We start from the raw sequence: 57,671 nt of genomic DNA, 5'->3' as shown, positions 1-57,671 counted from the left end.
AACCTGTTGAACTGGCTTGCCAGCCTGGCAATCAATTTTAACCGGGCGCGCCAAAGAAAGTGGGCGATCCGATGCGACCAAACAGCATGCAAGCCGGGGTAGGTGAGAAATATCTCCAGTCCGTTGCGAGCAGCTGGATCTCTTTGCTTAGCTAATCTTATATCACTGAAAAGGCTCAACGGTGCTTCTCAACTCGCTCGCTTGGGCTCGCTCACACGAAGAATATTCTCTATCTTCGGTCAGATTTGGCATTCTTGATCTCTTATATTTTATTTCTTATCTTTTATTTTAATAAGGGCGACGGCCTGGGCGGCCGCGCCTTGGCCTTCGCCGACAAAGCCGAGGCCTTCAGTTGTTGTCGCTTTGACTCCGACCGCTCGCGGATCGATGCCCAAAGCTGCGCCTATATTCTGGCCCATCTCCCGCCTATAGTCGCCGACCTTAGGTTCCTCCATAATCAGAACGCTATCGACGTTTACTACCTCATACCCACGTTCATCGATTATCTCTCTGACTTTTTTTAATAGCTCGATACTGGACACGCCTTTCCAACGCGGATCGTTCGGCGCGAAATAATGGCCGATATCGCCGGCGGCTGCGGCGCCCAGAACCGCGTCGGCCATAGCGTGACATAAAACGTCAGCGTCCGACCAGCCGGCCAGACCGTATTTGAATGGAATGTTAACGCCGCCTAAAACAAGGTCTCGGTTCTGCACAAAACGGTGCGCGTCGTATCCGGTACCAATCCTGTACATTATTTCCCCTTCTTTCGTTTGGCTATAATGGCTTCGGCAATTAACATATCTATGGGCGTCGTTATCTTGATGTTCTCTTCGGAGCCCAGGATGACACGTACTGGTTTGCCGGTCTTCTCGACCAGCATGGTGTCGTCCGTCCCCCATAGCTTGTCTGTCTTCGCGACTCGATGGGCGTGCATAAGGACGTCCGCCTTGAACACCTGGGGTGTTTGAATCGTCCACAGTCTCGGCCGGTCCAACGTGTATTCGACAAGCTCGTCTGTGGTTATTCTCTTTATCGTATTCTTGACCGGTAAGCCGACCGTCAACGCCGGCCAGTGCTTGGCCTCTTTGATCGCTTTATCGATCAATTCCGGTGTAACAAGCGGCCGCGCGGCATCATGCACGATGACGGTTTTCGTCTCCGGCGGCAGGGCCATAAGCGCGTTGGCCACGGAATCCTGCCTCCGCCGGCCCCCGATCACATAGCCGATGATCTTCTTGAATCCGAATTTCTTAACGATTCTGTTCTTGCAGAATTCTATGTCCTTGGCTTTGCCGACCACGATAACGCTGTCTACCAGCTTTGCTTCCTCGAAGGCGGCCAGGGTGTGGGCTAACACAGGCTTCCCTGCCAGAATCAGGAACTGTTTGCTTGTCGGCGAGGCCATACGCTTGCCGCGTCCGGCTGCCGGAATAATCGTTACGTTCACTTTTTCGGCCTCACAAAAACCATCCGCCCCGCCGGTGTCTGCAGCGCGCTCGTTACCAGACCGGTGATGTCCTTGCCTATCAACTTCCGGCCGTCTTCTACGACAACCATGGTGCCGTCGTCTAAATATGCGACTCCCTGGTTGGCTTCTTTCCCTTCCTTGACGACGCGGACGGCCATTTCCTCGCCCGGCAGCACGATCGCTTTCAGCGCGTTGGCCAGCTCGTTAACGTTAAGCACCTTAACGCCCTGCAAGCGAGCGACCTTGTTTAAGTTGTAGTCGACCGTGATAACGGTGCCGTCGAGATCCTTGGCCAGCTTTACCAGTTTGCTGTCGACGCCGGTAATATCCTTGTAGTCCTTCTCCAGGATATTGATTTTCGAGTCGCCTTCTTTTTTGAGGTTGTTGAGTATATCAAGGCCGCGGCGGCCTCTTTGGCGGCGTAATGAATCTGTCGAGTCCGAAATGAGTTGCAGCTCGTCCAGAACAAAGCGGGGCACGATCAGCGTGCCTTCAACAAAACCCGCTGAAGCGATATCGATGATGCGGCCGTCGATAATGGCGCTTGTGTCGACTAATTTGGGGCTTCTGGCCGGCTCCCCCGGCTCGCTCTTAGGTCCGACTTTACCCATTCTGAACATCACTGCCAGGTCATCGCGTTTAACGAACCCGACCAGTAATCCAATGCCGCCCAAAATGATAAAGCCGAAGACGACAAACCACGTCCCGTAAGGAAGATAGACTAGACCGAATGAGAGGAAGAACGCCGCCAACAGACCGATTATAAGACCTGCGACGGAAAATAGGATATCTGTGCCCGAGTATTGCTGCAGCCGGTTCTCGATTGACTGCATTAGCTCCTCGAACGCGCGTCCGAAAATGCCGCCGAGCACGTACCCCGCGCCGCCGAATATGGTCATGACGGCCAAAATGGTCGCAGCTTGCAGAGTTATCGAGCTCGTTAAGGAAAGCGCTTTCAATAAATTCTGACCGCTCTCCCATCCGGCAGTGGCGCCTAAAACAATAAAGACAAAGCGAAAAAATATAACCATCGACGCTCCTTGTCCGGTGTTTCTATAAAAGGATATAAACGTTTTTGTTTCTCTATCTCACCTCCGCATACGTTAACAGATTACGGATAATCGCGGAATAAAACAAGACCGGCTTGATGTGGTTTGGAATGAATACGCCAGCCTCGCGACTGAGTTATAGGTTATAGGGCCGCTTCGATGGCCCTGATAGCTTCGCTCTCCTCTACGTTACGAGCGAATACGAGTTCACTGATGAGAGTTCTGCGGGCTTGCTTTAGCAGGTCCTTTTCCTTAGCGGACAGGGCTTTGTTCCGTTCGATCGAGCTTAAGTCCCTGACAACCTCGGCCACCTCGAGAATATTACCGCTGCCAAGCTTGCGCCAGTTTTCTTTAAACCGCTGGTTCCAGTTGGCGGGAAGATCGGAACATTCCAGTCCCAGGACGGCCATGACTCCGTCGATTTCATGGGGTTCGATGACGGATCTCAAACCTAGCTCCGGGGCGCTGTCCACAGGCAGCATGATGGTGATGTGACCATAGAAGGGTTTAATAATATAGTACTGTCGTTTCTCGCCCAGAACCCATTTGTCCTGGATGCCCTCGATGACGGCAGCACCATGGGGAGGACAGACCACTCGTTCGCCAATCTTGTACAATAAAATCGCCCCCTTGAGTGCTTATTCTAGCACAAAGAGCAGGTCTATGTCATGTTTGTTTCAGACATCCGCCGTAGACCGTCCTGGAGAACACGGGCGCGCGTCACGCCAACGCCTTCGACAGCTTCCAGTTGACGACGCCCGGCTCGGATAATATTGTTCAGATTACCGAACTTTTCCACCAGGCGGTTAATCACGGATGTCGACAAACGCGGAATCCGGCTGAGCATCCGGTAGCCTTTCGGCGTTACATACTGTGACATGGCCTCTTTGCTGCCGGCGTACCCCAAAATCCTCGCAATCGTCGAATAATCCAAAAGTTCTTCGTCGTCCAAATCCCCCAGTCGCTTCTGGGTGTCGGTAACAGAACAACCCTTCTTTAACCGACAGTAGTCTTTCAGCAGATTATCGAAATCGACTTTGATCCCGGACACCAGCTCGTCAAGCTGGAGCTCGATTAAGCGTCCATCCACACCGAGCTCGATCACATAACCGGATATCTCCTCAGAGATTCGTTCGACCATCTCTAAGCGTTGGACGGCGACCAACACGTCTTCCAGCGCCGCCAGCCCCTCGAACTCGAGGTTGGTCAGCTGGTTAAGAACTTGGTTTAATCGAAGCCGGTATTTCTCCAACGCCTGTAGGGCTTGTGTCCCGCGCGACATTAGAATCCTGATGTCTTCCAGGGTGTATTTAATATCGTCCAGAAAAAGGAAGATCTGGCCCATTTCCTCGGATACGCAAAGAACCGGCGCGCCGGTTTGCCGGGCGACTCGCTCGGCGGTCCGCGACCGGGTTCCGGTTTCCTTTGAGATTATGGACATGTCAGGAGCGAGATGTACGTTGGCTCTGAGAATACGGCTGTAGTCCGACGAAATAATGATCGCCCCGTCCATCTTGGCAAGCTCATATAGTTTGCTCGACAGAAAATCGGCGTTTATCTCGAACCCGCCCTGCAACAAAGCCATGACGTCCGGCCGGTTGCTTAAGACGATGAGGGCGCCGTGCTTGGAAGCGATTATCCGATCGCAACTTTGCCTGAGCGGAGTGCCGGGAGCGACGCGTCTTAAAATCGCCGCCAAACGCTCGTTCCTGTATATGTCCAATTCTCCTCCTAGTTTGCCGAGAGCCGGTTCAACGCGTCCCTGACGTTGGTTACCTCTATTATATCTATTCCTTTGATTCCGGTCTTGGCCGCGCCCGGCGGCACTATGGCTGTCTTAAAACCCAGCCTGGCCGCTTCCTTAATCCGGCGTTCGGCGTGCGAGACGAATCTGACCTCTCCGCTTAAGCCGATTTCCCCGAAAACAACCGTCTCCGCCGTCAGCGGCTTGCCTTTAAAGGCAGAGGCGATGGCTAGGGCGATTCCAAGGTCAGCTGCCGGTTCCACAATTTTCAAACCGCCCGCCGCGCTTACGTAGACGTCCTGAGTCCCGAGTTTTAATCCAGCCCGGCGTTCTAAAACCGCCGTCAGCAGCGCCAATCTTTGGTAATCAAGTCCCGCCGCGACGCGACGCGGGTAGGCTAATGAAGTCGGCGCCGCCAAAGCCTGCAGTTCGACTAGGAAGGAACGCGTCCCTTCAATAGAGGCGACGACTACGCTGCCGGGCGTTCCCCGGCGCCTGTCGGCGATGAATATCTCGGACGGATTGGCGACTTCTCTCAATCCCGAGTCGCCCATGTCAAAAACGCCTATCTCGTCTGTCGAACCGAACCTGTTCTTGACGGCGCGAACAATTCGGTGGCTTTGGTGCCGCTCGCCCTCGAAATAGAGAACCGTGTCCACCATGTGTTCGAGGACGCGGGGACCCGCGATCGCACCTTCCTTGGTGACGTGTCCGACAATAAAAACCGCGGTGCCGCCCGACTTGGCCGCCGTGAGTAAGCGGTGAGTGCATTCCTTGACCTGGTTTAGGCTTCCCGCGCCGCCTGAGGTTTCCGGATCGCTCATGGTCTGAATGGAATCAACGACCAGGACAGACGGGGTGAGCGTCTCCGCGGACTGGATTATTCGCTCGATGTTCGTTTCGGCCGCGACATAAAGCCCGTCGGCCGCCTGGCCTAAACGGTCGGCCCTCATTCTTACCTGTTTCTCGGATTCCTCGCCCGAGGCAATAAGCACGGTTTCGCCAGCGTCCGCCACACGCAGGGCAAGTTGAAGCAGAAGCGTTGATTTACCGATGCCGGGCTCGCCCCCAAGCAGCACCAGCGAACCCGGGACGATGCCGCCGCCCAAAACCCTGTCCAACTCCTCGTACCCGCTGGTAAAGCGCGGGGTTTCGGCGGCGCTGACAACATTTAGAGGTTGGGGCAAGCCGGAAGAAATACCTGAACGGGCTGCTTTTGCTTTGGATTTACCGCTTTTAACCGGCGTAGCGGCCTCGGCGATAAAAGAGTTCCATTCGCCGCATTCCGGGCATCGGCCGAGCCATTGGAGAGAAACATATCCGCAATCGCCGCAGCGATAAGCGGTCCCGGCCGTCTTCATTACCTAATCTTTCTTCTTGCTGCCGACCAGTTTCTCCGGCTTGGCGTCTTTGCCTTTGACGAAGACTATTTTTCCGTCAGCGGCGTCGATGGTTATCGTCTCGCCGGCCTTCGGTTTACTTTTTAGAATAGTCTCGCTCAACGGATCCTCAACCAGCCGCTGGAGCGCCCGTCTAAGCGGTCTCGCGCCCAAGGTAGGGTCATATCCTTCTTTGGCTAAGACGTCCTTGGAGGCGTCGGACAGTTTAATCTTAAGGCCGATCGCGCCCAAGCGCGCTTGCAGACCGGCGACCATAATGTCGACGATCACCTTGATGTCGGCCGGTTTAAGCTCATGGAAGATGATAACGTCGTCGACACGGTTTAGGAACTCGGGTCGGAAAGTCCGTTTAAGTTCAGCTATGACGCTGTCTTTCATTTCATCGTAAGAGATTTCGCCGTGGCCGGCCACCTTAAAGCCCATGCCTCGCGCTTTCTTGATATCGCGTGTGCCTAGGTTTGATGTAAGAATTATAACCGCGTTGCGAAAATCGACGGCATGGCCCTGGTTATCGGTCAACCGCCCGTCCTCAAGTATCTGTAACAGGATGTTAAAAACGTCCGGATGCGCTTTCTCGATCTCGTCCAAGAGAACGACCGAATACGGACGGCGACGGACCGCTTCCGACAGCTGACCGCCTTCCTCGTACCCGACGTAGCCCGGCGGCGAGCCGACCAACCGCGAAACCGAATGCTTCTCCATGTATTCGCTCATGTCGAGCTGAATCAAAGCGTCCTCATCGCCGAACAGAAACTCAGCCAAAGTCCTGGCGAGCTCCGTTTTGCCGACACCCGACGGGCCAAGGAATATAAAGGAACCGGTCGGCCGCCGCGGATCCTTCAAGCCGGCCCGGCCGCGCCTGATGGCCCGGGAGATGGCTTTGACCGCCTCGTCCTGTCCGACGATCCTCATATGGAGCGCGTCTTCCATGCGCATCAGTTTTTCCGATTCTTCCTCGGTCAGCTCGTGAACAGGGATGCCTGTCCATTGGCTAACGACTTCGGCGATATCTTTTTCCGTGACCTTAACGCGACGGCCTGAGGCGGGTTTCTTCCATTCCTTCTCCATCTGCATCTTCTCGAAAAGGAGCTTTCTCTCTCGATCGCGGAGATTGGCCGCTTTCTCGTATTCCTGGGCTTCGATGGCCGACTCTTTTTCCTGCCGCAGCCGCTTCAACCGCTCTTCCATCTCCCGGAAATCAGGCGGCGCCGTCATGCTCCGGATCTTGATCCGGCTGGCCGCCTCGTCGATAAGATCAATGGCCTTATCCGGCAGAAATCTCTCGGAGATATAGCGTTCGGCCAGGTGGCCGGCGGCGAACAGCGCGTCGTCGGTAATGGTTACCCCATGATGCGCCTCGTAACGGTCGCGCAAGCCGCCCAAAATCTCAATCGTTTCGTCCACGCTCGGTTCGCCGACTAGGACGGGTTGAAAGCGGCGTTCCAGGGCGGCGTCTTTTTCCAAATATTTACGGTATTCGTCGAGAGTGGTCGCGCCGATCGTCTGGAGTTCGCCCCTGGCGAGCGCCGGTTTTAGGATACTGGCGGCGTCGATGGCGCCTTCCGCGGCGCCTGCTCCGACCAGGTTGTGGACTTCGTCGATAAAGATGATAACGTCGCCCCGCGCCCGGATCTCTTTTAAGAGCTTCTTCAATCGTTCCTCGAAGTCGCCCCGATAGCGCGAACCGGCGACCAGCGCGCCTAAATCCAGCGTATACAGCCGTTTGCCCTTAAGACTCTCCGGGACGCGGCCTTGGACAATCGCTTGGGCGAAACCTTCGACGACGGCTGTCTTGCCGACGCCCGGTTCGCCGATCAGAACCGGATTATTCTTGGTCCGGCGGGACAGGATCTGCATGACGCGGTCGATCTCCGTCTTCCGGCCGATGACCGGATCGAGCTTGCTGTCCTGGGCCATCTGCGTCAAGTCGCGGCCGAACTGATCCAACAGAGCGTTCTTCGCGCCGGCTTCTTTCGGCGTAGCCGTAGGGGCTGCGCCGCTGGCCGTATAGGCCCCGGACAGGAGTTGGATGACCTCGTTGCGTACGCGTTCCAGGTCGGCGCCCAGGTTTATTAAAACTCGGGCGGCGACACCCTCCCCCTCTCGAATCAAGCCAAGCAGGATGTGTTCGGTCCCGATATAGTTGTGACCTAGCTGCAAGGCTTCGCGCAGGGATAATTCAAGGACCTTCTTGGCCCTAGGAGTAAACGGGATATGGCCGATCGAGGTGGCTTCGCCCCGGCCGATGATCTTCTCTACCTGAAGCCGTACATCTTCCAGGCTGATATCCAGGTTTTCCAGAGCTTTGGCGGCGACGCCTTCGCCCTCGAGAATCAAGCCGAGCAGCAGGTGCTCGGTTCCGATGTAATTCTGGTTAAGCATCCGGGCTTCTTCGCGCGCCAGGACAACCACGCGTCGGGCCCGTTCGGTGAAGCGTTCAAACATTCAGAATTCGCCTCCTTGGGCTATAAGCCCAATATAGCATAGCGGAAGCGCCGGGTGATTTACCGCCCTGTATAGGGCAGCTGCGGTTGGTCAAATAAGCCGAGGCCGGTCCGGGGCTAAAAGCATTATGAGGATAGAACCGACCAAAACTGATGGTGTTGGCGATTTCATACTATCCCTTCTCCGCATCCTCGTCCTTGCCGCCGTGTTTGCGGGCGGTCTTAACCGCGATAAAACACACGACGACAGCGGCTAACGCTATAGCGGCGATGATCGCGAAGTCCTCCAAAACCTTAACCGTACCGCCGGCTCCCTCTACCGCTCCCGAAGCGGCGGCCGGAACAGCCGTCAACAGGACAAACAAAAACGTAGATGTGACAAGAGCCAAAGCCCTTCTCATAAAGCCCTCCTTGATGAAAACACGAATGATTTATCTTGTGAAAGATTATCCAAAAACACGCTGATAGTCAATGTGCCTAGTCTTCCGCGTGTTTGGGTTTGAGCTGCGGGAAAAGTATTACGTCGCGGATGGACGCGCTGTCGGTGATTAACATAACCAGACGATCTACACCTATGCCTAAGCCGCCGGCCGGCGGCATGCCGTATTCCAACGCCGCTATGAAGTCCTCATCCAGTTCATGGGCTTCCTCGTCGCCTGCTTCCTTATTCTTTAACTGGGCTTCAAAACGCTTGCGCTGGTCGCCGGGATCGGTTAACTCGGAGAACGCGTTGGCGACTTCCCGCCCGGCAATAATAAGCTCAAAACGCTCCGTCAGCTCAGGATTGTCCGGGTGCTGCCGGGCCAGTGGCGATGTTTCCCGCGGGTAATCGATGACGAAGGTCGGCTGTTCGATCAGGTGCTCGACCGCTTTCTCGTAAATCTCCGTGATAACACCGCCTTTGCCCAGGTGCGGCTTAAGCTCCACTTTCATTTCACCCGCGACCTTAATCAAATTGTCCAGGCTCGTGTCGAAAGAAACCTCTCGGCCGGTAAATTCTTTTATGGCGTCGATCATCGTCAGTCTACGCCAAGGCCGCGTGAAGTTAAGCTCGATTTCCTGATAGACCAGGGTGGTCGAGTCCTTGATCTCCTTGATAACCCCCGTAATCAAGGACTCGGTCAAATCCATCATGTCGCGATAATCGGCGTAAGCCTGGTAAACCTCGATCATAAGAAATTCAGGATTGTGTTTAATGGAAATGCCCTCGTTGCGGAAACTCTTGTTTATTTCATAGACGCGCTCCAATCCCCCTATGATAAGCCTCTTTAAATAGAGTTCCGGCGCGATGCGCAAATACAGATCGCAGTCCAGCGCGTGATGATGTGTAATAAACGGCTTGGCCGCCGCGCCGCCCGGAATCGGGTGCAACATAGGCGTTTCCACTTCCATGAATCCCAGCTCGTCCAGAAGCCTTCGTAAGATGGCAATGATCTGCGTTTTGCGCACAAATGTCTCTTTGACTTCGGGATTCATAATGAGGTCAAGATATCTCTGGCGGTAGCGGGTTTCGATATCGCGCAAGCCGTGCCATTTCTCAGGCAGAGGCCGCATCGACTTGGTCAGCAACGAAAAGTCGGCGATCTCAACGGATAACTGGCCGCGTTTGGTTTTGAAGACCTCGCCGGACACCCCGATGATGTCGCCGATGTCGTAGGTCAGAAAACGCTCATAATCGGCTTCGCCCAAGACGTCCTCGGCCAGGTACAGCTGGATGCGGCCGGTCCTGTCAACAAGTTCCGCGAAGCTAGCCTTGCCGTGCCGCCTAAGGGCCATAAGCCGGCCGGCAATGCTGACCTTGTCACCTGTATGCTGGCCGGCCTCGATGGAACCGTGTTTGGTTTCAATCTCGGCGACCAAGGCGGTGCGTTCGTACGCGGATTTATAGGGATCGTCGCCCGAGTCGCGGGCGTGCTCGAGTTTTTGGAGCCGGTGAACGATTAGATCGTTCAGCTCTTCGGTCATTTCTTAATATCCTCTACCTTATACCTTAGAGACCCGTGAGGAAGTTCGATTTCCACGATATCGCCGACCTTCTTACCCAGAATAGCCTGGCCGACCGGTGACTCATGAGATATCTGCATAAGATCGGGGTCCGCCTCGAACGAGCCGACGATCCGGAAATTATGGACCTTCCTGGTTTCCATATCCCTCAACGTCGCCACCAAGCCCAGCCTGACTTTGTCTTTCTTTCCCTTGGGTTCGCTGACTATTTCCGCGTTAGCAAGAATGTGCTGGACTTCCGAGATCCTGCCTTCGATAAAGGCTTGCTCGTTCTTCGCGTCCTCGTATTCGGAGTTCTCGGAGATATCGCCGAAATCCTTGGCTTCCTTGAGTCGCTTGGCGACTTCCTTGCGTCTCACGTTCGTTAAGTCGGCCAGCTCTTCTTCGAGCATCTCCTTGCCGTGTTTAGTTAGAATGATTTCCTTGGGCACTCGCTGTTATCCTCCGTTATCAACAATAAAGCACTGCCCGCCGTGATACGCGCGGCAGCGCCCCTATAAAAAGTGAGACTAATTATAACCGATTTAGGTCGGTAATGTAACAGAGTTTTTTCTCAAGGCTTTGGCCGCGTTACGGCGTATGTTCCGAACCTGGTCATCGGTTAGCGCTTTCTCAAAACTGCGAAAGCCGGCTAGTTCAAAACCGTGCTTGGCGGCCATAGCCTGCATCTCGCGAACCTGTTCGACCGAGATCTCCCGGCCGATGGTGTAGTCTTCGTACCGTCCCTCCAGGGCAAGTATCATCGTTTCAGCCATGCACGCCAAGGCCAGTCCTTTCGGCAAACCTATGTCAAAATGAAAATCCACGTGACCGGGAACCTTGACGACGCCCCCGTCGATTACCAGGACATCGTTTCTCGTTTCCGCTACGACCTCGGCGATATCCCGCGGTCTGGCGACATCACAAACGACCGCGCCCGGCTTGATGTCGGCCGGGTTGATGATCGCGTCTACCGCGCTGGATACGGAGACAATAATGTCGGCTCGCCGGACGGCGTCTGAGATATTGATGGTTGCCACGACATTGCCCGGCAACTCGTCGCGCAACGCTTCCAGCCTGGCCATGTCCCGGCCTACAACATAGGTCAAGCCGGCTTCGCGACTTAAGATATTGGTGGCTATCTTGCCGATACTACCGGTCGCGCCGATAACGGCTACGGTCGCCTGCGGCATCTCGATGCCCATCAAAGCCGAGGCTTTCTGCGCGCCCTCGATGGCCGTCGCCACCGTGTAAGTGTTTCCGGTCGTCACGGCAATCTCCGACGCGTCGGCGATCTCTTTCCCGGCGCCTCCGACCAGCGCGGTAAAAGCGCCCAGGCCGACGATGCCGGCGCCTAGTTTGGCCGCCACTTCGGCGCCCTTAATAATCTTCTTGAATACGAATTTCTCTCGCAGGTTGAGAATCTGCGACGGTAAAAGGGGAACAACGACAAACCAGCCGATGGCCTCTCGTCCCGTTTTTGATTTGATGCCGGTGATCTCGGATATTGCCCAGGGTTTCTTTCGTTTGATCATAGAGGCCGTTATCCGTTCCGGAATCCGGTTCGCTATTTTATAGCGCCTGGTCACAATGCCCATATCCAGCGGATGGATGATAAAAGCAAACTTCTCAACATCAGGAGACGCTGCCTTTCGAGCTTGTCTCGGCTTTATTCTGCCTTTTAGGCTGTTCGAGGATCTAGTCTTCAGTTTCGGCAAGTCTCTCCACCCTGGGCTTAAATCCTAGCTTCTGCAGAACCTCTAGATAGTCTTCGGGGGTTATGTCGTCGGCGTTCTTACCGAGCAGCGCGACACAGGTCGCCTCCATAACGTTTGTGCCGAACGACCGGCCTTCGAACTCCGGCGTCGTCGTTATCAGCAAAGCTACCCCACGTTTCTTGAGCTCCTCTACGTCGGCGGGCGTAACGGTGTTAGTGATGATAACCTTGCCCTCCATATCCTGCGGCATATACTTCTTGATGAACAGGTAGTCGCCGGCGATTATGTCCGCTTCGCGATAATACTTGCCGTATTTGTCGCGCGGTTTCTTGTCTTGTTCGGAGCCGGTCGGATAAAGGACCTTAAAAGGCAGCTTGGTGGCGACCGGCAGCAGAATGCGGGCCAGGATCTCGAACTGCCGCATGCTGCGGATGGCCACCGGGATTTTTAGACCGAAAATCAGGTCGCCGAAGACCATCTTGGCGCCGGCTTCGTGCAGCGCCTCGGCCATCCCGAAACGGTCGACGGCGCTGACCATCAAGACCTTCTTGTCGACGAACTGAAAATCCTCTTCGTCCTTCATATACTCGATGGTCTTGCGCTCCAGGGTGTTTTTCAGCCCCGATCCGTCAACCATGTCGCTCTTTTTAGCCAGCTTCTTAAACTTCTTAGCCTCGCGAATCTTATACCTCTTACCCCCTGGCGCGAACAGGTATAAGTCAATGCCCCCTAGGCCGAAAGCATCGACGCTGCCGTCCAGTTCCTTTATCATCTTTTTGGCTTTTTTTATGTCCCCGTCGGTCCCGACGCGTTTTATCTTGAATTTCTGCCCCAAGAGGTCCACTTCAACTTCGTGGTCCCTGCTGGATGAGCCTAGGCTTACGCTGACGACGTCTTTTTGCTTGTCTGTCATCCCGATGTCACCATCTCTCGATCCTCGGCTTAAAGCCCAGTCGTTTCAGGATTTCGTAGTAGTCTTCCGGCGTTACCTCTTCCGGATCCTTATCCAAAAGCGCCACGCAGGTCGCCTCCATGACGTTGGTGCCGAACGACCGGCCGTTGAATTCCGGCGTTGTCGTTATTAACAGCGACACGCCCCTCCGGCGCATCTCGGCAACATCCGACGCCGTGACGGTGTTCGTAATAATCACTTTCCCCGTCATGTCGTCCGGCATGTATTTCTTTATATAGAGGTAGTCGCCGGCGATTATCTCCGCTTTATTAAAGTACTTGGCGAACTTCTCCGGCGAAGTCTCGTTTTGCTCTGTCCCCGTCGGGTAGAGCACCTTGAAAGGCAGCTTGGTCGCTACGGGAAGCATAACCCTAGCCAGGATTCTGAACTGGCGCATGCTCTTGATCGCGATAGGAATCTTCAGGCCGAAAATCAAATCGCCGAAAATCATCCGGCAGCCCACGTCGCTTAAAGCCTCGGCCATCCCGAAACGGTCGACGGCACTGACCATCAAGACCTTCTTGTCGACGAAGTCGAAGCCTTCGACGTCCCTCATATAGTACACGGCGTTACGCTCAAGCGTGTTTTTTAACCCTGTTCCATCAAGCAGCGGCGTCTTCTTGACCGCTTTTCTGAAAGGCTTGGCCGATCGGATCTTGCTCTCCCGTCCGCCCGGGCCGACCAGGCAAAAACATATGCCGCCCAAGCCGAAGGCGTCGACTTTGCCATCCAGTTCACTGAGCATCTTTAAAGCCGCTTCCACATCGCCGTCCGTGCCGACGCGCCTGATTTTGAAGCTCTGTCCCAGAAGCTCTACGTCAACTTCGTGATTCCGGTTTGAGGAGCCGATACTTACGCTGATCACTTCTCTTTGGCTCACTCGCTTCACCTCTCCTTACTGTTCTAAACGCGCGCCGCGTTCGTTTATCCGCGAATTCGGCTAGCACTGTGGCAAGTTCCTTTTCCTTATCGGGGGGTATTCCGATTATTTTTTTGTCCAAAACCGCTTCCAGCAACTTATGTTCTTTGGGCGGTCCGAGGAAGATGATAAAGTCGATGCTCTTTAACAGCGCCAAAACCTGGAGGGCGTCCTCGATACGGGCGGTCCCATCGCGGTTTAAGAAGACATGCTCTATCCCTAGGCCAGCGGCCGTATTCTCGACCTTTTCGATGTCGGCCAAGCTCGAACCGATAAGCGCGATCTCCTTAGATTTCCTGACTTCGCCGATGCCTTCCAAGTGAGAGATAAAGGACCGCTCGACGCCCAGCATCTTCGCGACTTCCTCTTGCGTCGAACCGCTGGAACGCAGGTCAAATATCTTGTCGATGAGGGAACTGGCCCTCTCCATGCTGATTATCTTGTCGCCGATCTTGATCTCTTTGCGCAACAGCACAAACCTTTCCTAAGAAATGTGCACACGTTTGTGGACAAGAATAGCACAATCAGATTTAGCGGTAAAGAATGTTAGCGGTTGAGATCCCAGATGAGTTTAAGACCTTTGAGGGTTAGAAGGGGGTCGTGGACGGTTATTGTGCCGCAGGCCTTGACGACAGTTTCGGCTAAACCGCCGGTCGCGATGATCTTGATTTTGTCCAGACCGACGCCGAGTTCGACGGATATCTTTCTGACTAGGGTATCGACCTGGCCGGCGTATCCGAATATGATGCCTGACTGCATGCTCTCGGTCGTATCACGGCCGATGACATGCTGCGGTGTCTCCAGCTTGATTTCCGATAGGCGCGCCGCGCGGGAGTACAACGCGTCGAGTGAAATTTCGATTCCGGGCGCGATGGCTCCGCCCAAATACTCCCCGGCGGCGGAGATGGCGTCAAAAGTCGTCGCCGTCCCGAAGTCAACGATGATAGTCGGCCCCCCGTAGAACCGGAACGCGGCGGCGGCGTTGACAATGCGGTCGGCGCCGACTTCGGCCGGATTTGAGGTCGCGATTTTGATACCGGCCGGTGTCTCCGGTCCGACAATCATCGGCTCAAGCTGCAGCGTCTTACGGCACATGGCTTCCAAAGCCTGTGTCGCCTCAGGCACGACCGAGCTCATGACGACATCGTCGACCTTGTCCAACGAACCGCCGTTCAAGGTCATCAGTTCGGAAATCACCAACGCCCATTCGTCGCTGGTTTTTCTGGGATGCGTAGAAATCCGCCAATGCCGCTTTAGGGCGTCGCCCGAATAGGTGCCGGCGACGGATTGTGTATTACCGACATCGATTGCCAGCAGTAATTTTGCTTTAGCCACTATCTAAAAAGACTCTTCCTTCGGTGTAACGGTCTTAGCCATCAGCGCGGCCAAAACTGCTTTGCCAGTATCGCCCGCGATGAACGGGAGCGCTCCCATGGCCAGCAGCGCCGGCAACGTTACGGTGGCGCCCTTGATCGCGCTCAGGTAAACGCCCAGCCAGGCCAATCCCAGGCCGTAAATAACGACAAAGTTTACAGCCAGCATGATGGCCAGCATGGGCAGGAATCCGCGGGCCGCCGGGAATTTGTCGACAATGAAGCCGATGATGCCGGCCGCTAAGATGAAACCGATCAGATAACCGCCGGTGGGTCCGGCAATGAATGACATTCCCGCGCCGCCGCCGTTGAACCAGGGTATGCCCGCCGCTCCCAAAGCGACATACGAGGCCAGGCTGAAACTGCCCCATTTGCGTCCGAGCAGAACGCCGGCCGCCAGAACCGCGAAAGTCTGGCCGGTTACCGGAACCGGGCTAAACGGCAGTGGAATCCTTATCTGGGCCGACAAGCCTATCGCTAAGGCAAAAGCCAGCGCCAGGGTTATCTTGCCGGCCAGTGATAGCGATTCACGTCTGACATACAAACCAAGTCGGACCGTTCTTAGCCTCTCGGCATTTCCGTATTCTGTCAAAACAACCTCCTTATATGGCTCTATCAATGCGCCAATACTACCAGTTAACCTGCGGTTCTGTCAATCAGCGTAGAATTGAGAGATCGCCCGCATGGACGACGTGAGTAGCGCCCTGGTCGTCGCTGACCAGAAGGGCTCCGTCACCGTCGACATCGAACGCCGTTCCCGATATGCACTTCCCCGGTTGCGAGACCGTAACCTGCCGGCCGAGGACCAGTGACAGGGCTTTCCAGCGCGACATAATATCATTGAAGTGGCCGCCGAAGAGTTCGTAATCACGCGCCAGATTCTTCAGGCAGACGTCCAAAATCTCGTCAAGGTTCGCCTCCCGGGAGGTCTCCTCCTGTAAGGACGTTGCCGGCATCAATAAGTCGTGGGGGAATTTATCCGTGGCCACATTTACATTAAGGCCTATACCCATCACTACGTAATCGACAACGTTCATCGTAGCGGTCATCTCGGTTAGGACGCCGCCAAGCTTCTTGTCGCCGATAAGGATATCGTTCGGCCATTTTATTCCAGCCTTGACGCCGGTCTCTGCGTTTATCGCTTCCGTGACCGAAACCGCGGCCAAGAGCGTCAATCCCGCGACCCGCGCCGGAGGGCACGCCGGCCGTAGAATCAAAGAGAACCAGAGTCCGCCTTCCGGCGATAGCCAACGCCGTCCCAGGCGCCCGCGGCCATGGTCCTGAACGCGGGCAACCACAACCGTCCCTTCCGTTGCTCCCCCTTCAGCCAGATGTTTAGCATGATCCTGAGTTGACGATACCGTATCCAGTTTAGTGATCGAAATCTTCATCAAGCCCGGCCTTTCCCCGGCCTTCGCGCCAGCGGAAAAAGAATATGCCCGCGATTACTATGATCAGGAGGGCGAACGCGGCGTAGCCCATCCTCTTGATAACCTTTTCAATCAAGTCCCAGTTCCCGCCCAGGAAATATCCGAGCAAGGAAATGACGATCGACCAGATGAAGGCGCCTGTAATATCGTATAAAAAGAACTGCTTGTAAGGCATCTTGGCCGAGCCGGCGACCAACGCCGCCAAGGCGCGGAGAAACGAGGTAAACCGGGCGATAAAGATGGTTTTTCCGCCGTGTTTCTTAAAATATTGGTCGACATGTGCCAGGCGATGGCGGTTGATGAAAACGTATTTGCCGTATTTAAGCAGTACACGACGTCCGCCGCGCCGGCCGATATAATAACCGAGATTATCCCCCATAACGGCGCCGACGAAAGCGATGACGATAACGGCGACCAGATTAAGGCTGCCGCGAGCGGCAAAAAATGAACCCAGGATTAGGATTGTCTCGCCCGGTATTATCAAGCCCAACCCAGCCGAGTTTTCCAGAAAGACGCCGAGGAATATCAGCAGATATCCGTAACTGGCGAAGAATGGCATCAGCCAGTCGACCAGGCTAGTTAGACTCATCGCCGCGTCGTTAGAAGGCTGAAATCAAAAGCGGGCGCGGATTGCGTGATACCGCCGACGGAAATAAAGTCCGGACCCGCCTTGGCAATATCTTCTATGTTGTCCAGGTTGACGCCGCCCGACACTTCCACCGTCGCTTGTCCGTCAATCGCCTTAACCGCTTCCGCGATCATCTCGGCGTCCATATTGTCCAACATAATCGTATCCGCCCCGGCTTCAATCGCCTCTTTTACCTGCTCGAGCGTTTCGGTCTCGATCTCTATGGCCAAGTCACCTTCAAGGTTCTTCCGGATAAGGTCAATCGCCTCGGTTACGCCGCCGGCGGTCTTGATATGATTTTCCTTTATAAGAACGGCGTCGTACAAGCCGAACCTGTGGTTCTTGCCCCCGCCTACGAGGACGGCGTATTTCTCCAGCGGCCGTAAACCGGGGAGAGTCTTGCGAGTATCCTTAACGTCGACGCCATAAGCCGAAGCCTTAGTAACATAACGGCTGGTCAGGGTGGCTATTCCAGAAAGATGGCCGAGGAAGTTCAAGGCGACGCGTTCTCCGGTTAAAATGGACAGCAGGTTTCCGTCCACACGGGCGACGATTTGTCCGGGTTCGACGACAGCGCCGTCGGTAACCGCGTCTTCATAAAAAAGCGAGGGGTCAATCCTCTTGAACACGGCTTCCGCGGCGAACAAGCCGGCTACCACGCCGTTCTGTTTGGCGATAATAACGGCGGAGCCAGGCCGGTCGTCGGGCATTATCGCCTGACTGGTTATGTCACCGGCCAATCCCAGGTCTTCATTTATGGCCGTTTCCACGATTTTTGTCAGATACTGTTCAGCTAAGTCCATAATCCCACGTTAGGCTCTTCGCCGCCCGCCGTCAGGCCGATATGCTGTAGCCAGCGCGCGTCGTTCTCCTCCGGAAAATCCTCTCGCCAATGCGAACCGCGGCTTTCCTCTCTAATCAAGGCGGCGGTCGCAATAAGCATCCCCACGGTCATCATATTCGACAATTCGTAATCAGCCGCCCAAGCCGATGACGGTTTGAGATAATGCCAGCGCTTATCTATGAAGGCCAGCGTTCTGCGCAAGCTGTCGGCGGAACGGACCACACCGGCGTTATCTTCCATAATATCTCTTAGCTGGGCGGTAATCGAGCGAGCGGCGCTTTCCGTGCCGGCGCTCGGACCCATGATGTTTCTGAGTTTCGTTAACGGTTCCGCCGGCTGCCCGCACGCGACGTCTTCTTGCGCCGCGACGGCCGCCCGGCGGCTGAAAACCAGACCCTCCAACAATGAATTGCTGGCCAGTCTGTTGGCGCCGTGCACACCCGTGCAGGCGACTTCCCCGACGGCATATAAACCCGGAATACATGTCCGCCCGTCAAGATCCGTCTTGACCCCGCCGCTCATATAGTGGGCGGCCGGCGTGACCGGGATTAAGTCTTTCCCCACGTCAATACCGTGCTCGACAAGCACTTCGTAGATGGCGGGAAAGCGTTTGCTGAAAAACTCGCGTCCCAAATGACGGCAATCAAGATAAAGTTGAGTGTCATCGGTTTCCCGCATCCGGACGACCATTTCCCGGACGACGACGTCGCGCGGGGCCAGTTCCGCCAATTTATGCCGGCCTACCATAAAGCGAACGCCGTTCTTATCTTCCAGGTAAGCGCCCTCGCCCCGAACAGCCTCGCTAATGAGGAATCTCGGGGACACATCCACATTTAGGGCTGTCGGGTGAAACTGAACGAACTCGATATCCGTCAGGATTGCGCCGGCCCGATAGGCCATAGCCAGCCCGTCACCGGTCGAAATGTGCGGATTGGTTGTCGTGGCGTAGAGTTGCCCCACGCCCCCGGCCGCCAGAATGACGACCGGCGCGAGAAACGCCGTCAGCCGGCCGTTGTAGACCGCCAAGACGCCGCGGCAGCCCGAGTCGTCCGTCAAAATATCAAGCACAAAGGCGCGCTCGCAAATGGATACGTTCGTCATGTCCTTGACCGTTCGGGCCAATGTCGCCTCAACCTCGCCGCCAGTTGTATCCTTACTGTGGACGACGCGGGCGAATGAATGTCCGGCTTCGCGAGTCAGGTTTAAACGCCCGCCTTTGGTATCGAAAATGGCGCCGATTTTTCGTAGAGTCTCAATCTGGGCGGGACCTTCGTTGACGAGCACGCGCACCGCTTCCTCGTCGCATAGGCCGCGGCCGGTTCTTAGCGTGTCCTCAAAATGGCTTTCCGGGCTGTCGCCTTTGCCGACAGCCGCGGCGATTCCGCCCTGGGCATAACGCGTCGCCGTCAGCGAAAGCTCAGATTTGGTCAAGAGAGCGGTTTCAGCGTCTTTGCCAAGATGATAAACGGCGGAAATACCGGCCACGCCGCTTCCGATTACAACGAAGTCAAAGTGCAGCTGGGGCAGGTCTTTTAGGTCGAAATCAACGAGATATCGAGGCGGTTTTTTCATGGCTAAAGTATATCATAAAAGGGGTTTGAACAGCCCGACTTCAGTACTCTAGAGCACTGAAGTATGACATCCGCGCATATGTGACATATGCGCGGATGTAAACATGAAAGCCCGCCAAGACACATTCCCGGGAATGTGTCCTCGCAAACAAGAGCTATTCAAATAATTTCGAGCACCTTTCCCGCAAACAGTCATCCTGAGGAACATGAGTGACGAGGGATCTCAGCCGAATCTATGCTTTCAGGGATAATCGTGCCGGAAAAACCAAAGTGGGAGCCTCGAACCTGGGTTTCCTTATCAGTAATTAATAAGATGCGGCTGGGCGCGAAGCCGCATTCCGCGAAACAAAGGAAGTACGGGGCGTATCTCGAGGAAGACCTAGTAAATCCGAAAGCGAGCATGGTCCACTACAGCGCTACGTAGCGCTGTAGTGGTCGTAGGATTTACAGGGAGCGAAGATTTCCTCTTTGCTTCTCGACTCGCTAAAGCTCGCTCGAAGAATAATCAATATAATTATCATGCGAACAGGTCATCCTGAGGAATCTCGAGCTTGTCGAGAAATGACGAAGGATCTCGGACGAGGTAATGCATTCAGGGATAATCGTGCCTTGAAAGGCCGGCTTCATGCGCGCAAGGCGCACTCTTTTTCTAGCAGTCGTCGGAGGGTAAGATTTTGTGCTCTACGGAGGTGGCACGGTTTCTTTCGTCGACAAAGACGACGGTCGGCTTAATCAGTTTGGCTTCCGCTTCGTCAGCCTGGCAATAAGAGATGATAATGACTATGTCGTCTTTATGTATCAAATGAGCGGCCGCTCCGTTTAAGCAGATAACGCCGGAGCCGCGGTCGCCGGCTATGGCATATGTTTCTAGGCGGGCGCCATTGGTGACGTCGAGAACGGCGACTTTCTCATAAGGAAGAATGCCGGCTGCATCTAGAAGGTCAAGGTCAACCGTAATGCTGCCCTGATAATGCAGGTTGGATTCGGTTACCGTCGCCCGATGGATTTTAGCTTTCAGCATTGTCCTGAACATTTGACACTCCGTGTCAGTTGGAAGTTTGCTAATAGTCGTTAGTTGTTAGTCAGACCAACTACTAACCACCAACTACTCTACATTCACGATTACATTATCAATCAGTCTGGCCCGTCCGAATCTGGCCGCCACCGCGATCATGATCTCGCCGGAAATGGTTTTCGGAGCGGTAAAACCGGCAACCTCGCGGATTTCTACATATTCCAAATCAGCCAGCGGCTCGCCGCTGATGACTCGTTTGACCGCCTCGATAATTCTAGCACTTGATTTTTCACCGTGTTCGACCAAGGCCGCGCCCCGCTTCAACGCGACGTAAAGAATCGTCGCCGCCTGGCGTTCGTCCGGCCGCAGGTAAACGTTGCGGCTGCTCATCGCCAAACCGTCCGGCTCCCTGACGATTGGACAACCGACAATCTCGACGGGGATGTTAAGATCTTTAACCATTTTCCTGACAACGGCAAGTTGCTGTGCGTCTTTCTGTCCGAAATAGATCCGGTCAGGGCCGACTATGTCCAAGAGTTTCTCGACTACGGTAGCCACCCCGCGGAAATGACTCGGCCGTCCCGCCGCGCACATTCCTTGCGTTTCCGGGCCGTCGACCTCAACGAACGTGCCATAACCGTTTGGATACATCTCGTCGACCTCGGGAGCGAAGATGAAATCCGCCCTCGCCCGTTTAGCCAGTCCGGCGTCGTGCGCCAAATCTCGCGGGTAACCCTCAAAATCCTCCGCCGGGCTGAACTGCGTCGGATTAACAAAGATGCTTAAAACTACGACATCGTTCTCCGCTCGCGCCCTTTTGACCAGGCTCATATGACCCGCGTGCAGATAGCCCATGGTTGGAACCAAGGCAATCGATTTCCCGGCCGCGCAATACGGCTCCAGCGCTTTTTGCATTTCAGTGATGGATTCAATGATCTGCAAGCGGCACCCTCACCTTAATCCTCTCCCCTCAAGGGAGAGGAAATCTTTTTCAAGCCACTTATATCCGTTTGGCGAAGAAGCCAGCGAACCGGCTGGCCGTTCGGGAGCAGCGCTTCCGGAGCGACCTCCAATAGCGGTATTAACGCGAACGCTCTTTCTTTGAGACCCGGATGTGGCACCTTCAATTCAGGCAGCCTGACCTCGACAATATCGTAAAGAAGGATATCTATGTCTATGTTCCGCGGACCCTTATCGACCGTTTCCTTCCGGCCCATGGCTTTTTCAATTCCCTTAAGGGCCTCTAAGAGTCCCTCCGGCTTTAGCGTCGTGTCGATGGCGACTGCCGCGTTGAGAAAATCAGGCTGATCCTTATAGTCGACCGGGGCGGATTCATAGAAGGAAGAGGTCTTCACGATATCGAGGCCGTCTGTCTCGCTCAATCGCCTGACGGCCTCGGCTAAATTGCCCCGACGGTCTCCGATATTCGACCCTAGGCCGAGAACAGCCCGCAGCATAATTACTAAACCTTAAAGACCGCGTCGGCCACCCGTGCAACGCGAGCCATTTCTTTAACGTCGTGAACGCGAACGATAGACGCTCCGCCGGCGACGCACGCGGCCACGGCAGCGGCCGTGCCTTCAAGGCGCTGATCCGGTTCCAGGCCGAGAATCTTGCCGATAAACGACTTGCGGCTGGGCCCGATCAAGACGGGATGACCTAGCGATTTGAATTCCCTGACGCGGCGGATGATCTCCAGATTATGCTCGACCGTTTTGCCGAAGCCGATGCCGGGATCGATGATGATTTTATTCGGCGCGATGCCCGCGCCAATGGCGTCTTGCGCCTTATCCCGAAGATATCCTGAGATTTCACTCATCATAGAATCGTAAACAGGGTCGGCCTGCATGTCTTTCGGTGTCCCTTTGATGTGCATCAGCGCGACCGGCACCTTGGCCTTGGCGGCCAGCGGCGCCATCGCGGAGTCAAAGGTCATGCCGCTGATGTCGTTGATCATGGAAGCGCCAGCGTCCAAGGCAGCTCTGGCTACGCCCGATTTGTAGGTGTCTATCGATATCGGGATGTCCAGTTTGGCTGATAACGCTTTAATCACCGGAACGACGCGGCCGATCTCTTCTTTTTCCGGAACGGAGTCGGCGCCAGGCCTGGTGGATTCGCCGCCGACGTCAATGATGTCGGCGCCGTCTTCCGCCATCCGAAACCCTTGAGCTATCGCAACCTCAGGATCGCCAAACTGACCTCCGTCTGAAAAGGAATCAGGCGTGACGTTAAGAACGCCCATCAGGCAGGTTCGGGCGGAAACCGGTAGGTTATGTCCGTCCCAAACGATGTTGTCCGGTCGGCCGTCGTAAGAAATAAGTGCGGCTTGAATCTCCTCGCGAAGTATCTTCAAGCCGAAGGGTTGTGCCTTAAGTTTTTCTATCAGTAAGGCGAACTGCTTGTCGGTGCCGAGAATGATGACGTCGGTTTCCGCGTCCTTTAGGGTGATGACGTCCCGGGCTACCGCAACGTCGCCGCCTCGCGCCAGCATCTCTTGTTTTAAAATGTTGGCCGCCCTGGTATCGACGCCGTGCGCCTTGACCGCACGAAAAACGGCCTTGGCACGCATGATGCCGATACCGGCCGTGTCTGCTCCGATTTCCTTCAATTCGCGGGCGGCGTCCGCTTCGCCCGCCAGCTCGAGGACTCGCGGATTAAAAGTCATGATTACAGCTGCCTGCTCGAGTTTCTGACAAGGGCCAGCATTTCCTGCCGGCTGGCGATTTTGGTCTTGAAGATTCCGCGGACGGCGGAGGTAACGGTTACGCTCCCCGGTTTATTGATGCCCCGCATGCTCATACACAGGTGCTCGGCTTCGATGACCACCATAACACCCCTGGGTTTCAGGCAGTCCATAAGGGTGTCGGAGATTTGCGTCGTTAAACGTTCCTGAACCTGCAGCCGTTTGCTAACGACGTCGACCACACGGGCCAGTTTGCTGATGCCCGCGATCCGGCCGTCCTGGCCTGGGATGTAAGCGACGTGCGCCTTGCCGAGGAAAGGCATCAGATGGTGCTCGCAGACCGAATAGAACGGAATGTCTTTGACCAGAACCATTTCCTCATGATTCTCACCGAAGGTCGCGACCAACACATCCTTCGGATCCTGGCCGATGCCCTTGAAGATCTCCTCGTACATGGTGGCTACGCGCCTCGGGGTGTCTTTCAATCCCTCGCGGTTAAGGTCCTCGCCGACGCCCTCGAGCAAAAGCCGGACTCCTTGCTCGATTTTCCCCTTGTCCACGGTTAAGCTTCTCCTTTGGCGAGTCTCGGCGCAGTGATCCGCCTAGCAGGCGCTTTCTTAAAAGGAGTTTTCTTGCTTGGGACCCGCCCTTTATCGGTGCCGTTCCGCCCGAGCAGCTTTTCCAGCGCCTTGCCCTCAATAGTCTCGTTGGCAATCAACTGTTTGGCGATCTTATCGAGCTTGGTCCGTTCAGCTGTTAGAATCTTCATACCTTCCTGATAAGCGTTGTCTACGATCCGCCTGATCTCCTCATCGATCTCCGAAGCCACGCGATCGGAATAATCAGGGTTGGCGGCGTAGTCCCGTCCGAGAAAGACCAGCTCTTCCTTGGCACCAAGCGTCATCGGTCCCAACCGATCGCTCATGCCGTATTCGCACACCATCTGGCGCGCGATCTTGGTCGCTCTCTCCAGATCGTTATGCGCGCCGGTCGTGACGTCTTTAAACACCAGTTGTTCGGCGACACGGCCAGCCAGGAGCTGCGCCAGTTTGTTGTGAAGTTCCGACTTGGCGACCAGATATTTGTCCTCCGTCGGCAGCGTAATCGTGTAACCAAGCGCCTGCCCGCGCGGGATGATGGATATCTTGTGCACCGGATCGGTGTACGGCAGCAGATGGGCAACCAGCGCGTGTCCGGTTTCGTGATACGCGATAATCTCTTTTTCTTTGTCGCTGATCAGCCGCGTCCTGCGTTCCGGGCCGGCGATGACGCGCTCTATCGCCTCCTGAAGTTCCGGCATGTCGATTTCTTTTTTACCGTGCCGGGCCGCAAGCAGCGCCCCTTCGTTAAGCGTATTGGCTAGGTCGGCCCCTGTGAAACCGGGTGTCTGCCGGGCAAGGACATCGAGGTTGACGTCTTTAGCCAGCGGCTTACCTTCAGCATGTACCTTAAGGATGCCTTCCCGGCCTTTAAGATCGGGGCGGTCGGTAATAATTTGCCGGTCAAACCGCCCTGGCCGAAGAAGCGCCGGGTCCAGGATGTCCGGTCTATTAGTCGCCGCTATCATGATAATCCCAAGACGCGGGTCGAAGCCGTCCATCTCCACCAGGAGCTGATTAAGCGTCTGCTCGCGCTCGTCATGTCCGCCGCCTAATCCGGCGCCGCGCTGGCGGCCGACGGCGTCTATCTCGTCGACAAAGACAATCGCCGGCGCGTTCTGTTTCGCCTGATCAAACAGGTCGCGTACGCGACTGGCGCCAACGCCGACAAACATCTCGACGAAATCCGAGCCGCTGATGTGGAAGAAAGGTACGTTAGCCTCCCCGGCCACAGCCTTTGCCAGCAACGTCTTGCCCGTTCCAGGAGGCCCGTAGAGAAGAATGCCCTTAGGGATTTTAGCCCCCAGCGTCTGGAATTTCTTCGGATTGGCCAGGAACTCCTTGATTTCCTCAAGCTCCTCGACCGCTTCGTCCAAGCCCGCGACATCCTTAAAGGTTGTCCGCGGCAAGTCCTTGCTCACCTGCTTGGCTTTGCTCTTGCCGAAACTCAAGACCTTATTGCCGCCTTGCACCTGGCGCATCATCATGAAATAAAGGATCACCATGAAGACGACAAAGACCAGCACGATCGGCAGCATCTGCAGTAAATAGGAAACAATCTCGCTAGGCCTGTCGACGTTGGTCTTGATGCCATTCTTAATCAATAATTCGGCGACCGCGTAGCCTTGTGGGTAGTTGACCTCGTATTTTTCACCAGTTTTAAGCGTCCCGGTCACCTGCAGCATACTGTCATAGATGGTCGCTGCTTTGACCTGTTTTTTCTCAACCGCTGAAATGAACTGATTCAAGTTCATAACCTTGGGCTTCTCTGTCTGCGGTCCGAGCGTCTGAAACAAGATGACCACAGCGACCAGCACGATAAACCATATGATCAGATTGGAATATTTCCTCAAAACTATTACCTCCCGGCCGCCGAAGCGGCTTTGTTATTCCCGTTCGTCTTGCCTGTCTGAACGGATTTTGGTTTCGGGCGCAGTCTGACGATGTGCGGCAGATTGCGGTATTTCCCGGCGTAGTCCAACCCGTACCCGACAACAAAATCGGATGGAATGGAAAACCCGATATACTTGGCGTCCAATTTGACGCGGTCCATTTCCGGTTTGCGCAGCAACGCGCAGATCTCCAAACTGGACGGATTCCTAGCCCTCAGGCTTTTATGCAAGTAGTTCAAGGTCAAACCGGAATCGATAATATCCTCGACAATCACCACGTCTTTGCCAGTGATATCCGTGTCCAGGTCTTTCAAAATCCGAACTATACCGCCGCTCCTCGTCCCCGATCCGTAACTGGAAACAGCGATAAAGTCGAAAGAAGCGGGTATCGTCAACTGTCGGCAGAGATCCGCCAGAAATATAAACGCGCCCTTTAGAATGCCGATGAGCACCAGGTCTTTGCCTTTATAGTCCCGGGATATCTCGGCCGCCAACTCGGCGACGCGAGCCTTAAGCTCGCTTTGCGATATTAAGATATCGGAGATTTCCTCGCTCAAGAGCTTCCTTTCAAAAGCCTTAAGACCAGCATCCGTTTTGTCCGCCTTGTTACTTTGTACTTTTCGTCGATGCGATATCCTGCGACCCAGACGATATGCCCGTTGAACTCGACTACCGGCGTAACGCGCCTCGCCGGACGCGGTGTTTTGGAATCAACGAACACGTCGGAGAGTTTCTTACTCCCATCCATGCCGTAGGGCGTAAACCTGTCGCCTTCGTGCGGCGGTCTGACCGTCCCGCTGCCTTTTACCAGTCCGGCATCAAGAAACGCAACACCTTCGCCGGCTGCTTTATCCAGCAACTCCGGCGAGGTGAAGACGGCTTCTATCGCCACGTTCAACAAATCGAGCCTGGTCACGCCCGGCACCCGTAACGCGGTTGCCGGAAAATCCGGCTCGTCATCTGCCGGGACTTCGATTAAAGGCTCTATGATAATAGTATCATACTCCCGCCTGGCTGATAAACCTCCGGGCAGGTCGAGCGACGCTCCTGAGTCGCCGGTGACGACTTTCTCCATAATGTCTACGGTGTTCTGAAAACTTAAGGGGGACGGCTCCCCGGCCAGCTCCTCGGCAGCCAACCGCAACAGACGCCTTTGGATAGCCAGCGGCTGATCAAGGAAAGCCGAGCGGTTCAGAATGACGGACTCCCCAGTAATCTCGGCCGCTTCGTCCCAGGCCCGTTCCGTAAGGTCCTCCAGAAGGTCAACATCGGCCTCGATCGTCATAATCTCCCTGGCTATCTCTTCTTTAAAGGCCGGATTGAACTCGCGCTCCAATTGAGGGATAAGCTCCCCGCGGATCTTATTACGTAAAAAGACATTTTCTTCGTTGGTTTCGTCGGTTCGCGGTTTTAAATTGTTGGCCGCGCAATAGCTCATAACGGATTCTCGGGTGGATTCAATCAAGGGTCTGATAATGTCACCGTTCATCGGCGGAATCGAGCGGAGCCCGTCCAGCCCCGCGCCGCGAATCACCCGCATGAGATAGGTTTCGACGCGGTCGTCCGCCGTGTGACCGAGGGCGATCCGTTCTGCCCCGATTTCCTCCGCCACCTCGCCGAGAAGCTCGTATCTCACCTGGCGGGCGCCGTCTTCCGGACTTGTCTTGTTGGCCAGGATGTAGGCCGGAACGTCGGCTTCCATAATCGTCGAAGGGAGTTTTAGTTGGGCTGCCGTTTTTTTCACAAAATCGGCGTCTTCCTGTCCGGCGCGTCCGCGCATCATGTGGTTTAGATGAAAGACGTGAAGGTCAAGGTCATAATCCGGTTTAAGCTCGTTTAGGATATGCAATAGCGTAAGCGAGTCCGGGCCGCCCGATACCGATATTAAAACGGTTTCCCCGCCCTCCAGCATGCCGTATTTGGCGATTGTCAGCTTTACCTCGTCAACAAGGGATTTCATGGGGATATTATAGCGTTATTAATAGAGGAAGGCGTGCTGAACCGCCTGAAAGCTGCCTATCGGATTCCAAAATAGACGAGCATGCTGCTCGCGGCCTACCATTGTTTTTGCTTTGGGGTCAGGCCCTTTCTTCATAAGCGATAGGGCCTGACCCCGTGTTTCAAGTCGCTTCGCCGAACAAACAATGTTTTCCGCTCGACCGTGATTTGTCTGCATGCTCGATCAACATTACTACCTCTCCCCTCCGGGGAGAGTATAGGTGAGGGGGCCAGGGTGCCGCTTGCCGCTATCTGTTTCCTCCTGTAAAAGAAGGGAGGGAAAGAAATTCGGGTCCGTTTGCCGTGCAATTTGAGCTAACGCTGTTAGACCGAGAGCCTCTAAATGTGGCTGGGGCGGGAGGACTCGAACCTCCAATCTCCAGATCCAGAGTCTGGCGCCTTACCAGTTTGGCCACGCCCCAAAGAACAGTCAATAGTCGTTAGTTTTAAGTCATTAGTCTGGCTTGCTGCAAACTTAGGCAGAACCTTTGACAAGAGAAGATTATAGCAGGAAAAGAGCTCTTGGCTCTATGTTTCACTGGCGCCGCGAAAGATTAATCATTAATAAATAAACTATGAAAGATGATAAAAAGTATAACGCATAAGCCTATAAGGATGGATAGAAAAACCAAAACCGAGCGCTCTTTGTTTTTTCTTACAGCTCTTATTCCAGTGAAAAAAGCCGTCATATCCACAAGCAATGCAACCGGTACGGTTAAATCCCACCAACGAGCGTCAAAACTCAGAATTCTTAGTACCTCAACAAGGATAATAGAAGTAGTAATTAATAATAAAAAAAATATATTTAATCCTACCGACCATTTACCTAGTTTAGTTTTTGGCACAAAGGAGATACTCATGGTTTTATTTTATCAAATCCTTAATAAATCCTATGGGCTTGGACTTGTACGCGGCTGGGCGCACTATTTGGAGATTCTCGGGTTCTAGCGTTTTAGCTTGTCCAACGATCGTTGAATGCGAACGATGGTGCGGTCGCGGCCGAGGACCTCGGCCATGTGGAATAGACTTGGTCCTTGCATCCGGCCGCTGATTGAAACGCGTAGCGGGTGAAACGCCTGGGCCGTCTTCAAGCCGCGCTCCTCGGCCATCTGTCTCATCAGTGACTCGATGGCGTCCGCCTTCCACGGCTCAATCGTTTTCAGCTTCATGCCTAGTTCATCGAGGTATGCCGGAACATGTTCCTGGGTCATAATCTTTTGCCAGGCGGCCTCGTCGTATTCGACCGTGTCGGTGAAGAAGAAGCTTGTCATGTCGGCGATTTCCGTCAGAAGCTTCAGTCGTTCCTGCTCTAAACCGACGACTGCTTTAACGTAAGCAGCGTGTTCCGGCTGCATGTCGTCGGACGCGTAGCCAGCTTCTTTGAGGAAGGGTAGGACCAGGGGTAATAGCTCGTCCAACGGCTTCATCCTGATGTACTCGCCGTTCATCCAGAGCAGCTTCTCGTAGTCGAAGATGTTAGCGCTTTTTCCCACACGCTCCAGCGTAAATTCCTTAATCAGCTCATCGCGAGTGAAAATCTCCTGCGTCGTGCCGGGACTCCAACCGAGGAAGGCGATGTAGTTTACCAGCGCATCGGGCAGATAGCCTTGCGCTTTATAGTCAATAACGGCGGTCGCGCCGTGCCGCTTGCTCAAACGGGCCCCGTCAGGGCCCAAGGTCATAGACATATGGGCGAATTTAGGCGGCGCGCCGAATTCCAGCGCCTCATATAGAAGAATCTGGCGAGGCGTATTGGAGATATGGTCGTCGCCTCTTATTACGTGGGATATTTCCATCAGATAGTCGTCGACAACCGCGGCGAAATTATAGGTCGGCATGCCGTCGGATTTGACGATCACAAAATCGTCGAGAAGATGGGTTTGGAAAACGACTTCGCCTTTGACTATGTCGTTTATAACGATTTCCCCGGTCTCGGGAATGGCGAACCTGATTACACAGGGTTCAGAGATTGCCCTGGCGGCCGCGTCGGCCGGCGGCATATCCCGGCAGCTCTTGTCATATTTGGGCGGCAAACCGGCCTTCTGGGCTGCCTCCCGCTTGGCCGCCAGCTCATCAGGGGTGCAGAAACAACGGTAGGCTTTGCCGGACGCCAGCAGTCTGTCGGCGTGTTCTTTGTAGATGTCCAGCCGTTCAGTCTGGAAATACGGTCCGTGGCCGCCGCCCGCCTCGGGTCCTTCATCCCAGTCCAGGCCGAGCCAGCGCATGCCGTCAATGATATGCCGAACGGCCTCGCTGGTCGAGCGTTCTCTGTCGGTATCCTCGACGCGCAAGATAAAAGCCCCGCCGGCATGCCGGGTGAACAAATAATTAAAAAGAGCCGTTCTGGCCCCGCCGATGTGCAGATGACCGGTCGGGCTGGGCGCGAAACGGACTCTGGGAGCTTTCTCCGCCATTTGACACTCCTTTCCCTCAGGGATTATAACACAGGTAGGAGGTATTGCAGATGACCAAAACCCGCGTCTTGGCCGGATTGACTATCATTTTGATCGCGTTGGCGACGGTAAGCGCCGGCTGCGACAAGAACACGACCACGACGAAAAAAACCGACAACAAACCAGCGCCTAAAAAGATTGAGGTTGAGATTAAAGACTTCGCGTTTAAACCGGAAACCGTAACAGTCGGCGTCCGCGGCCGGGTCACCTGGACAAACAAGGACAACGGTCAGCACACGGTCGTCGGCAAGGAATTCGACAGCGGCCCGCTCGGCTTGGGTGAAAGCTATAGCTACGAGTTCATCAATCCGGGAACATACCCTTATAAATGCCAGCTCCACCCGTATATGGAGGGGACCGTTGTTGTCAAATGACGCCAATTCCCTTAGAATGTTCTTTTGTTCAGGGCGCATTCGTCTAGAGGCCTAGGACACCTGGTTCTCAGCCAGGAGATCAGGGGTTCGAATCCCCTATGCGCTACCATTAAAATAGTCGCCGGGCGTTTCAATGTCCGGCGATTTATTTATTTGTTGCATAGGGGATTCGAACCGAGGGGGCTTAAAACAGCGCGAGGACGCGGTATGCCACGCCGCCGAGCAAAAGTGCAATGCCGACTGTTAGGGCGATAATCGCCGCCGCGCGTTTCCATCCCAGTTCGCGGCCGAGGACCGCAACCGTCGCGATGCACGGGATGTAGATTGTCATAACCAGGCCGTAGACGAATAACTGCTGTTTTGTCATGAAGAGAAGCAGGTTCGTCGCCCCGGCTCCGTATTGGGCAACGGCGAACGTGATCAGAAACTGAAGCGCCAGCTCCTTGCGGAGCACCGCAAAGATGAGCGCGATGCCGGTGATCAGCGGCAAGCCCAGCCATGTAATGATTATGGGCTTGAGCGGCGCTGAAATCGGCCAGATCAATCCTGTTTCATAAAGTCCGCCCAAGACCAAGCTTCCGACCATGACGATCGGGAAAGCTACGAAGATGAAATCCTTAAACCGGTACCATGTTTTTTTAGCGATTACGGAGATCGACGGCCTTCGCAAGCCGAACATCTCCATGACCAGGCCGGATGACTGGCCGGGCATGAACTTGTTCAGTCCCCAGCCGACGCTCAAAGCCACTGCCGCGCTGACGGCAAAAATCCCGAGAGCGTACGACACGCCGGCGAACTTGGCCACACCGCCCATAATTACCGCGACGCGCGCGCTGCACGGTACGAGCACGATCAATGTGGACGCAATAAAGCGTTCTCGTTCACTGGTTAAAACCCGCGTTCCGATGATCGCCGGCACGTTACATCCGGCGCCTGCCACCATCGGAATGACCGCCCTGCCATGTAATCCTAGCTTATGCATTAGAGTGTCGGCTAGGAATGCCATCGAATTCAAATATCCACTGTCTTCCAGGAACGCCAAAATCAGATAGAAGGTAAGGACGTACGGGACTCCGACCGATAGAGCCGCGACGATCCCGCCGTCGAATCCCCAAAGAAGCGTACGGCCGAGCGCCCCCTCGCCGAACACCGTGAAAACAGCACCCTGAATCAACAGATGCGGTCCCGCCTGCCAGAGCCGCGTCAGCACATCGCTGAGAGCGCCCCCGACATAGAACAAGAATCCGAAGATCAGCGCCATGACGAGCAGCATCAAGGGAATCCCTGTTCTTGGGTTTACTGTATAAGCCCAGAGGCGCTGAGTCAGCGGTAGTTTAGAGCTAACCACGCTCTTGACAGATTCGACGATGACGCCGGCCAGACCGTGGCGTTCCCGGCTGAACCTGATGGCCGCTGGCTCCCCGTGGTGCTCGGTGATCTCGGCGGCCAGTCGCTCTGCTTCCTCTAGAACCTTTTTTCCGCCATTGGCGCCGCCAACTACGATCTGGAACTCCGTATCATCCTCCAACAGGCCGATTGCCAAGGCCCGGACCGGGATGTCTACCGGCCGCTCGTCAAGTTCTTTGATGATCACCCTCGCCAGGTCTTCAATCTTCTCTTCGATATCCCGGCCGTACCGAACGCGCATCGGTTGTAGCTTAACCTTGCCCTGCGCCACGCCGACAGCCGTCCGGAGCAGCGTCTCTACGCCTTCGCCGGTTACTGCTACGGTGGGTACGACCGGCAGCCCAAGCATGCGCGACATCTGGTCCGCATCGATTGTGTAACCAAAACGTTTCGCCTCGTCAACCAGATTGAGCCCTACCACTACCGGAGTGCTGAGTTCGATCAGCTGAAGGAGCATATACAGATTTCGTTCCAAGTTAGTGGCGTCGAGGATATATATGAGCGCGCCTGGTTTCTCGTCCAGCAAGCAACGACGAGCGACGCGCTGGTCCTCCGAAATGGCACCCAACCCGTAGGTGCCCGGCAGATCGAGGATACCGATACTTAAATCATCTAACCTGGTTGAGGCGACGTTGACCTCCATCGTGGTGCCCGGGTAGTTGGCACTGACGACACCCATTCCTGTTAGCTGGTTGAAGATAACCGATTTCCCGACGTTCGGGTTACCGGCGAGGGCGATAACGACATCAACCGGCTCTTTGAGCTCGCTGATGACGGAGTGGCAAGACATAGCCATTAACGTTGGTTCCTTTGGTGACTTTGCTGATGTTTCTCGTGAAGCCGGACGGCGCTTGAAGGTTTCAAATAGATATGGCCGGCGATATCCCGGCCGATTGCGTATGATCCACAGCGTATCTTGATGATGATCGGGCCGCCGAACGGAGCGACTTCCTGGACTTGCACAGATACGTCAGGCAGCATGCCCAGACTGGCGAGATATTGCAAGAACTCCGGCTTCTCCTCAGTAATCTTAGCAATGACGCCGGATTCTCCCGGACCGAAACGCGACAGGGGCACAGCCGCCTGCTCTGAGACCTTGCCGTCGGCGGTCGGGATCGGATTCCCGTGCGGGCAGGTTTCAGGGTCGCCCAGCGCTTCCAGAAGTTTCTCCTCAACCTTGTCGCTAATGACGTGTTCGAATTTACACGCCTCATCGTGCAGTTCGTCCCAGGGAACGCCAAGCATGTCGGCCAGAAACCGCTCGCTAAGGCGATGCCGGCGAACCAATGAAGCCGCCGCCTTCTGCCCGTTCTTGGTCAAAGTGACGCCGCGGTAAGGCTTATGTCTAACAAGTTTCAGCGCCGCCAGCTTCTTGACCATCTCGCTGACTGACGCAGGCTTCAACGAGAGCTTCTCGGCCAACGCTTTTGTGGATACCGCCTTGCCTTCTTCCTGCAGGTGAAAGAGGGCTTCCAAGTATTCTTCAATACCCGGTGTTATGTCTTTCTTATCTTTGTCCATTGGGTAACCCCTTTACTATTTTTAGGCTTACCTAATTATAGCATAAGGAGAGGCATGGCAAAAGAAAAAGGGTCGCCCGAAAGTGACCCTTTGAGTTCTTTGGTAGCGGGGGTAGGATTTGAACCTACGACCTTCGGGTTATGAGCCCGACGAGCTACCAGACTGCTCCACCCCGCGAAGCGTAACATTCATTCTACACCAGGCAGGATGAGCTTGCCAATCCTGCAGCCGGGGAGCCCCCGGCCCGAAAATATTTTCTTGAAGAGTAGCTTTTGGCTAGATACCGAGTGAAACCACCGCAAAGTTCTCGCTACCGATGCTTGCGCTGCGGAGTTCGACCTTCAAATCCTTGACACCAGTCGGAATGTCGAAAATGGCCTTGGTCTTGGTCTTTTCTCCCGGCTGTAGGCTTCCGAACCAGACATTCTGAAAGCCTTTGGATTCGGCAGCGTTACAGGCCGCAGCGGCAGCTTCCAAATTAAGCTCGTAAAGCTTACTGTCAGCATCGTATACCTTGGCCATCTCACCATCGAAATCGGTTGCTTTATCTCCGGCGTTCTGAACGTCAATGTCCAAAACTAAGAACTCGCCGTCCTTCATCTTGAAGGTGTTGCCTGGTGCCCCGACCTCTTTGACTGTGGTGACCGCTGTTACCGTGTACTTAAGGTTGTCCACCGTCACGGTTTCACCGACATTAGCCGTCTTTCCAGCTGACGTACCCCCTGGGGAGCTGCAGCCCGCTACAACCACGGCTAGTAAGCCTAGGCAGATCAGGACAGCAAGGGATTTGCGTGCGGACGAATATGTCACTTGGTATCACCTCCTTGAACAAAGATGCACAAAAACGCATAAGTAGTAATTAGAGTGCCCCTCGTGAAATTAATCACTTGATTTATATAAAATTATAGTAAGTCCACAGGTGAATGTCAATATCAGAGGCCGGATAAGGTATTTATCGAGCACATTACCTGTGGAAAACCACTCCAGCGCTTTGGAGTGCTGGAGTGGATATTGAACTCGCCGACCTGTCGCGCCTCCACCCAACTGAGACGCAAGCGGCACCCTCACCTTATTCCTCTCCCCTCAAGGGAGAGGAATTCAAGACTTTAGCGGATAGCGCTGGAACCCCACTGTACGACCTAAAGGCCCATTAATAAGGTCGAGCGTACAGGCAATTCACTGTCGAGCGGAGAGCATCGTTTGCTCGCCGTGGCGACTTGAAACACGGGGTCAGGCCCTATCGCATAAGAAGAAAGGGCCTGACCCCAAAGCACTAACGATGGTAGGCCGCGAGCTGTACGCGAGTCTATTTTAAATGGAGCCGGCGGGGAGATTTGAACTCCCGACCTGTCGCGCCTCCACCTAACCGCTAAGGCCCCCTCACCTTACTCCTCTCCCTGCCTACCGGCAGGCAGGCCCGCAGGGGAGAGGAATTTTAAAACATTAGCGGGAAGCGCTGGAACCACATTTTACGACCTAAAGGCTCTCGACACCTCACCTCAATCCTCTCCCCGTCGGGGAGAGGTAGCTTTTAATAGAAATGCCGGAGGCAGAGCGCAGCGGGTGACGCGGTTTTTTTATCGAAGGGAGCGTTTAAACCTCGATAGCCTTCAAACGGGAATCCACTTTTAGCGAGCTTCAGGTGAAAAAACGGCGGCAGGACCCGCGCGCACTTTTTTATGCAGGTCGGGAGTTCAACCTAGCACGGATTTCCGAGGGGAATGGAGCCGGCGGGGAGATTTGAACTCCCGACCTGCTCATTACGAGTGAGCTGCTCTACCACTGAGCTACACCGGCGCCAATTTCACATTATAAACTATTTCGCGGCTTGTTTTAGGGTTCTTGTCCGGGGTTTGGTCTCGGTGGCTTTTGTCTCCTTAGCCTTCGGCCGCGGTTTAGTTTCCTTAACTTCGCGGCGTCGGCCAGGTTTCTTGAGTTCGTCCAAAGGCACCTGGATCTGTCTCTGAGAATCCGGCAGCTCGACCACAACAGCGTCGCGCGGCGCGCAAAAGCCTACAACCCGGCCCTCGCCCTCATCCGTCGCAACCTCGGCCCCCATTCTCGGCGCCCGTTTCTTGAAATCGATGTAAACATCGTTCTCGTACTTTAGGCAGCACATCAACCGGCTGCAGACGCCGCTGATCTTAATAGGATTGAGCGGCAGATTCTGCTCTTTGGCCATCTTTATCGAGACCGGTTCAAAATCCGCCAGAAACGTGCGGCAGCAAAGATCCCGGCCGCATGGACCCAGGCCGCCGATACTCTTGGCCTCGTCGCGGACACCGATCTGCCTGAGCTCGATCCTTGTCTTAAATGTGGCCGCCAGGTCCTTGACAAGCTCCCTAAAATCCACCCGGCCTTCGGCCGTGAAGTAAAAGATAAGCTTGCTGCCGTCGAACAGCGATTCGGTCTCCACCAGCTTCATCGGCAGACCGTGCTGACGTATCTTGTCCTGGCCGATCTTGTACGCATCGCGTTCTTTATCCTTATTGGCCTCGTCCTTACGGATGTCTTCGGGCGCCGCGATCCGCACGACCTTCTTAAGCGGCATGATCACTTCGCCCGGTTCCAAATCTTTGGCCGCCGCCACGACATCGCCGATCTCGACTCCCCGCGCGGTCTCGACGATTACCTTTGTATCGGCATCCGGCCTCAGGCCGCCTGGGTCGAAGTAATACATCTTCCCGGCCTTCTTTAAAACGACCCCTACAACTACGGGCATTCTACCTCCGATAATCCTAGCCGCCGCTTATTGCCAGCAGCGCGTACTCCAGTAATAACTCCTTGTTAGCATTGGTTCGCATGGCCCCGGCGGCGCCGGTCAAGACGTCCAAGGCGTTTGTTAACTCGTCTCGGCCGTAGGTGCCGGCCAGTTCATTTATGGCCGACGCCCGATCCTTATTGACCAGCAATGTCTGGTCTCCGGTTTCCTTCATAACAAGCATATCACGATACCAGGAGGTCAGTATGTCGATAACCTCCGAGGTTGCCGGCCCGGTGTCGCGTTTGTCCCGGCTCTTGACCATCTTCATGATCTCATCCTTCATGGCGAACACCTGAAGAATATCGCCCGTGCGAAGGGCGGCCGCGTTATCAAGTACGTAGTCCCTGGTCCCGGACTCCTCTCCGGTCTCGGACAAACCGAGCGCTTTGGCAACCGAGCCGGCTGACAAAGATGCCAGTATCTCGGCCTTTTCTTCAGTAATCCCGAAGCCGGTGACAAGGAGTGCTTTGATGTCGGCCGCCGGAACGCCTCCGAACGGGACTTCCTGGCACCGGGATACAATGGTCGGCAGTAAACCGTCGGCGCCCGCCGCGGTCAAAATAAACGTTACGTAGGACGGCGGTTCCTCAAGGTTTCTTAACAGGGCGTTGCCCGATTCAGCGTTCATTGTTTCCACGTTTCTGATGATATAAACCTTGCGTTTGCCCTCGAAGGGTTTCAAGCCGATGCTTTTTCCAATCGTTCTTATCTGGTCGATCTTAAGAACATTCCCCTCAGCCTCGACGATCACGACATCCGGGTGAGCGCCCTTCATTATTTTGAGACACGAAGCGCAAACGCCGCAGCCGCCTTGGCTGCAGTTGAGGGTCATCGCGGCGCGGACGGCGGCCATGGTCTTGCCGACGCCGCGCGGGCCGGTAAACAGATAAGCGTGCGACACGTTGCCGCTGGCTAAGGCTGATTCAATAAGGCCGAGGGCTTTCTCTTGGCCGATAATCTCATTAAACATAGACTGATTATAGCAGGTTGGCAGTAACTTCCGTAATCTCCCGGTGGATCGCGGCCGGTTCCCGGGCGGCGTCGATTACCTTGATACGATCGGGATTGCGAGCCGCCAGATCAAGGTACCCGCGGTAGACGCGCTCATGAAAGTCGCGGTCCATTCTCTCGATCCGGTCCAGGGTGCCGTTTGATATCCGTCGGAAGGCTTCGTCAACCTTAATGTCCAGAAGAAAAGTCAGATTAGGCAAGAGGCCGCCGGAGGCCCAGTCGGAAACCATGGCCGCCTCGACGGGGTCCAGACCGCGGCCGTAGGCCTGGTAGGCTAAGGTTGAGTCAACATAACGGTCGCAGATGACAATCTTGCCGGCAGCCAACGCCGGCTTGATGACCTCGCTAACGTGCTGAGCGCGGCAGGCGGCAAAAAGAAACAGTTCGGCGCGGTCATCCATTTCCGGGAACCTGGCCGACAGCAAAGCGTCGCGAATAACGCGGCCGACCGGCGTGGCGCCGGGTTCTCGGCTGGCGATAACATCGCAGCCGTTTTCCAGGAGTTGTTCGTAAAGCATCATGGCTTGAGTGCTTTTACCGCAGCCCTCGATGCCTTCAAATGTTATAAAGCAGCCTTCGCCCGTGTTCTCCACTTGGCCCATTCCTTGTCAAAAAGATCCCCGCCATAGATATCGTTGGCGACAATCGCCGGAAACTCATCCATGTTTATCTCGTATATCGCCTCAGGCCCAAGCTCCGGATACGCAGCCACCTTGGCTTCTCCCACGTGCCGCGCCAGCAGGGCTCCCGCCCCGCCGGTGGCGACCAGATATACGGTTTGTCCTTCAAGCATGGCTTTCTTAGCTTGCTCTGACCGCCTCCCTTTGCCCATGAAAGCCTTTACCCCGGCCTCGATGAGCTCGGGAACGTAGGCGTCCATCCTGGCGCTGGTTGTCGGCCCGACCGCGCCCAAAGGACGGCCGGGAGGCGGCGGAGTCGGACCCATATAGAACACCAGCCGGTCTTTAAGATCGACGGGCGGCCGTCCCGCGCCTATGTCCTCGCTCAGCCGACGGCTGGAGGCGTCGCGTGAGGTAAGAACGGATCCGCTTATCAAGACCCTGTCCCCCGCTTTCAACTCAGAAACCGCCTCATCAGTCAGCGGCATCTCCAAGTATTTAACGTTTCTTGCGTCTGTCGCTTCTCGATTCGTCGCTTACGCTCCTCGCTCGAAGAATATTTATATTCTTCTTCCCCTATTCCCTTATTCCCTACAAAGTGACGCTTTTGCGCCGTAACGCGTAGCAGCTGATATCGACGGCGACCGGTATGGTCGCAATATGAGAGGGATGCGTCAAAATCCGGACTCCGAGGCAGCTGACACGTCCGCCTGTCCCCGCCGGCCCGAAACCCATCTTATTTATTTCAAGTTTCAGCTCTTCTTCCAGCGCGGCTAAACGCTCATCCGGATTGACCTCGTCGAGGGGCTTAAGAAGCGCCTTCTTGGCCAGCTCCGCAGCCTTATCCAAGGTGCCGCCGACGCCGACGCCGACAATAACGGGCGGACAGGCGTTCGGCCCGAATAGCTCGGCTTGCTCCAGAATAAACTCCTTAACGGCCGCCAGACCCTCGGCCGGGCGGATCACTTTGGCCGCGCCCGCCGTCTCGCTGCCTCCGCCCTTGACGAATACGGTGATCTTCACTTTATCACCCGGCGCGCTCTCCAGATGAATAACGGCCGGGGTGTTATCGCCCGTGTTAATCCTTTCGTGCAGCGGCTCGGCCACGACCGATTTTCTTAAGAATCCTTCCTCGCAACCGCTCCTGACACCAGCGTTGACCGCGGCCTCCAGTGGTTCTCCGGTCAGCAGGACACCTTGACCCAGCTCGATAAAAACTACGGTCACGCCGGTATCCTGACAGAGGGGGACGGTATCGCCCGCGGCGATCATAGCGTTTTCCAGCATCGTTTCCAGCGCGTCCCGGCCCAACGGCGATTCCTCAACGTCCAACGCTTTCTTTAACGCCTTGACGATGTCATCCGGCAGTTCGAAATTAGCCTCCTGAACGAGGTGACTGACCGCTGACGCTATTTCCGAAGTGTCGAGCTCACGGGCTTTCGGCATCCAAACCCTCCAGAGCGCTTCTTACATTTTCGGCCGATTCCTTGAGCGTCGCCGCTTCCGTGGCCGTCAGCGGTATATCAACGACTTTCTCAATTCCCTGTCTCCCGATAACGGCCGGAACCCCCAAACACACGCCCGAGATTCCATACTCGCCTTCAAGGCAAACCGAACAGGGTAAAGTCTCTTTTGTGTCATGTAAAACCGCTTCGACCATCTTGGCGATGCCGGCGCCCGGACCGTAAAAAGCGCTGCCCTTCTCAAGATGAGATATAATCTCCGCGCCGCCATAACGCGTCCTTTCGGCCAGTTCCGCCAGCTCGTCGGCGCCGACCATCTCCTTAATCGGCCGCCCGTCGACTGTGGCCAGGTTGACCAACGGAATCATCTTATCGCCGTGGACGCCGATGACCGCCGCTTTAACGGCAGCCGGCTTAACGCCAAATTTTTGGGATATGAAATACACGAAACGCCCGGTGTCCAGAACACCACCCATACCGAAAACTCGGGCTCGCGGCAGCCCCGTGACCGTCTTGCCCAACGTTGTCATCTCATCCAGCGGATTCGTTACGACTATGACGATGGCCTCGGGCGCGTAATCCTTAATATGGCCGGCGACGGATTTGATTACGGCCGCGTTCTTTTTCAGAAGTTCGTCGCGGCTCATGCCCGGGCCGCGGGGAAATCCAGCGGTGACGACGACAAGGGATGAACCCGCAATCTCGGAGAAATCACCCGTGCCGTGAATAGTCATATGGCTGCCGTGAATGGCCATCGCCTGCATCTTGTCCATCGATTTGCCCTTGGCGACGCCGGCCGCGATATCGACGAGGACGACGTTGGCCAGTTCCTTTTGCACGACAATATGTGAAGCGGTCGCGCCGACATTACCGGCGCCTATGATCGCTATCCGGTCCATTTAATCGTCTGTCCCCGTCTTTTTCTTCGGAGCTTTACGTTTCGGTTTCTTCTCGGCTTCGGCCGCTTTGGCCGCTTTCTTGGCTTTCGCTTCCGCCTTGGACGGACAATCGTAGTTGGGGCAGAAAATCCAAGGCGGACGGCCTTTCTGCGGCACCTTCATTTTGGGCGCGCCGCATTCCGGACAGGTCTCGCCGGTCGCGAAAACCATGCCGAACGGCGGCAGAGAATACGCGGTCGTACAATCTGGATAGCCGCTGCAGCCGATGAACCTTTTACCGGATTTCTTTGCCCGCCTGATCATCAAATCATTGCCGCAATTAGGACACTTACCGACGATACTGTCGGCCCTGATACCGTCCCAGACGCGCTGGCGGATCTCGTCCTGATTCGCGTCTATGCCTTTGACCGTGTCCACCAGCATGCCGCGGGAATCGTTAACCACCTGGTCCCTCTCCATTACGCCTTCGGCGATTCTGTCCATTTCTTTTTCTAATTCGGCCGTCATATTCGGAGACGAGATGGTGGTCGCGAATTCCTTTAAGGATCGCGCCATGGCCATTCCCAAGTTTGTCGGGGCAACCGGATCGCCGTAGACATACTGGCGGTCGTACAGATTCTGAATAATCGAGTGCCGCGTCGCCTTGGTGCCTAAACCTAACCGCTCCATCTCCTGGATGAGCGCTCCCTGGCTGTATCTCGCGGGGGGCTGCGTCTCCTTGGCCAACAGTTGTTTGTCGACAATCGGAAGAACATCGCCCGCCGTAAGGTCAGGCAAAGCCGGCGTTTGCCGTTTTAAATAATAGTAGTAGTCCCACCAGCCGGCGAAGATGGTCCTCTCGCCGCGGGCAACGAGTTCCTGACCTCCCGCGTCCATTACGGCCTTGATGCCCTCGACCCGCGCCGGCGGCGCCAATGTCCCGAAGAATCGCCTGACGACCAGTTCGTAGATCTTCCAGGAACGATCGTCCAAGGCTTCCTTTTTGGCCAGGCCGGTCGGATAGATCGGCGGATGATCCGTTGCTTGTTTTCGTCCCCGCGTCGGTTTAATCTCGGCCTGGGCCGAAATCTTTTGAGCCGCTTCGCCGAATACCGAACCGGAGAATAATCCGAGAACATCGCGCATATCCAACGACGGCGGATAGACTGTATTGTCGGTGCGAGGATAGCTGATATAACCGGCCATATACAGACTTTCGGCGATATTCATCGCCCGAGACGCGGTAAATCCTTGCGCCGAGGCCGCGGTCAGAAAGGACGTCGTGTTAAAAGGCGTCGGCGGCACAACGGAGCGCTCACGTTTGACAATAGACTTGACTTCACAGTCAGTCGGCAGGGCGTCGAAAATCGCCTTAGCCTCAGCTCCATCCGAGAAACGGTCTTTCTTGTGCGCCGCTTCGAACCTTTCTCCGTCCTTTTCCAGGGTCACCACGATCTGCCAGTATGGTTCGGGGATGAAAACAGCCCGGGCTTGTTCGCGCTCGGCTATAAGAACCAGGGTCGGACTTTGGACACGACCGACGCTTAAGAAGTTCTTACCCAATCGCTTGGACGCCAAAGAGATACCGCGAGTCAGGGTGGCTCCCCAAACTAAATCGATGTCCTGACGGGCCTCGCCCGCGGAAGCGACATTGTAGAACGGCTCTTGGAGGTGCGCAAAGGAATCTTTGATCTCCTTTTCGGTAAGTGATGAGAATCTAGCCCTTTTGACGTCAACGTTCGGACTCTTTTCCTTAACGCTGTTGATGGCGTCAACGCCGATCAACTCGCCCTCGCGGTCAAAGTCGGTAGCGATGATGACTTCGTCAACGTCCTTGGCCGCCTTCAGGAGCGCGGTCATTACCAGCTTGACGGTCGGCACCTTCACCAGCGGCGCTTTAACGAGATCAACGAGGTCGGTTTTCTCCCAGTTGTCGTAACCTTCCGGGAAATCGACCTTCAGGATATGGCCTCGCAAACCGATGACGGTTACGTCGCCGTCGCCGTCTTTGTAGCTATAAACGGGAACTCCGGCGGTTTTTTTCGCGCCCTTCTTACCGCCGGCCTGCGTAGCCTTGCCGGCTGACAGAATGTGAGCTATCCGGGACGCGACATTGTCTTTTTCGGTGACGATTAGTTTCACGTTCCAGCCAGCTCCCCGACCTGCCTGATAACCCATTCTTCCCAGGCGTCCAATCCCCCGCCGGTCGTGCAGGATACTACGAACATGTCGACGTCGGGATTCATCGAACGGATCGTCTTCTCAAACTCGTCCATGTTGAAATCAGTAAAGGCCAGAAGATCTATCTTGTTGACGACCAGCGCGTCCGCCTCGCTGAACATCAACGGATACTTGTGCGGTTTGTCGTCGCCCTCCGTTACACTCAACAACATCACTTTTTTATGCTCTCCTAATTTGAATTCAGCCGGACAAACCAAATTGCCGACATTCTCGATGATCAGAAGCTTAATTGAATCCAAGTCAATCTTGTCCAGCGCCTTGCTGATCATGCTGGCGTCCAAATGGCAAGCCCCGCCCGTGTTTATTTGCACAGCCGGCACCCCGTGGGCGGCGACCCGGTCGGTATCCACCGTCGAGGCAATATCCCCGTCGATTACCGCCAGCGGTATCCCCGCTTTTTTGGCGGCTTCCAGAGTCTTAATGACCAAGGTCGTTTTACCGGCGCCGGGACTGCTCATGAAATTCAAAACAGCCAGACCCTTTTCTTTAAAAAGTTTGGCGTTGGCCTCGGCGATCGCGTCGTTTGTGGCCAGTATGTTCTTTAGTACCGGAACTTCCACCGTTAAACTCCTGATTTGTTATGAAGTGATAGAGGTGATTTTAGTAATACTAGTGATATTGGTCAAACCTCATCACTTCCATCACTCTTCTTCACTACCATCACTTCTAGTCGATATCTATACTTTCTACGGACAACTCGCGTCCGGATATCATCTGCCCGAGTATGTCGCCGCAATTCGGACACTTTACCGACATGTCCTCGGCGGCGAAGATCGTTCCGCAGTTCGTGCATTTGGCCTTGGCCTCGATCATCTGGATGTTCAGTTGGGCGCCCTCGGCGATCGTCTCCTTAGCCATAACCTCGAAATAAGAGATTACGCAGTCAGGGACAACCTGGGACAGCGAACCGACAATCAGGTTGACCGAGTTTACCTTTTTGGCCTGACTTTTTTCCGCCGTATCCAGCACAATATCAAGAATACCTTGGGTTATCGCCATCTCATGCACGGCTTATTTTAGGATGCCAACTCCTCCATAATCAACTCGATAACCCTGGGAATCTGAGCAGCCACTGCCGGCGTCAGCTCTTCGCCCCAGTTAATCTCGCCCGGTTGGACGGCGATCAGTACTACCTCATCTGGTAAACGATCCGTTATTTCCGCCATGGTGAGTACGTCAAACAGGGTAACCTGGTGCATCGATACCTTGTTGATGAAATTCTTGGTCTTGATGTCGTGCGGGGTGAACTTAAAGATCTCCCCCGGCTCCGCGCCGGCGTTGACGATGTCGATAAGGATGATCTTGTCCCGGCCTTCCATATAATATAACAGGTCTAAACCGAGAGTGGCGCCGTCCATTAATTCGACGTTCGGCGGGATGCCCAGTTGCTCGCGCTGTTTGGCGAGTTCCTGGACGACATGAACGCCGAAACCTTCATCTTTTAAAATAGAATTGCCGACCCCGAGCACCAAAATCCGGCGCCCGGGGTCGGCTGAAGTTCCTGAATTACGAGGCATCTATTCCTTTGCGTCCTTCGGCACTATGCTCAGAATCATGTATTTAAACTGACCGAAGTCCTCGAACAAGGACAGGTACACGTGGATCGCCACGATGAGTATGAACACCCACATCGTGGCAAAGTGCCACACGCGCACCATCTCAAGCCCGCCCACAAAAGCCGTTAGCCATGTGAAATAGCCCTGAGTCGGCGTATATAGGGCAAACCCTGTCATAGCCTGGATGATGATCAGCGGCACGAAGGCGATATAAGCCAGCCGCTGGGGCGGATTATAGGTACCCTGAACCTCCTTCGGCAACTCCTTCTTCAAGAAAAGGTAGTACGCGAGCGTGCCGAACAGGTTCCGCCAGAGGATCATTCCGAGGCCGAACATCTTGTAGTCCCTGCTCCTGGAAAGGAACGCCATGGACAGCCTGATGATGAGGTTGAAAATCAGCACGTACATCGCGACAAAGTGCAGAAACCTCATCGTCGCCATCGACCCTTGGAAGAAGGGATAGTGGATGTAGAAGCCCGTGAAAATCAGGATTAACATACTGACCAGGTGCAGCCAGTGGTAAATCCGCGCTTCAGCCGGGTGCGTTATTTCACCAGACATTCTCCCCCCTCCTTTAGGTCACTTTGAACTTCAGGATCTCATTGGTTTTGGGCTCGATGATATGAACCGAGCAGGCCAGACACGGGTCAAACGACCTGACGACCCGAACCACGTTGATCGGATTGTTCGGATCCGGTACCGGCGCGCCGATGAGGGCTTCTTCAACCGGACCGCGTACGCCTTTGTCGTCGCGAGGACAGAAGTTCCAGGTCGAGGCGTTGACGATCTGATACGTGTCGATCTTGCCGCCCTTGATTGTAACCCAGTGCCCGTTCGCGCTGCGGGGCGCGTCGGTTATACCGGCGCCCTTGCCTTCCGACGGAACCGGCTTGTCGTCGCAGACTTCTCCGTCAAGGTTTTTGGCCAGCTCGTCCAGCCACAGCGGGATCGCGTCGGCCAGCATCTTCGTTTCGTACGCGCGAGCCGCGTGGCGGGCGACGGCGCTCGGCCACAGACCGATCGTGCTCGCCAGTTCCACAAAGCCGGGATCCTGCATTATGAGCATCCTGGCCAGAGGGCCGCCTTCGTGCGGCTTGCCGTCGTAGCGCGGCGACTTCAGGAATGAGTAAGCGCCGGACTTTTTGGGATCCGGGTCCGTCTTGCCGACGGCCGGTTTCAGTCCGGTCGGGCTCTTGTAATAAGCGTACTTGACGTCTTCGGTGATCTTCTCCTTGTCCAGATCCTTAACGTTCTTGAGGTCCAGATCCTGGACGACGCCGGATTTGAAGAAGCGGTTCTTTATGTCTCCGCTCTTCTTCATGTCAAACGCGCCGTATCCAAGGAAGTTCTTGACGCCGAAACCGACCTTGAGCTGGTGGATCGGCAGCAGGGGCCCAGTGCCGAAGGTGATAACGTCCTTGACATAGACATTTTCCAGCCAAGGAACGACTCTGGCTAATACCTGCTGCGTTTGAGCGATCTTGTCCAACGTCGGCCTGATGCCGACGCCGCCGGGAACGACGTTCTGGAAGAACGGCATCCGCCCGGCCCATAAGGCGGCGATGTCGTGCAGCTCCTTGCGGATTTCCAGCGCCTGCAGGTAGTGCGAGACGGCTGTCGTAACAAGGTCCGGGTCGTTAACCATGAACGCGTCCGGCTCGTACCTCGGAGTCAGCGGATAGGTGTCGTTCGCCTGTACCAGGCTGACAATCTTATCCTTGACGCCTTTGAGCGCCGGGTCGTTCCCGGAGTAGCTGGCCACCGCCATGATGTCGATATAGTCTAGCGCCGACAGATGATAGAAATGCAGCGGGTGGTCGGCCAGCCAGTCCAGAGCAAAGATCAAGTTCCGGATGATCCTCCCGGCGTCGGGGGTTACCGCGCCGAAAGCCTCGTCAATGGCATACATTGACGTTATGCCGTGGATCGTGTTGCAGACGCCGCAAACGCGCTGCGTTATCCTCAAGGCGTCTCGCGGATCCTTGCCGACAAGAAGCTGCTCAAAGCCGCGGTACATAGTGCCGCTGGTCCAAGCGTCCTTAACGACGCCATTCTCGACCTCGACCTCGATCTTGAGGTGGCCTTCTATCCTGGTAACCGGATCAATGATTACTTTCGCCATTACTTCTCACCTCCCTTTCCGCCAACCCTGCCGGTGGCAAAGTTGCCGACGAGGTGAGCGCCCAGGCCGATGGCCGTGGCCACGCCGAGCACCTTAGCGATGTTGTCTGCGGTCGTCTGGATGCCGAAAAGATTAATGCTCGGCACCTTTTCGTACAGCGGCGACAAGCCGGCATAGAACTCCGGCTGCGTACAACCGATGCAAATGCCGTGGGCGCTGATCGGCCAGGCCGTTCGGCCGTTCCAACGACGGATCGGGCAATCGGAATAGGTAACGGGCCCCTTGCAGCCCTTCTTCACGAGACAATAATTCTGTGTCGCGGTGCCGCCGTCCGCCGGAGCGATCGCGGCCTTGTCTCCCCATTTCTCCACGTAGAGACCGGCTTCGAAAGCGGCGCGCCTCTCGCAGTTGTCGTGGATTATCTGGCCGAAGAACATCTTCGGACGTCCGTAGTTATCTACATCCGGAGCCTTCTTGTTCAGTAGATAATACACGACCGTACCGACCAGCCAATCCGGATTCGGCGGACAGCCTGGTACGTTTACGACAGGAGTCGAGCCCTTGTAGGCGCCGCCCTTGTTGGTGCCGTCGAACGCGACGCCCTTGGCGCCGGTGACAGCCTGATTCGCCCGCGGAATCCCGCCAAAAGAAGCGCAGGTTCCCGTGGCGATGACGACGGCCGCGTTATCGGCCGCGTTGGTGATCCAGTCCGTGCATACCATCGGCTTCCCGTCTTTCTCGCCGAAGGCGGCATAGAGACCGTCTTCCTTGTCCGGTATCGCGCCTTCCCACAAGAGAACATATTTGCCTTTCATGTCCTTCATGGTGTCCTCGATGACCTTGATGGCCATATCGCCCGAGGCGGCCATGATGTTTGGCTGATACCGCACGGAGAGGATGTCGAGAACCAACTGTGCAGCGTTTGGATTACTTGAGTTCAGAAAGGAAATGGCGCAGCCTGTGCAATTTTGGCCCTGCAGCCAAATGACAGGCGGCTTCGCGGCAGCGCCCTCGAGCGCTTTAGCGATTTGAGGGATATAGCTCTGCGATAAACCCATGATGGTCGCGGTCGCTCCGCAAACCTTCAGAAAATCGCGGCGACTAAGTCCTTTAAAGGAATCGCCCACTCCGTACACCTCCTTGTGATCGGTCGATAAATGTCAGAGTAGAACGTCACCCCCTTCGCCAACGTTTTGCAAAAAAAATTACATTTTCAAGTAGAATCTTGCAGGTTAGGTTACTGCTAATCTATACATACAGCAAGTGATTGTCAAGCGGTTTCGGTCTGCGGTTTGGGCGCCACAAGCCCCGCCAGGAAGCAGCTTAAGATGTAGAATATCAACATCGGCCCGGCCATAACGGCCATCGTTATCGGACTCCAGTCCGGGGTGATGACAGCCGAGATTAGCAGGATGATAAGTAACGCGTATCGCCAGCTGCTCCTGAGCTTTTGCGGCGAAATAACGCCCAGCCGGACCATTAACAAGACGAACAGGGGCGTTTCAAAGGATATGCCGAAACCTAGCAAGAACCAGCCGGCGTACGTGACGTACGAACTCGCGCTGACGCTGGCTTTCATAATCTCGCCGGCCTGCGCCAAGAGCCAAGCCGTGCTGATGGGCATGATGAACCGGTAGCCGAAGGCGACTCCGCCGACAAATAGAATAATCATGGAAACGATGATCGGGAAGATCAGACGTTTTTCCTTCTTCTTCATGCCGGGCGCGGCAAAGGCCAGTATTTCGTACAGGATGACCGGCAGAGCCAGAGCCATCCCGGCAAAAAACGCGACTTTGACTTTGACCAGGAAGGGTTCCATCGGTGAAAGAAAGACAAGGTGCAGGTTTCCGGCGGGTTTTATAAGGACTCTCAACAGAGGAACGGAGAAAAACAGGCTGCCGCTGAAACCGACCGCTACGGCGAGAGCCGAGACCATCAGCCTCTTGCGAAGCTCCGCGATATGCTCCAGAAACTTCATTCTGTTATCGGCCACAGCTTAACCCCTTATCCGCATAAAAAAGCCGCCCGGCTGGAAGGTTGGTGCTTTGGGTAGGCCGGGCAGCTGGTTGTTGTATGAGTATCAAAAAACAACGCGTGTTTTACGCGTCGCTTTTGTCCGTATCCTTTTTCTCCTCGGCCGGTGCTTCAGCCGCTTTTTCAGCCGGCTTTTTCCCTTCGGCCTCGTCGCCCTCCGTACCTTTTCGGATCGACCTGATGCCATCGCCGAGAGCCTTGCCCAACTGCGGCAGCTTCGACGGTCCGAAGATTATGAGGACAATGACAAGTATTATGATGATTTCCGGTAGTCCAAGACCAAACACTTAACGTTCACCTCCCGGGACGCGTTCGCGTCCCTCCCGATTAAGGGTCATACGAATACCTGCTACTTTACTCTACAAAGTGAAACATTGTCAACTTTGTTACGTGCCAAAACGCCTGCTATTGCTGCGTTTGCGTAGTGCCTGAAGCGCTCGTTTGGCTGAGCTGAGAACGAACCTGGTCGGCCAGATTCCCGGTCGGTTGAATGGCTAAAAAACGCTCCCAGGCGAATTTCATATTCGGTACGTCATTCTTAGCCTGATAGACGACACCCATATTGAACCAGGCCATAGCCTGGTCGGGTTTCTCGGACGTTACCTGGCTGAATATCTCCAACGCTTTGTCGTTTTGCTTAAGCGCGAAATAGGACGCGCCCATATCCGTCATAGCGTCGTAGTTCTTCGGGTCAAGCTTGAGCCCTTTCTGGTAATAGGTTATGGCATTCTGATATTTTTGCGTATCGTAATAAAGGTTGCCCAGCTCGAAATAGTCCTTGGCGGTGACCGACTTCGGCGTTTTGTTGATCTTGTCTTTCAGCTGAAGGATGCGAGCCTGGGCTTGCGCGTCTTCCGAGGCGGCGCCTCCCTGGAAGATCGAGGTAAAGAGATCGCCCATAGCCCCGATGTTGAGCGACGGGATATAAGCAAGGATAAATGCCAGGACGATGACTATCGCGCCGACTTTGATCCAGACGGAAGCCCGCGCCTTATCGAGCATTATCATTTTGAAACCTCCGGTTCCAAGTAGTTGGCAGTTGGCAATTAGTAGTTAGTCTAACAAGAACCTCGGCAATCATCCAACCGCTAATGTCTAACAACTAACCACTAACGACTAACTGCTAATTATATCTGTCGATTACGAATTCGCCGATGGCCGTAAGCTCGACCTTTAGCGCTTTCTTACTTATATTTTCGATACCGAGGAAAGCGCGGTCAAGATAATCGCGAGCCTCAGCTCTGGCTTGGTCGACGCCTCCCGAGTCCTTGATAATCTCGATAGCCTCGTTCACCGTTTCGTCGTCCAAAGGACCGGCGGTTTGAATTATCTCCTTGAGGCGCTGGCTGTGTTTCCTCGCTAAAGCATAGATGACCGGCAAAGTAACGGTTCCGTCGCGGATGTCTCCCCCCACCGGTTTGCCCAATTTCGCCTCATCGGCCGTGACGTCAAGAATGTCGTCGAAGACCTGGAACGCCATCCCCAGGCATTCCCCGTATTGCTTCAAAGCTTTGATGTCGGCCATGCCCGCTCCGCTCACCCTGGCGCCGAACTCGCAGCAAGCCGCGAAAAGCGCCGCCGTCTTATAGCAGACGCGCCGGTTGTATTCCTCTATGCTTAAAGCCGTGTGGCGCAAAGCCCGTTGCTGCATTAGTTCGCCCTCGCTCAATAAGGCCGCGCAGTCCGTCATACCTTTCATAACGAACGGTTCCGATTTATCGCAGAGGGCGGTAAAAGCCTCTGTTAACAACATATTGCCGGTCGCGACGGCGGTCTTCTCTCCCCAACGCGCGTTGACGGTTTCCCGGCCGCGCCTCAAACCGGCCTCATCCAGCACGTCGTCGTGGACTAGGGTCGCAGTATGCAGCAATTCCGTGGATAAGGCGACCGGCTCAAGTTTGTCGTAGTCGTATATCCCTGCTTGACCGGCGATCAATGTCAACACAGGGCGGAGCCTTTTACCTCCGGCCTCAACCGTATAACCGGCCGGCTCCCTTAGCTGTCCGGGATACGCGTTCAGGATACCGGACAGAGCGGTCTCGACCCGCTCCAGGTCAATGGCGATTCGCTGGGGGATAGGATAGGGTTTCAATCAGTCTCCGGCGCCGAACATCAACTTGATGATCCGCGGTATGCGAAACTTGGTCAGTTGGGACATGCCCCACTCGAGTTCCTGTTTGTCGGCCACTGTGGAAATACTGGAGTCGTCAACCTCTTTCTTAAACTCCTTGAGGCGCCGGGCAATCGAGGCTTTGTCCTCCGACTCCATAATCTCGTCGACGCGCCTCATAATCTCCCTGGCCTGAAGGATTCTGGCCTCGGTCTCCTCGGCCGTTTTTTCATCGACGGCGCCTACTTGTTTTTTCAGCCGGTTGAGCTCAAATGCCGAATCGTAGGTCGCTTTAACGATCGTGTCGCGGTCCATCCACCTGGTTTCGTAATTCATAATATATTTCCAGCTCGGCTGGGTAAGCGCCAGCCGATGTTCTTCCAGCGTCCGGCACTTCAGAATATAGCCGTGTTCTTCCGGGTTGACGAAAGCGCGGCTGCCGGGATCGAGGAACGGAGCCAGAGGCGAGATAAAAGGCAGAAGTCTCTTGTCGTTGTTGAATTTTCGATAGAGTTCACGGCAGTATTCGACGGTCGCCATGGTCTTGTCATAGGTCTGTTCGGGCATGCCGACCATGAAATAGAGGTCAAACCGCTCGCAATTCTTATGCTTCAGCGCCGCCGCCAGGCAGGCCTCGAAATCGGTATTCGTGTAGCCTTTGCCGATGGCTTTTCTTACCTCTTCGTCGTGCGATTCCACGGACATCTCGTAGCTGTAATCGTGGAGATACTTGTCGACCAGGTCGAAAATCTCGGGATCCGGCGGGGCGTAGAATTCAACAATAATCTTGTTGGGTATCTTCAGGTCGCGAAGACCCTTTAAGACGGCCTCTGTATACTCCCGCCCGGCGAGCATGGGGTCGCCGAGAAGGAAGATCGGGCCACGCGACAGGTGGCTGATGGTCCTGACGTCGTTAAGGAAGGCTTCCGGGGTGCGGAACGCCATCTCCGGCCGGTTCATCGTATTCTTGAATGTAAAGCAGGAGCCGCCGCAAAAGACACAATTCAACTTGCAGCCTCGACCGATAAAGGCGGCCATGATGTTGTAGCGCGTCCAATCCATAAAAGGAATGACGCCGGTAAAATCGCGATAACGGAAAACCGACCGGACCATCTCGTTATAGCCGATGGTGAATTCGTCGATGTCGGCCGGCACGTTGCTAAACTCGTTGACCACAACTTGGCCGTCTTTCTTCCAGGTCAAGTTGGGGATAGTGGATAAATTGCCGCCACTTTTAACGGCCTCCACCAGCTGACGCATCGGCTCCTCGGTGGTGTCGCCGCGCATGACGAAATCGATCTCCGGCCGCTCGATCAGCTCCAGATGAAAATATGACGACGAAAAACCGCCGAAGACGACCGGCGTTTTCGGGTGATGTTTCTTAACGATCTTGGCAATCTCTACCGATCCGTGGCAGTGAGGCATCCAGTGCAGGTCGATGCCGAATATGGCCGGGCTTTTCAATTTGCCGATGAATTGATCGGCGTCGAAAGTCGGGCTTTTTAACATCTGCAGCGCCAGATTAATGATCCTGACGTTAAGGCCGTTCTTCTGGAGATAATGGGAAATACTGGAGAAACCGACAGGGTACATCTCAAAAATCGGCGTCGAGGGCACCAGGTCGCTGACCGGCCCATAGACGATAGACTCTCGCCTAAAATCGTACACGCTAGGCGCGTGCAGCAAAACAAGGTCAGGCTGGGTCGCTGAAAACAGCATTCTCTATCTCCTTTGAAATTTCATCGGGCAAATCGCCGGACGCGGCGTTATTCCCGCTTAGCAAGCGGCCCAGCCGGTACGCGGCGACATTGAAAGCCGCCAACCTGTCGGCCCTGTCCGGAGCTTCCGGATAAGCGTAGCCCTCGCTTATCGAAGCGAGGGCCTCGCACAAAATCTTTACCAGTCTGTCGTCGCGTAGTGTAACCACCAAGGCTAACGCTCTCACGTAGAAAGAATCGGCCGTGACCAACGCTATGTTCGCCGCGGGTTGTCCGTAAGCCGCGGCCGGTTGTCCGGCGCCGAAATGTTTGCGCACTCCGGCGGCAAGAAGCTCCAGGGCTATCGCCACCGGCCTAAGTTTCTTCAGGTCGTAATGACCCCCCGCGGCGGCTTTGAGCACGATAACGGCGCGGCGCGGCCCCTCTTCCCGCCACAGCTTGAGGTCCGACTCGGCCGAGTCGGATCGCTCGGCTATTTCCCGCGCAATCTCCTTATTCAGGGATTTTATGTCTCGTTCGATATAATCCATAGCTTTTAATTATACTGGGTATCAGGGCTTGGGAACAAGTTCGAGAGAGACCGGTCCGCTGGCGGTGTGTTTAATCGGAGGCGGCTCGGTACGGTCGAAAAGCGCCAGACCGAACATATAATAGACCGATTGACCGGGGTCCGGTTTGAACGGCATGTCGTCCTTATGGGCGGTGTCCAGTTTGCGTGACATTTCCACGTACCACCAGCCGTCTTTCCAAACACCGTGGCCGAGCACGTCGGCCGCGCTCCCGGTCGGCGCTCCGTAAAAATAGACGAACGGCTCCTTGTCGCCCGCTTGAAAAATCTTATACGTCGTGATGTCTTCCATCTGCGTGGAATTGGGATAAGGGGTGTTCTCTACGGTTAGACCGTCGACGAGCTTCTTGGTCGGCCGCGTCGGCGCAATACGCTCGACCGGCGTCTTATAACCGTTTTTCAAAAAACCGGGTTCGCCCTGGTCGCGCTTACGCGCCGCCTTCATCAGCGTTGGATCGACCGAATCGTCAAGAAATCTGTCTTCGACGAAACCGTAGACATTGGTTATGCCGGCCAACCAGAACCAGACGTCTGTTTTTTCCTTCCGGCTGTTGGTCGCCATATACCAAAGATTCTCATCTTTATTCTCCGTATGGCAGACGGCGCCACAACCCTTGATATTGAAATAAGCTACCGAGTCGCCGCGGTCCCACAGGATGGACATTTTGTCCTGTTCGGGGCCGTTTGTCCACTTTGTCCCGTCGAAGTGCCAAGTCTTAGACACCTTGTCCTCAGTGGCGTCCTTCCACTTAAGCAAGAAATGGATGTCTTTGGCGCCGTACACCGATTTCATATAGGCGTCCGGTCCGCCGGCGGTGAGCACCTTGGTGAATTTACCTGTTTTCCAGGCCTTTTCAGTCAACTGACCGTCGGCTTTGATTTTTTCTCTAGTATATGTCGAGGGAACGATAAGCTTTGTCTGCGGTTTAGCGGCGCTAGAACAACCGGCTAGTAATACAACTGCCAGAAGACAGGCAGTGAGGGTAATGGTCCACCACGCACGATTCTTCCTGGATTTTGTTACTGGTTTACAAGGCACGATTTTAGCTGAAGCGAAAGCAGCGTCTGAGTTCCTGCGCCCGCATAGAACGCGGGCCCAGGATGACTCTTTACGATCTTGCGGGCGCCCCAGGATGACGGTTCTATGTTTTTCGGTATCTGGCATTGATTCTCTCCACTTCGTCTGATGCTCCTCTGGGCACCCACGGCATCTCCCGGGAGCCCGGCTCCCATTCGCCCCATTCTTCCAGCGTTGTCGGCGGGCTTAAACCGGCTTTCATGGCTAAGTCATATAACGGCGCGTGCGGGAAAGGCAGGTACAGCGAGACGGTGGTTTCCGTGGTAGACCCGGCTGCCCGGCATGCCTCCATAAGTTGTCCCGCCCCTGTCAGCTCAACATCAAAAGACCACCCGTAAGCTCCACCCGGGGGGAAACCAACCAGGATCGACAGCTTTAGACCGATGTCGTGCTTAGCCAACATCGCCGCCAGGCCGGCGGTGTATTCTCCAAGTTCGCCGTAAACGCCGGCAGGCGAACGGCTGATGGCCCCGCAGCGGGGCTCCAACCCGATGAATATGCTTGTCAAACCGCTTATTCTCATTATATCCCAAAAACCGTCGTCGAACCTGAGGACGTCTTCCAACCGTCCTGTCGGCATACCCCACCTTATCGCGGCTGAGCGGTTGATCAAACCCGCGGCGAATTCTCGGGCCCGGTCCCCGTCGACGAAGAAGTTGGCGTCGTCCATCAATAGACCGTCAACTTCGAATCCGGCTTTCAGCTTCTGTGCGTCTTCGACCATACGGGACGGCGTATAGGCGCGCCAGACTCCGCCCGAGACCAGGCTCTGGGCGCATGACGGACAAGCCTTGGGACACCCCCGGCTGCTCACATAGTTAATGGTACGCGGGGATATCTCGTCTTCGAAGACGTATTTCTCCATATCCAGCAGGCCGTAGTCTAGCGGAGGATAACGGTTGATATCTTTTAGGCGGGCGACGCCGTTGTTGACCACGCGATTGTCCGCCTTAAACACCAAGCCCTCGACACTCTTATAAGACATCTTGCCTGACAAGCAGGTAACCAATTCAAAAAGAACGTCTTCGCCCTGGCCAGCGACGGCGATGTCGATCAGGTCGTGCACGGCGACCTGTTCCGGGAATATGGTCGGGTGCCAACCACCCCAGATAACGGGCAAGTTAGGAATCGCCTCCTTGGCCAGCTTGGAGGAGTTAAGAGCTTGTTTGATCTGTGGACCCGTCATGACCGAAACGCCGTAACAAAGGGCGTCTTCCTTGTGCGCCGCGAAGAACGTGGCGTGTTCGGCCGGGTCGCGCGGCAGGATCCTGACGGTGAAGCCGGCTTTCGTTAAAGGTCCGGCGATTGCCAGCAAGGCCAGCGGCGCCCTGGTTGACGGTTTATCCAGGACGGGCGGCGGTGAGTATAGCAGGATTGTTTTTTTCACGTTGTTTTATGGCTCCAATATCAATGTTACAGGACTGCTGATCGTATGATTGAACCGGGTGTCGTTGAACAAAGCCAGACCGAAGACGTTAACCGCCACGGGTTTGTCCGGATCCGGCTTAAACTGCACATCGTCTCCGTGTTTTGTGTCCAGTTTCCGCCCGAACTCAAGCGTATACTTGTTGTCCGACCAGACGCCGCGACCGACGATGTCCATCCGGCTGCCGGAGGGACGTCCTTCCGGGAAATCCTCCTTGTTCTTTTCGTTGGTCAGGTCGAAGTAGACCATCATCGGCAGTTTGTCGCCCGCATTGAAGATCGAATAATCGGTTATCGGCACCATGTCTTTCATGTTGGGAAACGGGTTTTTCGACAAGTCGTAACCGGGTCGGGGCGTATAGGCCGGCTTGACTACACCCTGGGCTTTCTCCTCGGCGGTCGCCGCGTTCGGATTACGGGTGAACCATTGTTTGGTCCCCTCGTCGCCGCCGTCGAAGACCAGCGACAACGTGACCATGTTCGTCGTCTCAGGGCGTTGCCGGGCTTCTTTGGGCGCGGAGAACAGCCCGTCGTCAACGGTATTCTTTTCATTCATGATTCCGGGCGCCCACTTCCAGGCGTCGGCCATATAACCAATGCCCGGCCACGGACCTTCCTCCGTGCGCTGGCCGGTCACAATCATCCAATCCTTGCCTTTTGAATCTTTATGGCAGATCGCCGAGCAGCCGAGTTTGTCGAAGCCGGGGATGGAGTTGTTCATGTTCCAGATGAAACCGATTTTGTCGTCCGTGTCGTAGTTGCGCGTCCATTTCTGTCCGTCGTATTCCCACCACAAAACACCGGTTTGCGGCGTAGTATCCTTCCAGGTGACCAAGAAGTAGACGCTGTCTTTGGTGTAAACAGATCTGATAACGGCGTCAGGACCTCCCCTGGTGGAAATGTTCGCGGCCGGAGCGTTTTTCCAGACCTCGTCATTACCGTCGGCATTGAGCTTTGGCCCTTTGTCAACTTTTACTGATTTTACTATCAGCTCAGTGGGCGCTTTTACGTTACCAGTAGCTTTGTTAGCTGCCTTGTTTGAAGTACAGCCAACCAAAATGAATAGGATTATGGGGAGGATCCACCAAACACGATTCTTCCTGAACAGAAAGCTACGTCTCAGTTCCTGCGCTGACTTCGTCAGCCCAGGATGACGCTTATCGGATTTTGTTTCTATTCTTGTTCTACTATTCACTCTTCACTTATCACTTTTCTCACTTTGTTATCTCCAGACTTATCGGCCCCGTGCTTGTGTGATTCACTACCGTCCGGTCGAAAACAGCCACGTCAAATACATAATACCTTGCCGAGCCCCGCGTAGCCTTAAAGTTGATATCGTCGTCCCGGCCCGTGTCCAGCTTGCGGGCAAACTCGACCGTCCAGCGACCGTCTTGCCAAACGCCCTTGCCCTTGATGTCGTCGCGGCTGCCACCCCATTGAGCGTCAAACGGATGGAAGATGATATACGGGATCTTGTCGCCAGTCTTAGGAAAAGTGTAGTCGGTTATCTCTTCTACCTGGTCAAGTTGCGGATAAGGGGTGGTTTCGACCGTCAGCCCGGATTTCAACCGCCATCGCGGCCTGCCGGCCGGGTCAGACGGCGTCGTGGCTTCGTTCAGCTCCAGCGGAGCTTTGACCGTGAAATCGTCGTGCCGCCGCCGGATGACCGGCTTAACCACCGAGGGATGCTTCAAATATATCTCCTGCACGCCAAAATAGTAGTCATTGCCTGCGCCCCGCACATTGCTAATGCCCAGCGACATATCCCATATATCGCCGCGCTGTTTGGCGCCCGGCCAAATCTCCCCTTTAGGCGTAGCCGGGCCTTCGATGACCATAGCCGGACCTTTGTCGCCCTTATGGCAGACAACCCGGCAGCCTTTTTTGTTAAAACCGCTGATTGAAAAATCAATATCCCAGAATATAGCGACAGCGTCGTCTATCGGCCCCTTCTTCCAGATTGTTCCGTCAAATTCCCACACCTCATCGATGCTGTCATTGGTCGCGTCGTCCCATGAGAGCATGGTATAAATCATGTCTCCGGATACCGCGGCTTTCACAGTAAGTTCGGGGCCGCCGGCGTTCACTGTCAACGGCTTGGCCTGCTTCCAGAAGGCATCGTTTGCTTGACCGTCTAAGAGAGGAGCGCCGGTAGCGTTAGCGACTGACAGCACGCGGGAAGTCGGGGACTTAGACTCCGGTTCTGCTTTCGGTTTACATCCCGGCAGGATTATCGCGACAAGAACTGTCGCAATCAATATGTATATGATTCTCAAGGCACGACTATGGCTGTGCGGTGTTGTTGGCTTACAAGGCACGATTATCCCTGGATTTTGTTTCTGATCTACAGGGCACGATTTTTGCTGGAGCGAAAGCTGCGTCTAAGTTCCTGCGCTCGCAAAATACGCGAGCCCAGGATGACTCATTCATGTATCCTGACCCAGGATGACTCTTTTTCGCATATTTTTTCGGATCATTCAAACCGCAATATAACCGGTCCGCTTAAAGCGTAGCCTTTGCCGTCGTCGCGGACGATCGCGGCGAAGGCGGTCTCAACCCCCACGACGAGCACGACGTCGTCGGGGTATCCGGTGTCGCGCTTGCGGGCGAACTCG

58 protein-coding genes, 4 tRNA genes and 1 pseudogene (1 of these 63 running past the window's edge) are annotated in these 57,671 nt (G+C 55.1%); 3 read left to right on the top strand and 60 right to left on the bottom strand.

The genetic code is table 11. The features are described 5' to 3' along the window. The 21 genes from cysE to nadB all read right to left on the bottom strand — a co-directional run. Window positions 1-179: the 5' end (the start) of a serine O-acetyltransferase gene (cysE, locus tag WC891_08310; protein MFA5867941.1), read on the bottom strand. It extends 481 nt beyond the left edge of the window; 179 of the gene's 660 nt are visible here — the first part of the coding sequence; the start codon lies at window positions 177-179; its stop codon lies off the left edge, out of view. Between the two features lie 90 nt (window positions 180-269). After that, the gene (ispF, locus tag WC891_08305) at window positions 270-755 is read right to left on the bottom strand and encodes a 2-C-methyl-D-erythritol 2,4-cyclodiphosphate synthase (protein ID MFA5867940.1); all 486 of its coding nucleotides are present in this window, start codon (window positions 753-755) and stop codon (window positions 270-272) included. Further along, window positions 755-1,450, bottom strand: coding sequence for a 2-C-methyl-D-erythritol 4-phosphate cytidylyltransferase (gene ispD / locus WC891_08300; GenBank protein ID MFA5867939.1), 696 nt, complete (start codon window positions 1,448-1,450; stop codon window positions 755-757). Before ispD ends, ispF begins: the two co-directional genes overlap by 1 nt. After that, window positions 1,447-2,502 (bottom strand): PIN domain-containing protein, encoded by a 1,056-nt coding sequence (locus WC891_08295; protein MFA5867938.1) that lies wholly within the window; start codon window positions 2,500-2,502, stop codon window positions 1,447-1,449. The genes ispD and WC891_08295 overlap by 4 nt, the downstream gene beginning before the upstream one ends. A gap of 161 nt (window positions 2,503-2,663) precedes the next feature. Then, window positions 2,664-3,137, bottom strand: a complete 474-nt coding sequence (locus tag WC891_08290) for a CarD family transcriptional regulator (protein MFA5867937.1) — start codon at window positions 3,135-3,137, stop codon at window positions 2,664-2,666. 44 nt (window positions 3,138-3,181) lie between these two features. Continuing rightward, window positions 3,182-4,243 (bottom strand): DNA integrity scanning diadenylate cyclase DisA, encoded by a 1,062-nt coding sequence (disA, locus tag WC891_08285; GenBank protein MFA5867936.1) that lies wholly within the window; start codon window positions 4,241-4,243, stop codon window positions 3,182-3,184. Between the two features lie 8 nt (window positions 4,244-4,251). Further along, window positions 4,252-5,625 (bottom strand): DNA repair protein RadA, encoded by a 1,374-nt coding sequence (gene radA / locus WC891_08280; protein ID MFA5867935.1) that lies wholly within the window; start codon window positions 5,623-5,625, stop codon window positions 4,252-4,254. Window positions 5,626-5,628: 3 nt separating this feature from the next. Then, window positions 5,629-8,109 (bottom strand): ATP-dependent Clp protease ATP-binding subunit, encoded by a 2,481-nt coding sequence (locus WC891_08275; protein MFA5867934.1) that lies wholly within the window; start codon window positions 8,107-8,109, stop codon window positions 5,629-5,631. A gap of 172 nt (window positions 8,110-8,281) precedes the next feature. Beyond that, window positions 8,282-8,509: a hypothetical protein gene (locus WC891_08270; GenBank protein MFA5867933.1), complete on the bottom strand. Its 228-nt coding sequence runs from the start codon at window positions 8,507-8,509 to the stop codon at window positions 8,282-8,284. Window positions 8,510-8,585: 76 nt separating this feature from the next. Continuing rightward, complete coding sequence (gene lysS / locus WC891_08265; protein MFA5867932.1) at window positions 8,586-10,073, bottom strand: lysine--tRNA ligase; 1,488 nt, start codon at window positions 10,071-10,073, stop codon at window positions 8,586-8,588. Further along, window positions 10,070-10,543 carry a transcription elongation factor GreA gene (gene greA / locus WC891_08260; protein ID MFA5867931.1) on the bottom strand — a complete coding sequence of 158 codons (474 nt, stop codon included), beginning with the start codon at window positions 10,541-10,543 and terminating at the stop codon, window positions 10,070-10,072. Before greA ends, lysS begins: the two co-directional genes overlap by 4 nt. Before the next feature lie 93 nt (window positions 10,544-10,636). Continuing rightward, on the bottom strand, window positions 10,637-11,689 hold the full coding sequence (locus tag WC891_08255; GenBank protein MFA5867930.1) for a shikimate dehydrogenase: 1,053 nt from the start codon (window positions 11,687-11,689) through the stop codon (window positions 10,637-10,639). A 100-nt stretch (window positions 11,690-11,789) separates the two neighbouring features. Continuing rightward, the gene (locus WC891_08250) at window positions 11,790-12,722 is read right to left on the bottom strand and encodes a quinate 5-dehydrogenase (protein MFA5867929.1); all 933 of its coding nucleotides are present in this window, start codon (window positions 12,720-12,722) and stop codon (window positions 11,790-11,792) included. A 7-nt stretch (window positions 12,723-12,729) separates the two neighbouring features. After that, window positions 12,730-13,641 (bottom strand): quinate 5-dehydrogenase, encoded by a 912-nt coding sequence (locus tag WC891_08245; protein ID MFA5867928.1) that lies wholly within the window; start codon window positions 13,639-13,641, stop codon window positions 12,730-12,732. After that, window positions 13,580-14,155 carry a hypothetical protein gene (locus WC891_08240; protein MFA5867927.1) on the bottom strand — a complete coding sequence of 192 codons (576 nt, stop codon included), beginning with the start codon at window positions 14,153-14,155 and terminating at the stop codon, window positions 13,580-13,582. The genes WC891_08245 and WC891_08240 overlap by 62 nt, the downstream gene beginning before the upstream one ends. A gap of 71 nt (window positions 14,156-14,226) precedes the next feature. Beyond that, complete coding sequence (locus WC891_08235) at window positions 14,227-15,015, bottom strand: type III pantothenate kinase (GenBank protein ID MFA5867926.1); 789 nt, start codon at window positions 15,013-15,015, stop codon at window positions 14,227-14,229. A 3-nt stretch (window positions 15,016-15,018) separates the two neighbouring features. Further along, a complete protein-coding gene (locus tag WC891_08230; protein MFA5867925.1) occupies window positions 15,019-15,645 on the bottom strand; it encodes a biotin transporter BioY in 627 nt (208 codons plus the stop codon). A gap of 64 nt (window positions 15,646-15,709) precedes the next feature. Beyond that, window positions 15,710-16,444, bottom strand: a complete 735-nt coding sequence (locus WC891_08225) for a biotin--[acetyl-CoA-carboxylase] ligase (protein MFA5867924.1) — start codon at window positions 16,442-16,444, stop codon at window positions 15,710-15,712. Then, window positions 16,425-17,072, bottom strand: coding sequence for a DedA family protein (locus WC891_08220; GenBank protein ID MFA5867923.1), 648 nt, complete (start codon window positions 17,070-17,072; stop codon window positions 16,425-16,427). The genes WC891_08225 and WC891_08220 overlap by 20 nt, the downstream gene beginning before the upstream one ends. After that, window positions 17,069-17,914 (bottom strand): carboxylating nicotinate-nucleotide diphosphorylase, encoded by an 846-nt coding sequence (nadC, locus tag WC891_08215; GenBank protein MFA5867922.1) that lies wholly within the window; start codon window positions 17,912-17,914, stop codon window positions 17,069-17,071. Before nadC ends, WC891_08220 begins: the two co-directional genes overlap by 4 nt. Beyond that, a complete protein-coding gene (nadB, locus tag WC891_08210; protein MFA5867921.1) occupies window positions 17,905-19,527 on the bottom strand; it encodes an L-aspartate oxidase in 1,623 nt (540 codons plus the stop codon). Before nadB ends, nadC begins: the two co-directional genes overlap by 10 nt. Window positions 19,528-19,779: 252 nt before the next feature. Between nadB and WC891_08205 the strand changes: the two genes are divergently transcribed. Continuing rightward, entirely contained in the window at window positions 19,780-19,950 is a 171-nt protein-coding gene (locus WC891_08205) for a hypothetical protein (GenBank protein MFA5867920.1), read from the top strand. A 225-nt stretch (window positions 19,951-20,175) separates the two neighbouring features. Here WC891_08205 and panD read toward each other — a convergent pair whose 3' ends face one another. From panD to gltX, 11 genes are all read right to left on the bottom strand, one after another. After that, window positions 20,176-20,559 (bottom strand): aspartate 1-decarboxylase, encoded by a 384-nt coding sequence (panD, locus tag WC891_08200; GenBank protein MFA5867919.1) that lies wholly within the window; start codon window positions 20,557-20,559, stop codon window positions 20,176-20,178. A gap of 72 nt (window positions 20,560-20,631) precedes the next feature. Then, window positions 20,632-21,483 (bottom strand): pantoate--beta-alanine ligase, encoded by an 852-nt coding sequence (gene panC / locus WC891_08195; GenBank protein MFA5867918.1) that lies wholly within the window; start codon window positions 21,481-21,483, stop codon window positions 20,632-20,634. 14 nt (window positions 21,484-21,497) lie between these two features. Then, the gene (gene folK / locus WC891_08190; GenBank protein MFA5867917.1) at window positions 21,498-21,998 is read right to left on the bottom strand and encodes a 2-amino-4-hydroxy-6-hydroxymethyldihydropteridine diphosphokinase; all 501 of its coding nucleotides are present in this window, start codon (window positions 21,996-21,998) and stop codon (window positions 21,498-21,500) included. Between the two features lie 5 nt (window positions 21,999-22,003). Next, a complete protein-coding gene (folP, locus tag WC891_08185; protein ID MFA5867916.1) occupies window positions 22,004-23,206 on the bottom strand; it encodes a dihydropteroate synthase in 1,203 nt (400 codons plus the stop codon). A 2-nt stretch (window positions 23,207-23,208) separates the two neighbouring features. Then, a complete protein-coding gene (gene folE, locus WC891_08180) occupies window positions 23,209-23,784 on the bottom strand; it encodes a GTP cyclohydrolase I FolE (protein MFA5867915.1) in 576 nt (191 codons plus the stop codon). A gap of 2 nt (window positions 23,785-23,786) precedes the next feature. Then, window positions 23,787-25,676, bottom strand: coding sequence for an ATP-dependent zinc metalloprotease FtsH (gene ftsH / locus WC891_08175; GenBank protein MFA5867914.1), 1,890 nt, complete (start codon window positions 25,674-25,676; stop codon window positions 23,787-23,789). A 5-nt stretch (window positions 25,677-25,681) separates the two neighbouring features. After that, window positions 25,682-26,272, bottom strand: a complete 591-nt coding sequence (gene hpt, locus WC891_08170) for a hypoxanthine phosphoribosyltransferase (protein ID MFA5867913.1) — start codon at window positions 26,270-26,272, stop codon at window positions 25,682-25,684. After that, the gene (gene tilS / locus WC891_08165; GenBank protein ID MFA5867912.1) at window positions 26,269-27,675 is read right to left on the bottom strand and encodes a tRNA lysidine(34) synthetase TilS; all 1,407 of its coding nucleotides are present in this window, start codon (window positions 27,673-27,675) and stop codon (window positions 26,269-26,271) included. The genes hpt and tilS overlap by 4 nt, the downstream gene beginning before the upstream one ends. Window positions 27,676-28,059: 384 nt before the next feature. Next, a tRNA-Gln gene (locus tag WC891_08160) sits at window positions 28,060-28,135 on the bottom strand. A 132-nt stretch (window positions 28,136-28,267) separates the two neighbouring features. Further along, window positions 28,268-28,573 (bottom strand): hypothetical protein, encoded by a 306-nt coding sequence (locus WC891_08155; GenBank protein ID MFA5867911.1) that lies wholly within the window; start codon window positions 28,571-28,573, stop codon window positions 28,268-28,270. Between the two features lie 84 nt (window positions 28,574-28,657). After that, window positions 28,658-30,127: a glutamate--tRNA ligase gene (gene gltX, locus WC891_08150; protein ID MFA5867910.1), complete on the bottom strand. Its 1,470-nt coding sequence runs from the start codon at window positions 30,125-30,127 to the stop codon at window positions 28,658-28,660. A 50-nt stretch (window positions 30,128-30,177) separates the two neighbouring features. Between gltX and WC891_08145 the strand changes: the two genes are divergently transcribed. Both WC891_08145 and WC891_08140 read left to right on the top strand, forming a co-directional pair. Beyond that, window positions 30,178-30,540 carry a cupredoxin domain-containing protein gene (locus tag WC891_08145; protein ID MFA5867909.1) on the top strand — a complete coding sequence of 121 codons (363 nt, stop codon included), beginning with the start codon at window positions 30,178-30,180 and terminating at the stop codon, window positions 30,538-30,540. A 32-nt stretch (window positions 30,541-30,572) separates the two neighbouring features. Then, window positions 30,573-30,649 (top strand) — tRNA-Glu (locus WC891_08140). A gap of 75 nt (window positions 30,650-30,724) precedes the next feature. Here the strand turns inward: WC891_08140 and feoB are convergent. The 28 genes and pseudogenes from feoB to WC891_08000 all read right to left on the bottom strand — a co-directional run bounded on the left by feoB (window position 30,725) and on the right by WC891_08000 (window position 57,332). After that, on the bottom strand, window positions 30,725-32,743 hold the full coding sequence (gene feoB / locus WC891_08135) for a ferrous iron transport protein B (protein ID MFA5867908.1): 2,019 nt from the start codon (window positions 32,741-32,743) through the stop codon (window positions 30,725-30,727). Next, a complete protein-coding gene (locus WC891_08130; protein ID MFA5867907.1) occupies window positions 32,743-33,468 on the bottom strand; it encodes a metal-dependent transcriptional regulator in 726 nt (241 codons plus the stop codon). Before WC891_08130 ends, feoB begins: the two co-directional genes overlap by 1 nt. Window positions 33,469-33,568: 100 nt before the next feature. Further along, window positions 33,569-33,645 (bottom strand) — tRNA-Met (locus tag WC891_08125). Window positions 33,646-33,744: 99 nt separating this feature from the next. Next, window positions 33,745-34,218 (bottom strand): DUF4352 domain-containing protein, encoded by a 474-nt coding sequence (locus WC891_08120; GenBank protein ID MFA5867906.1) that lies wholly within the window; start codon window positions 34,216-34,218, stop codon window positions 33,745-33,747. A gap of 972 nt (window positions 34,219-35,190) precedes the next feature. Beyond that, window positions 35,191-35,265, bottom strand: a tRNA-Thr gene (locus WC891_08115). A 19-nt stretch (window positions 35,266-35,284) separates the two neighbouring features. After that, a complete protein-coding gene (locus WC891_08110; GenBank protein ID MFA5867905.1) occupies window positions 35,285-36,190 on the bottom strand; it encodes a stage 0 sporulation family protein in 906 nt (301 codons plus the stop codon). Window positions 36,191-36,206: 16 nt separating this feature from the next. Then, a complete protein-coding gene (holB, locus tag WC891_08105) occupies window positions 36,207-37,202 on the bottom strand; it encodes a DNA polymerase III subunit delta' (protein MFA5867904.1) in 996 nt (331 codons plus the stop codon). A 7-nt stretch (window positions 37,203-37,209) separates the two neighbouring features. Next, the gene (tmk, locus tag WC891_08100; protein MFA5867903.1) at window positions 37,210-37,836 is read right to left on the bottom strand and encodes a dTMP kinase; all 627 of its coding nucleotides are present in this window, start codon (window positions 37,834-37,836) and stop codon (window positions 37,210-37,212) included. After that, window positions 37,806-38,372: pseudogene (locus WC891_08095) on the bottom strand (FumA C-terminus/TtdB family hydratase beta subunit). The gene tmk and the pseudogene WC891_08095 overlap by 31 nt, the downstream one beginning before the upstream one ends. Before the next feature lie 82 nt (window positions 38,373-38,454). Continuing rightward, on the bottom strand, window positions 38,455-39,309 hold the full coding sequence (locus WC891_08090) for a fumarate hydratase (GenBank protein MFA5867902.1): 855 nt from the start codon (window positions 39,307-39,309) through the stop codon (window positions 38,455-38,457). Then, the gene (locus tag WC891_08085) at window positions 39,293-40,225 is read right to left on the bottom strand and encodes a malate dehydrogenase (GenBank protein ID MFA5867901.1); all 933 of its coding nucleotides are present in this window, start codon (window positions 40,223-40,225) and stop codon (window positions 39,293-39,295) included. Before WC891_08085 ends, WC891_08090 begins: the two co-directional genes overlap by 17 nt. Next, window positions 40,226-42,346, bottom strand: a complete 2,121-nt coding sequence (locus tag WC891_08080) for a DNA topoisomerase I (protein ID MFA5867900.1) — start codon at window positions 42,344-42,346, stop codon at window positions 40,226-40,228. Continuing rightward, on the bottom strand, window positions 42,343-43,005 hold the full coding sequence (gene hypB, locus WC891_08075) for a hydrogenase nickel incorporation protein HypB (protein MFA5867899.1): 663 nt from the start codon (window positions 43,003-43,005) through the stop codon (window positions 42,343-42,345). Before hypB ends, WC891_08080 begins: the two co-directional genes overlap by 4 nt. 106 nt (window positions 43,006-43,111) lie before the next feature. Further along, window positions 43,112-43,444 (bottom strand): hydrogenase maturation nickel metallochaperone HypA, encoded by a 333-nt coding sequence (hypA, locus tag WC891_08070; GenBank protein ID MFA5867898.1) that lies wholly within the window; start codon window positions 43,442-43,444, stop codon window positions 43,112-43,114. 17 nt (window positions 43,445-43,461) lie between these two features. Next, on the bottom strand, window positions 43,462-43,962 hold the full coding sequence (locus WC891_08065) for a HyaD/HybD family hydrogenase maturation endopeptidase (protein MFA5867897.1): 501 nt from the start codon (window positions 43,960-43,962) through the stop codon (window positions 43,462-43,464). Beyond that, window positions 43,963-44,562 (bottom strand): Ni/Fe-hydrogenase, b-type cytochrome subunit, encoded by a 600-nt coding sequence (cybH, locus tag WC891_08060; protein ID MFA5867896.1) that lies wholly within the window; start codon window positions 44,560-44,562, stop codon window positions 43,963-43,965. 13 nt (window positions 44,563-44,575) lie between these two features. Further along, entirely contained in the window at window positions 44,576-46,123 is a 1,548-nt protein-coding gene (locus WC891_08055) for a nickel-dependent hydrogenase large subunit (protein MFA5867895.1), read from the bottom strand. After that, complete coding sequence (locus tag WC891_08050; protein ID MFA5867894.1) at window positions 46,123-47,250, bottom strand: hydrogenase small subunit; 1,128 nt, start codon at window positions 47,248-47,250, stop codon at window positions 46,123-46,125. Before WC891_08050 ends, WC891_08055 begins: the two co-directional genes overlap by 1 nt. Before the next feature lie 143 nt (window positions 47,251-47,393). Beyond that, entirely contained in the window at window positions 47,394-48,116 is a 723-nt protein-coding gene (gene tatC, locus WC891_08045; protein ID MFA5867893.1) for a twin-arginine translocase subunit TatC, read from the bottom strand. Between the two features lie 106 nt (window positions 48,117-48,222). Continuing rightward, on the bottom strand, window positions 48,223-48,444 hold the full coding sequence (gene tatA, locus WC891_08040) for a twin-arginine translocase TatA/TatE family subunit (GenBank protein MFA5867892.1): 222 nt from the start codon (window positions 48,442-48,444) through the stop codon (window positions 48,223-48,225). Between the two features lie 118 nt (window positions 48,445-48,562). Continuing rightward, window positions 48,563-49,165, bottom strand: coding sequence for a tetratricopeptide repeat protein (locus tag WC891_08035; GenBank protein ID MFA5867891.1), 603 nt, complete (start codon window positions 49,163-49,165; stop codon window positions 48,563-48,565). A 115-nt stretch (window positions 49,166-49,280) separates the two neighbouring features. Beyond that, window positions 49,281-50,249, bottom strand: coding sequence for a polyprenyl synthetase family protein (locus WC891_08030; protein ID MFA5867890.1), 969 nt, complete (start codon window positions 50,247-50,249; stop codon window positions 49,281-49,283). After that, entirely contained in the window at window positions 50,250-51,986 is a 1,737-nt protein-coding gene (locus tag WC891_08025; GenBank protein ID MFA5867889.1) for a TIGR04190 family B12-binding domain/radical SAM domain protein, read from the bottom strand. Next, window positions 51,961-52,515 carry a hypothetical protein gene (locus WC891_08020; protein MFA5867888.1) on the bottom strand — a complete coding sequence of 185 codons (555 nt, stop codon included), beginning with the start codon at window positions 52,513-52,515 and terminating at the stop codon, window positions 51,961-51,963. The genes WC891_08025 and WC891_08020 overlap by 26 nt, the downstream gene beginning before the upstream one ends. A gap of 21 nt (window positions 52,516-52,536) precedes the next feature. Then, window positions 52,537-53,415 (bottom strand): ethylbenzene dehydrogenase-related protein, encoded by an 879-nt coding sequence (locus WC891_08015; protein ID MFA5867887.1) that lies wholly within the window; start codon window positions 53,413-53,415, stop codon window positions 52,537-52,539. Window positions 53,416-53,695: 280 nt separating this feature from the next. Continuing rightward, the gene (locus WC891_08010) at window positions 53,696-55,018 is read right to left on the bottom strand and encodes a cobalamin-dependent protein (GenBank protein MFA5867886.1); all 1,323 of its coding nucleotides are present in this window, start codon (window positions 55,016-55,018) and stop codon (window positions 53,696-53,698) included. 6 nt (window positions 55,019-55,024) lie between these two features. Beyond that, window positions 55,025-56,113 (bottom strand): ethylbenzene dehydrogenase-related protein, encoded by a 1,089-nt coding sequence (locus WC891_08005; protein ID MFA5867885.1) that lies wholly within the window; start codon window positions 56,111-56,113, stop codon window positions 55,025-55,027. Window positions 56,114-56,270: 157 nt separating this feature from the next. Beyond that, window positions 56,271-57,332, bottom strand: coding sequence for an ethylbenzene dehydrogenase-related protein (locus WC891_08000; GenBank protein MFA5867884.1), 1,062 nt, complete (start codon window positions 57,330-57,332; stop codon window positions 56,271-56,273). Window positions 57,333-57,671: the final 339 nt, after the last annotated feature.

Source organism: Actinomycetota bacterium (assembly GCA_041658625.1).
Classification (GTDB): domain Bacteria; phylum Actinomycetota; class JAHEXW01; order JAHEXW01; family JAHEXW01; genus JBAZZW01.
Note: the sequence above shows the minus strand (reverse complement) of the source record. Positions and strands in the feature narration are given on the sequence as shown.

What these genes read in the sequence shown, in the direction of transcription:
- panD (MFA5867919.1), bottom strand. Translation starts at nt 20,559, where the DNA reads ATGTTCAGGACAATGCTGAAAGCTAAAATCCATCGGGCGACGGTAACC.
- tilS (MFA5867912.1), bottom strand. Translation starts at nt 27,675, where the DNA reads ATGAAATCCCTTGTTGACGAGGTAAAGCTGACAATCGCCAAATACGGC.
- WC891_08295 (MFA5867938.1), bottom strand. Translation starts at nt 2,502, where the DNA reads ATGGTTATATTTTTTCGCTTTGTCTTTATTGTTTTAGGCGCCACTGCC.
- WC891_08055 (MFA5867895.1), bottom strand. Translation starts at nt 46,123, where the DNA reads ATGGCGAAAGTAATCATTGATCCGGTTACCAGGATAGAAGGCCACCTC.
- folP (MFA5867916.1), bottom strand. Translation starts at nt 23,206, where the DNA reads ATGACTTTTAATCCGCGAGTCCTCGAGCTGGCGGGCGAAGCGGACGCC.
- WC891_08025 (MFA5867889.1), bottom strand. Translation starts at nt 51,986, where the DNA reads ATGCTGTTTTCAGCGACCCAGCCTGACCTTGTTTTGCTGCACGCGCCT.
- WC891_08270 (MFA5867933.1), bottom strand. Translation starts at nt 8,509, where the DNA reads ATGAGAAGGGCTTTGGCTCTTGTCACATCTACGTTTTTGTTTGTCCTG.
- WC891_08090 (MFA5867902.1), bottom strand. Translation starts at nt 39,309, where the DNA reads ATGCCGAAAGCCCGTGAGCTCGACACTTCGGAAATAGCGTCAGCGGTC.
- WC891_08225 (MFA5867924.1), bottom strand. Translation starts at nt 16,444, where the DNA reads ATGAAGATTTCGATCACTAAACTGGATACGGTATCGTCAACTCAGGAT.
- WC891_08255 (MFA5867930.1), bottom strand. Translation starts at nt 11,689, where the DNA reads ATGGGCATTGTGACCAGGCGCTATAAAATAGCGAACCGGATTCCGGAA.
- WC891_08220 (MFA5867923.1), bottom strand. Translation starts at nt 17,072, where the DNA reads ATGAGTCTAACTAGCCTGGTCGACTGGCTGATGCCATTCTTCGCCAGT.
- WC891_08145 (MFA5867909.1), top strand. Translation starts at nt 30,178, where the DNA reads ATGACCAAAACCCGCGTCTTGGCCGGATTGACTATCATTTTGATCGCG.
- WC891_08110 (MFA5867905.1), bottom strand. Translation starts at nt 36,190, where the DNA reads ATGCCCGTAGTTGTAGGGGTCGTTTTAAAGAAGGCCGGGAAGATGTAT.
- lysS (MFA5867932.1), bottom strand. Translation starts at nt 10,073, where the DNA reads ATGACCGAAGAGCTGAACGATCTAATCGTTCACCGGCTCCAAAAACTC.
- WC891_08250 (MFA5867929.1), bottom strand. Translation starts at nt 12,722, where the DNA reads ATGACAGACAAGCAAAAAGACGTCGTCAGCGTAAGCCTAGGCTCATCC.
- WC891_08085 (MFA5867901.1), bottom strand. Translation starts at nt 40,225, where the DNA reads ATGGACCGGATAGCGATCATAGGCGCCGGTAATGTCGGCGCGACCGCT.
- WC891_08020 (MFA5867888.1), bottom strand. Translation starts at nt 52,515, where the DNA reads ATGGATTATATCGAACGAGACATAAAATCCCTGAATAAGGAGATTGCG.
- hypA (MFA5867898.1), bottom strand. Translation starts at nt 43,444, where the DNA reads ATGGCGATAACCCAAGGTATTCTTGATATTGTGCTGGATACGGCGGAA.
- WC891_08035 (MFA5867891.1), bottom strand. Translation starts at nt 49,165, where the DNA reads ATGATAATGCTCGATAAGGCGCGGGCTTCCGTCTGGATCAAAGTCGGC.
- nadB (MFA5867921.1), bottom strand. Translation starts at nt 19,527, where the DNA reads ATGAAAAAACCGCCTCGATATCTCGTTGATTTCGACCTAAAAGACCTG.
- gltX (MFA5867910.1), bottom strand. Translation starts at nt 30,127, where the DNA reads ATGGCGGAGAAAGCTCCCAGAGTCCGTTTCGCGCCCAGCCCGACCGGT.
- radA (MFA5867935.1), bottom strand. Translation starts at nt 5,625, where the DNA reads ATGAAGACGGCCGGGACCGCTTATCGCTGCGGCGATTGCGGATATGTT.
- WC891_08275 (MFA5867934.1), bottom strand. Translation starts at nt 8,109, where the DNA reads ATGTTTGAACGCTTCACCGAACGGGCCCGACGCGTGGTTGTCCTGGCG.
- holB (MFA5867904.1), bottom strand. Translation starts at nt 37,202, where the DNA reads ATGTTTAATGAGATTATCGGCCAAGAGAAAGCCCTCGGCCTTATTGAA.
- WC891_08130 (MFA5867907.1), bottom strand. Translation starts at nt 33,468, where the DNA reads ATGGACAAAGATAAGAAAGACATAACACCGGGTATTGAAGAATACTTG.
- feoB (MFA5867908.1), bottom strand. Translation starts at nt 32,743, where the DNA reads ATGGCTATGTCTTGCCACTCCGTCATCAGCGAGCTCAAAGAGCCGGTT.
- folK (MFA5867917.1), bottom strand. Translation starts at nt 21,998, where the DNA reads ATGCTGCGGGCTGTTCTCGGCCTAGGGTCGAATATCGGAGACCGTCGG.
- ispF (MFA5867940.1), bottom strand. Translation starts at nt 755, where the DNA reads ATGTACAGGATTGGTACCGGATACGACGCGCACCGTTTTGTGCAGAAC.
- WC891_08155 (MFA5867911.1), bottom strand. Translation starts at nt 28,573, where the DNA reads ATGAGTATCTCCTTTGTGCCAAAAACTAAACTAGGTAAATGGTCGGTA.
- cybH (MFA5867896.1), bottom strand. Translation starts at nt 44,562, where the DNA reads ATGTCTGGTGAAATAACGCACCCGGCTGAAGCGCGGATTTACCACTGG.
- WC891_08065 (MFA5867897.1), bottom strand. Translation starts at nt 43,962, where the DNA reads ATGCCTCGTAATTCAGGAACTTCAGCCGACCCCGGGCGCCGGATTTTG.
- nadC (MFA5867922.1), bottom strand. Translation starts at nt 17,914, where the DNA reads ATGGACTTAGCTGAACAGTATCTGACAAAAATCGTGGAAACGGCCATA.